50 protein-coding genes are annotated in these 41,960 nt (G+C 63.6%); 42 read left to right on the plus strand and 8 right to left on the minus strand.

Annotated elements, in window-relative coordinates:
- From HUN39_RS16405 to HUN39_RS16565, 33 genes are all read left to right on the plus strand, one after another.
- The coding region (locus HUN39_RS16405; RefSeq protein WP_445482846.1) for an EF-Tu C-terminal domain-related protein at positions 1-79 on the plus strand (79 nt) is incomplete at its 5' end.
- 112 nt (positions 80-191) lie between these two features.
- A complete protein-coding gene (gene rpsJ / locus HUN39_RS16410) occupies positions 192-500 on the plus strand; it encodes a 30S ribosomal protein S10 (protein WP_014890764.1) in 309 nt (102 codons plus the stop codon).
- A 58-nt stretch (positions 501-558) separates the two neighbouring features.
- Positions 559-1,296 (plus strand): 50S ribosomal protein L3, encoded by a 738-nt coding sequence (gene rplC, locus HUN39_RS16415; RefSeq protein ID WP_175095541.1) that lies wholly within the window; start codon positions 559-561, stop codon positions 1,294-1,296.
- 3 nt (positions 1,297-1,299) lie between these two features.
- Positions 1,300-1,920: a 50S ribosomal protein L4 gene (rplD, locus tag HUN39_RS16420; RefSeq protein WP_175095542.1), complete on the plus strand. Its 621-nt coding sequence runs from the start codon at positions 1,300-1,302 to the stop codon at positions 1,918-1,920.
- Positions 1,917-2,213, plus strand: coding sequence for a 50S ribosomal protein L23 (locus tag HUN39_RS16425; protein WP_175095543.1), 297 nt, complete (start codon positions 1,917-1,919; stop codon positions 2,211-2,213). Before rplD ends, HUN39_RS16425 begins: the two co-directional genes overlap by 4 nt.
- A gap of 21 nt (positions 2,214-2,234) precedes the next feature.
- Positions 2,235-3,074: a 50S ribosomal protein L2 gene (gene rplB, locus HUN39_RS16430; protein ID WP_175095544.1), complete on the plus strand. Its 840-nt coding sequence runs from the start codon at positions 2,235-2,237 to the stop codon at positions 3,072-3,074.
- A 3-nt stretch (positions 3,075-3,077) separates the two neighbouring features.
- A complete protein-coding gene (rpsS, locus tag HUN39_RS16435) occupies positions 3,078-3,356 on the plus strand; it encodes a 30S ribosomal protein S19 (protein ID WP_014890759.1) in 279 nt (92 codons plus the stop codon).
- Between the two features lie 22 nt (positions 3,357-3,378).
- Complete coding sequence (gene rplV, locus HUN39_RS16440; RefSeq protein ID WP_014890758.1) at positions 3,379-3,765, plus strand: 50S ribosomal protein L22; 387 nt, start codon at positions 3,379-3,381, stop codon at positions 3,763-3,765.
- Positions 3,766-3,778: 13 nt separating this feature from the next.
- Complete coding sequence (gene rpsC, locus HUN39_RS16445; RefSeq protein WP_018406015.1) at positions 3,779-4,528, plus strand: 30S ribosomal protein S3; 750 nt, start codon at positions 3,779-3,781, stop codon at positions 4,526-4,528.
- 24 nt (positions 4,529-4,552) lie between these two features.
- Positions 4,553-4,966 (plus strand): 50S ribosomal protein L16, encoded by a 414-nt coding sequence (gene rplP, locus HUN39_RS16450; RefSeq protein WP_123176884.1) that lies wholly within the window; start codon positions 4,553-4,555, stop codon positions 4,964-4,966.
- Positions 4,967-4,976: 10 nt separating this feature from the next.
- A complete protein-coding gene (gene rpmC / locus HUN39_RS16455; RefSeq protein WP_018406013.1) occupies positions 4,977-5,189 on the plus strand; it encodes a 50S ribosomal protein L29 in 213 nt (70 codons plus the stop codon).
- 6 nt (positions 5,190-5,195) lie between these two features.
- Positions 5,196-5,438, plus strand: a complete 243-nt coding sequence (rpsQ, locus tag HUN39_RS16460; RefSeq protein WP_018406012.1) for a 30S ribosomal protein S17 — start codon at positions 5,196-5,198, stop codon at positions 5,436-5,438.
- Between the two features lie 72 nt (positions 5,439-5,510).
- The gene (rplN, locus tag HUN39_RS16465) at positions 5,511-5,879 is read left to right on the plus strand and encodes a 50S ribosomal protein L14 (protein ID WP_018266630.1); all 369 of its coding nucleotides are present in this window, start codon (positions 5,511-5,513) and stop codon (positions 5,877-5,879) included.
- Positions 5,879-6,196 (plus strand): 50S ribosomal protein L24, encoded by a 318-nt coding sequence (rplX, locus tag HUN39_RS16470; RefSeq protein WP_018406011.1) that lies wholly within the window; start codon positions 5,879-5,881, stop codon positions 6,194-6,196. Before rplN ends, rplX begins: the two co-directional genes overlap by 1 nt.
- Entirely contained in the window at positions 6,189-6,911 is a 723-nt protein-coding gene (rplE, locus tag HUN39_RS16475; RefSeq protein ID WP_232366162.1) for a 50S ribosomal protein L5, read from the plus strand. Before rplX ends, rplE begins: the two co-directional genes overlap by 8 nt.
- Before the next feature lie 47 nt (positions 6,912-6,958).
- Positions 6,959-7,264: a 30S ribosomal protein S14 gene (gene rpsN, locus HUN39_RS16480; protein ID WP_014890750.1), complete on the plus strand. Its 306-nt coding sequence runs from the start codon at positions 6,959-6,961 to the stop codon at positions 7,262-7,264.
- Positions 7,265-7,274: 10 nt separating this feature from the next.
- On the plus strand, positions 7,275-7,673 hold the full coding sequence (rpsH, locus tag HUN39_RS16485; protein ID WP_014890749.1) for a 30S ribosomal protein S8: 399 nt from the start codon (positions 7,275-7,277) through the stop codon (positions 7,671-7,673).
- Between the two features lie 32 nt (positions 7,674-7,705).
- Positions 7,706-8,239: a 50S ribosomal protein L6 gene (gene rplF / locus HUN39_RS16490; RefSeq protein WP_175095545.1), complete on the plus strand. Its 534-nt coding sequence runs from the start codon at positions 7,706-7,708 to the stop codon at positions 8,237-8,239.
- Positions 8,240-8,248: 9 nt separating this feature from the next.
- Complete coding sequence (gene rplR, locus HUN39_RS16495) at positions 8,249-8,611, plus strand: 50S ribosomal protein L18 (RefSeq protein WP_018406008.1); 363 nt, start codon at positions 8,249-8,251, stop codon at positions 8,609-8,611.
- Between the two features lie 138 nt (positions 8,612-8,749).
- The gene (gene rpsE / locus HUN39_RS16500; protein ID WP_014890746.1) at positions 8,750-9,322 is read left to right on the plus strand and encodes a 30S ribosomal protein S5; all 573 of its coding nucleotides are present in this window, start codon (positions 8,750-8,752) and stop codon (positions 9,320-9,322) included.
- A gap of 11 nt (positions 9,323-9,333) precedes the next feature.
- Positions 9,334-9,543 carry a 50S ribosomal protein L30 gene (rpmD, locus tag HUN39_RS16505; RefSeq protein WP_014890745.1) on the plus strand — a complete coding sequence of 70 codons (210 nt, stop codon included), beginning with the start codon at positions 9,334-9,336 and terminating at the stop codon, positions 9,541-9,543.
- Between the two features lie 10 nt (positions 9,544-9,553).
- Positions 9,554-10,030: a 50S ribosomal protein L15 gene (rplO, locus tag HUN39_RS16510; protein ID WP_175095546.1), complete on the plus strand. Its 477-nt coding sequence runs from the start codon at positions 9,554-9,556 to the stop codon at positions 10,028-10,030.
- Positions 10,031-10,183: 153 nt separating this feature from the next.
- Entirely contained in the window at positions 10,184-11,524 is a 1,341-nt protein-coding gene (gene secY / locus HUN39_RS16515) for a preprotein translocase subunit SecY (RefSeq protein ID WP_123176880.1), read from the plus strand.
- A complete protein-coding gene (locus HUN39_RS16520; RefSeq protein ID WP_175095547.1) occupies positions 11,521-12,108 on the plus strand; it encodes an adenylate kinase in 588 nt (195 codons plus the stop codon). Before secY ends, HUN39_RS16520 begins: the two co-directional genes overlap by 4 nt.
- Before the next feature lie 208 nt (positions 12,109-12,316).
- Positions 12,317-12,685, plus strand: a complete 369-nt coding sequence (gene rpsM, locus HUN39_RS16525; RefSeq protein WP_018406003.1) for a 30S ribosomal protein S13 — start codon at positions 12,317-12,319, stop codon at positions 12,683-12,685.
- Positions 12,686-12,788: 103 nt separating this feature from the next.
- A complete protein-coding gene (gene rpsK, locus HUN39_RS16530; protein ID WP_014890740.1) occupies positions 12,789-13,178 on the plus strand; it encodes a 30S ribosomal protein S11 in 390 nt (129 codons plus the stop codon).
- A 79-nt stretch (positions 13,179-13,257) separates the two neighbouring features.
- The gene (locus HUN39_RS16535; RefSeq protein ID WP_175095548.1) at positions 13,258-14,277 is read left to right on the plus strand and encodes a DNA-directed RNA polymerase subunit alpha; all 1,020 of its coding nucleotides are present in this window, start codon (positions 13,258-13,260) and stop codon (positions 14,275-14,277) included.
- A 196-nt stretch (positions 14,278-14,473) separates the two neighbouring features.
- Positions 14,474-14,887, plus strand: coding sequence for a 50S ribosomal protein L17 (rplQ, locus tag HUN39_RS16540; RefSeq protein WP_018406001.1), 414 nt, complete (start codon positions 14,474-14,476; stop codon positions 14,885-14,887).
- A 262-nt stretch (positions 14,888-15,149) separates the two neighbouring features.
- Positions 15,150-16,646 (plus strand): DegQ family serine endoprotease, encoded by a 1,497-nt coding sequence (locus HUN39_RS16545; RefSeq protein WP_175095549.1) that lies wholly within the window; start codon positions 15,150-15,152, stop codon positions 16,644-16,646.
- Positions 16,647-16,652: 6 nt separating this feature from the next.
- Positions 16,653-16,970 carry a divalent-cation tolerance protein CutA gene (cutA, locus tag HUN39_RS16550; protein WP_175095550.1) on the plus strand — a complete coding sequence of 106 codons (318 nt, stop codon included), beginning with the start codon at positions 16,653-16,655 and terminating at the stop codon, positions 16,968-16,970.
- A 96-nt stretch (positions 16,971-17,066) separates the two neighbouring features.
- A complete protein-coding gene (sppA, locus tag HUN39_RS16555; protein ID WP_175095551.1) occupies positions 17,067-18,038 on the plus strand; it encodes a signal peptide peptidase SppA in 972 nt (323 codons plus the stop codon).
- A 36-nt stretch (positions 18,039-18,074) separates the two neighbouring features.
- On the plus strand, positions 18,075-18,365 hold the full coding sequence (gene ihfB / locus HUN39_RS16560; RefSeq protein ID WP_014890734.1) for an integration host factor subunit beta: 291 nt from the start codon (positions 18,075-18,077) through the stop codon (positions 18,363-18,365).
- Positions 18,366-18,480: 115 nt separating this feature from the next.
- The gene (locus tag HUN39_RS16565; protein WP_175095552.1) at positions 18,481-18,822 is read left to right on the plus strand and encodes a LapA family protein; all 342 of its coding nucleotides are present in this window, start codon (positions 18,481-18,483) and stop codon (positions 18,820-18,822) included.
- A gap of 248 nt (positions 18,823-19,070) precedes the next feature.
- Here the strand turns inward: HUN39_RS16565 and HUN39_RS16570 are convergent, their stop codons facing one another.
- From HUN39_RS16570 to HUN39_RS16585, 5 genes are all read right to left on the minus strand, one after another.
- Positions 19,071-22,370 carry an error-prone DNA polymerase gene (locus tag HUN39_RS16570; protein ID WP_175095553.1) on the minus strand — a complete coding sequence of 1,100 codons (3,300 nt, stop codon included), beginning with the start codon at positions 22,368-22,370 and terminating at the stop codon, positions 19,071-19,073.
- The gene (locus HUN39_RS16575; protein ID WP_210267026.1) at positions 22,367-23,731 is read right to left on the minus strand and encodes a Y-family DNA polymerase; all 1,365 of its coding nucleotides are present in this window, start codon (positions 23,729-23,731) and stop codon (positions 22,367-22,369) included. Before HUN39_RS16575 ends, HUN39_RS16570 begins: the two co-directional genes overlap by 4 nt.
- Before the next feature lie 91 nt (positions 23,732-23,822).
- Entirely contained in the window at positions 23,823-24,629 is an 807-nt protein-coding gene (locus HUN39_RS19035) for a hypothetical protein (RefSeq protein WP_210267024.1), read from the minus strand.
- A 323-nt stretch (positions 24,630-24,952) separates the two neighbouring features.
- Positions 24,953-26,773 (minus strand): c-type cytochrome, encoded by a 1,821-nt coding sequence (locus HUN39_RS16580; protein ID WP_175095555.1) that lies wholly within the window; start codon positions 26,771-26,773, stop codon positions 24,953-24,955.
- The gene (locus tag HUN39_RS16585) at positions 26,761-27,906 is read right to left on the minus strand and encodes a catalase family protein (protein WP_232366163.1); all 1,146 of its coding nucleotides are present in this window, start codon (positions 27,904-27,906) and stop codon (positions 26,761-26,763) included. Before HUN39_RS16585 ends, HUN39_RS16580 begins: the two co-directional genes overlap by 13 nt.
- Positions 27,907-28,584: 678 nt before the next feature.
- On the opposite strand from HUN39_RS16585, the gene HUN39_RS16590 reads away from it, so the two are divergent.
- Positions 28,585-31,485 carry a cation-translocating P-type ATPase gene (locus HUN39_RS16590; RefSeq protein ID WP_232366164.1) on the plus strand — a complete coding sequence of 967 codons (2,901 nt, stop codon included), beginning with the start codon at positions 28,585-28,587 and terminating at the stop codon, positions 31,483-31,485.
- Positions 31,475-32,656, plus strand: a complete 1,182-nt coding sequence (gene metK, locus HUN39_RS16595) for a methionine adenosyltransferase (RefSeq protein WP_175095556.1) — start codon at positions 31,475-31,477, stop codon at positions 32,654-32,656. Before HUN39_RS16590 ends, metK begins: the two co-directional genes overlap by 11 nt.
- Before the next feature lie 2 nt (positions 32,657-32,658).
- Here the strand turns inward: metK and HUN39_RS16600 are convergent, their stop codons facing one another.
- On the minus strand, positions 32,659-33,102 hold the full coding sequence (locus tag HUN39_RS16600) for a hypothetical protein (protein WP_175095557.1): 444 nt from the start codon (positions 33,100-33,102) through the stop codon (positions 32,659-32,661).
- Positions 33,103-33,471: a DUF5132 domain-containing protein gene (locus HUN39_RS16605; protein ID WP_175095558.1), complete on the minus strand. Its 369-nt coding sequence runs from the start codon at positions 33,469-33,471 to the stop codon at positions 33,103-33,105.
- 220 nt (positions 33,472-33,691) lie between these two features.
- Between HUN39_RS16605 and HUN39_RS16610 the strand changes: the two genes are divergently transcribed.
- On the plus strand, positions 33,692-34,705 hold the full coding sequence (locus tag HUN39_RS16610; RefSeq protein WP_232366165.1) for a magnesium transporter: 1,014 nt from the start codon (positions 33,692-33,694) through the stop codon (positions 34,703-34,705).
- Positions 34,706-34,731: 26 nt separating this feature from the next.
- On the opposite strand, the gene HUN39_RS16615 is transcribed toward HUN39_RS16610, so the two are convergent.
- On the minus strand, positions 34,732-36,690 hold the full coding sequence (locus HUN39_RS16615) for a beta-galactosidase (RefSeq protein WP_175095559.1): 1,959 nt from the start codon (positions 36,688-36,690) through the stop codon (positions 34,732-34,734).
- A gap of 83 nt (positions 36,691-36,773) precedes the next feature.
- Here HUN39_RS16615 and galK point away from each other — a divergent pair, with 83 nt between their 5' ends.
- The 6 genes from galK (at position 36,774) to HUN39_RS16645 (ending at position 41,620) form a co-directional block, all read left to right on the plus strand.
- Entirely contained in the window at positions 36,774-37,937 is a 1,164-nt protein-coding gene (galK, locus tag HUN39_RS16620) for a galactokinase (RefSeq protein ID WP_175095560.1), read from the plus strand.
- A 9-nt stretch (positions 37,938-37,946) separates the two neighbouring features.
- On the plus strand, positions 37,947-38,996 hold the full coding sequence (locus HUN39_RS16625) for a UDP-glucose--hexose-1-phosphate uridylyltransferase (protein ID WP_175095561.1): 1,050 nt from the start codon (positions 37,947-37,949) through the stop codon (positions 38,994-38,996).
- Positions 38,997-39,011: 15 nt separating this feature from the next.
- Positions 39,012-39,668, plus strand: a complete 657-nt coding sequence (locus HUN39_RS16630) for a CoA transferase subunit A (protein WP_175095562.1) — start codon at positions 39,012-39,014, stop codon at positions 39,666-39,668.
- Positions 39,668-40,327, plus strand: coding sequence for a 3-oxoacid CoA-transferase subunit B (locus HUN39_RS16635; protein ID WP_175095563.1), 660 nt, complete (start codon positions 39,668-39,670; stop codon positions 40,325-40,327). Before HUN39_RS16630 ends, HUN39_RS16635 begins: the two co-directional genes overlap by 1 nt.
- A gap of 106 nt (positions 40,328-40,433) precedes the next feature.
- Entirely contained in the window at positions 40,434-40,661 is a 228-nt protein-coding gene (locus HUN39_RS16640) for a hypothetical protein (protein ID WP_175095564.1), read from the plus strand.
- 116 nt (positions 40,662-40,777) lie between these two features.
- Positions 40,778-41,620, plus strand: a complete 843-nt coding sequence (locus HUN39_RS16645) for a lytic murein transglycosylase (protein WP_175095565.1) — start codon at positions 40,778-40,780, stop codon at positions 41,618-41,620.
- The last annotated feature ends 340 nt before the right edge of the window (positions 41,621-41,960 follow it).

A 41,960-nucleotide genomic window follows, 5' to 3' on the forward strand; every position in this document is an offset into this window, starting at 1 on the left:
GGAGGAGAAGCTGCGCTTCGCCATCCGCGAAGGCGGCCGAACCGTCGGCGCCGGCGTCGTCGCCAGCATTATCGAGTAAAGCGAATCCCGGGCCGCGGGCCAAGCGCTCGCTCTTGTGAAAGAAGCCGCGCGCAACGGCGCGCGGCGCATGAAGGCGAGCAGAACCGCTCGCGGTCCTAAAGGACGGAACAATGAACGGTCAAAATATCCGGATTCGCCTCAAGGCGTTCGATCACCGGATTCTCGACACGTCGACGAAGGAGATCGTCTCGACGGCCAAGCGCACGGGCGCTCAGGTCCGCGGTCCGATTCCGCTTCCGACGCGCATCGAAAAATTCACGGTGAACCGTTCGCCGCACATCGACAAGAAGTCGCGCGAACAGTTCGAGATCAGAACGCATAAACGCGTTCTCGACATCGTCGATCCCACCCCGCAAACGGTGGACGCGCTCATGAAGCTCGATCTTGCCGCCGGCGTGGATGTCGAGATCAAGCTCTAAACGGAATTCAGGCGGCGCTCGCTAAAGGATGCGAGCGCGCTTTGCGAAGGATTGGATCATGCGGTCGGGCGTCATCGCGCAAAAGGTCGGAATGACCCGCATCTTCACGGAGGCGGGCGAGCATGTGCCGGTCACGGTCCTGAAGCTCGACGGCTGCCAGGTCGTCGCGCAGCGGACTCAAGAGAAGAACGGCTACACCGCCGTTCAACTCGGCATCGGCCGCGCCAAGGTCAAGAATGTCTCGAAGGCCGAACGCACGCGGTTCGCCGCGGCCTCGGTGGAGCCGAAGCTGAAGCTCGCCGAGTTTCGGGTGAAAGAGGAAGAGTTGCTGCCGATCGGCGCCGAGATCACGGCGGATCATTTCGTCGTCGGCCAGTTCGTCGACGTGACGGGAACCTCCACCGGCAAAGGCTTTGCTGGCCCGATGAAGCGCTGGGGCTTCGGCGGTCTGCGGGCGACCCACGGCGTCTCCGTTTCGCACCGTTCGCACGGTTCGACCGGCGGCCGTCAGGATCCGGGCAAGACCTTCAAGAACAAGAAAATGGCCGGCCATATGGGGGTCGAGCGCGTCACCACGCAAAATCTGCGGGTGGTGCAGACCGACCCCGCGCGGGGACTGCTGCTGGTCGAAGGCGCGGTGCCGGGCACGGCCGGCGGTTGGATTTTCGTGCGCGACGCGGTGAAACGCGCGCTGCCGAAGGATGCGCCGCAGCCGGGCAAATTCCGCCTCGGCAACGGACAGGGTGAAGCCGCGAATTTAGACGCCGCTCCGCAAGAAGCGAAGAAGGAGGACTGAGCCGTGAAGATCGACGTCACGTCGTTCGACGGCCAGGCGGCCGGTTCGATCGAACTTTCCGATGAGGTCTTCGGCCTTGAGCCGCGCAAGGACCTGATCTTCCGCATGATCCGCTGGCAGCTTGCCAAGCGGCGCGCGGGCACCCATGCGGTGAAGAACCGCGCCGAGATCGCGCGCTCGGGCAAGAAGCTGCACAAGCAGAAGGGCACCGGCGGCGCCCGTCACGGCTCGGCGCGCGCGCCGCAGTTCCGTGGCGGCGGACGCGCCTTCGGCCCGGTGGTGCGCAGCCATGCGCATGACCTGACCAAGAAGGTGCGCCAGCTCGCGCTGAAACATGCTCTGTCCGCGAAAGCCAAGGACGGCGGCATCATCGTTTGGGAGACGGCGGAGCTCGCCGAGCCCAAGACGAAGCTGCTCGCATCGAGTTTCGCCAAGACCGGCCTCGAGAACGCGATCATCATCGTCGGCGGCGCGCCGCAGAACAATTTCGTGCTCGCCGCACGCAATATCCCGAAGATCGACATCCTGCCCGTCGAAGGCGTCAATGTTTACGACATCCTCCGCCGCGAGAAGCTGGTGTTGACCCGCGCCGCCGTGGACGCGCTGGAGGCGCGACTGAAATGAGCAAGGACGTTCGCCATTACGACGTGATCGTCGCCCCGGTCATCACCGAGAAGGCGACGCTCGCCTCGGAGAGCAATAAGGTGGTCTTCAAGGTCGCCAAGACCGCGACGAAGCCGCAGATCAAGGCGGCGGTCGAAGGTCTCTTCGACGTCAAGGTCGAGGCGGTCAATACGCTGGTGCGCAAGGGAAAGGCCAAGACCTTTCGCGGTCAGCGCGGCCAGCAGAGCGACGTCAAGAAAGCGGTCGTGACTCTCGCCGAGGGCCACAAGATCGACGTGACGACCGGACTGTAAGGAAGGCGTGAGGATAGAACGATGGCGCTGAAGACATTCAAGCCGGTCACGCCGAGCCTTCGCCAGCTCGTCATTGTCGACCGCAGAGAGCTCTACAAGGGCAAGCCGGTCAAGACTCTGACCGAGGGCAAGAGCTCAAAGGGCGGGCGCAACAACACCGGCCGGATCACCGTGCGTTTTCGCGGCGGCGGCCATAAGCAGGCCTATCGCGTCGTCGATTTCAAGCGGCGCAAGCTCGACGTTTCAGGCAAGGTCGAGCGGCTCGAATATGATCCGAACCGGACGGCGTTCATCGCGCTCATTCGCTACACGGACAATGAGCTTGCCTATATTCTCGCGCCGCAGCGGCTCTCCGTCGGCGACGAAGTGATCGCCGGCAATCAGGTCGACGTGAAGCCCGGCAACGCCATGCCGATCGCCAACATCCCTGTCGGCGCCATCGTGCACAATGTCGAGATGAAGATCGGCAAGGGCGGCGCCATCGCAAGGTCGGCCGGCACCTATGCGCAGATCGTCGGCCGCGACCAGGGCTATGTGATCATCAGACTGAATTCTGGCGAGCAGCGCCTCGTGCACGGCCAGTGCTTCGCGACGCTCGGCGCCGTGTCCAATCCTGATCATATGAACACCTCGATCGGCAAGGCCGGCCGTACACGCTGGCTCGGCCGGCGCCCGCACAATCGCGGCGTCACGATGAATCCGATCGACCATCCGCATGGCGGCGGCGAAGGCCGCACCTCTGGCGGTCGTCATCCGGTCACGCCCTGGGGCAAGCCGACCAAGGGCAAGAAGACCCGCACCAATAAATCCACCGACCGTTTCATTGTGTCCTCGCGACACAATCGCAAGAAGAAGGGCTAACCCATGGCGCGCTCGATTTGGAAGGGCCCGTTCGTCGACGGCTATCTTCTCAAGAAGGCCGAGACCTCGCGTGGTTCAGGCCGCTCCGAGGTGATCAAGATCTGGAGCCGCCGCTCCACGATCATCCCTCAATTCGTGGGACTGACCTTCGGCGTCCATAACGGCCAGAAACATATTCCCGTGTCCGTGTCGGAAGACATGATCGGGCACAAATTCGGCGAATTCGCTCCGACCCGCACCTTCCACGGCCATGCGGCCGACAAGAAGGCCAAGAGGGGCTAAGAGAGGCTAAGAGAGGCTCACGATGTCGAAGGAAGCCAATCCGCCCCGGCTTGCGGAAAATGAAGCGAAGGCTGTCGCGCGCATGCTGCGCGTCTCGCCGCAGAAGCTCAATCTGCTCGCGCAGTTGATCCGTGGCAAGAAGGTGGATCGCGCGCTCGCCGATCTGGAGTTCTCCAGAAAGCGGATCGCGCATGAGGTGAAGAAGGCGCTTGAAAGCGCCATCGCCAACGCCGAGAACAATCACGGTCTCGACGTCGACGATCTCGTCGTCGCCCAGGCCTTTGTCGGAAAGGCGCTGGTGATGAAGCGTTTCCACGCCCGCGCCCGCGGCCGTGCGAGCCGCGTCGAGAAGCCGTTCGCCAATCTGACGATCATCGTGCGCGAAGTCCAAGCGCAAGCCAACGCCTAAAGGATTTAAAACCATGGGTCAGAAGGTTAATCCGATCGGGCTGCGACTGGGCGTCAACCGCACCTGGGATTCGCGCTGGTTCGCCAATAAGGGCGAATACGCCAAGCTCCTTCACGAGGACATGGCGATCCGCGAAACGGTGTCGAAAACGCTGAAGCAGGCGGCGGTGTCGAAGATCGTCATCGAGCGCCCGCACAAGAAGTGCCGCGTCACGATCTATTCGGCGCGTCCCGGCGTCGTCATCGGCAAGAAGGGCGCGGACATCGACAAGATCCGCAAGCTCGTGGGCAAGCTCACCGGCAGCGAAGTCGTCATCAACATCGTCGAAGTGCGCAAGCCCGAAACCGAGGCCGCGCTCGTCGCCGAGTCGATCGCGCAGCAGCTGGAACGTCGCGTCGCCTTCCGCCGCGCGATGAAGCGCGCCGTGCAATCGGCCATTCGGCTGGGCGCGCAGGGCATTCGCATCAATTGTTCGGGCCGTCTCGGCGGCGCCGAGATCGCCCGTCTCGAATGGTATCGCGAAGGACGCGTGCCGCTGCACACGCTGCGCGCCGACGTCGATTACGGCACCGCCACCGCGCATACCGCCTATGGCGCTTGCGGTATCAAGGTCTGGATCTTCAAGGGCGAAATCCTCGAGCATGATCCGATGGCGCAGGATAAGAAGGCGGCCGAACAGGCGTCCGGCGGCGATCATGGCGATCGCGACCGTGGCGGCGAACGCCGCCGTCGCGAGCACCGCGAACCGCGCGACGCGGCGTAACGAACAAGATTAAAGAGCGCAATCATGCTGCAACCCAAACGCACCAAGTTCCGCAAGGCCTTCAAGGGCCGCATCCGTGGCGCCTCCAAGGCGGGCTTTTCGCTGAACTTCGGTCAGTTCGGCCTTAAGGCGCTGGAGCCGGATCGCATCACCGCGCGCCAGATCGAGGCCGCGCGCCGCGCCATGACGCGCCATATGAAGCGCGCCGGCCGCGTCTGGATCCGCATCTTCCCCGACGTGCCGGTCTCCAAGAAGCCGACCGAAGTGCGTATGGGCAAGGGCAAGGGCGCGCCGGAATTCTGGGCCGTGCGCGTTGCGCCCGGCCGCATCATGTTCGAGATTGACGGCGTCCCGGCGCCTATCGCGCGCGAGGCCTTGACGCTCGCCGCCGCGAAGCTGCCGATCAAGACGCGCTTCATCGAACGCATCGCCGAATAAGGGGAACGTGATGAAATCCAAACAGCGCCTCTCCGACATCAAGGCGATGACCGAAGATCAGCTCAATGACGAAGTGCTGAAGCTCAAGAAAGAGCAGTTCAATCTGCGCTTCCAGCGGGCGACCGGCCAGCTCGAGAACACCTCACGCGTGCGCGTCGTTCGTCGCGACATTGCCCGCACGAAAACCATCGCCGCGCATAAGCGCGCCGAAAAGCAGGGTTAAAGCGCCATGCCGAAGCGAATTCTCCAGGGCGTCGTCGTCAGCGACAAGCAGAACAAGACCGTGGTGGTGAAGGTCGAACGTCGCTTCACCCACCCGCTGTTCCAGAAGACGGTGCGCCGCACGAAGAACTATCACGCCCATGACGAGAACGGCGCGTTCAAGGTGGGCGATTCGGTGACGATCGAAGAGACCGCGCCGATCTCGAAATTGAAGCGCTGGCGGGTCGTCGAAGTGACGGCCGAGGCGTAGTCGTTAGAACGAACTGTCCGGACGAAGTCGGCGCGAAACCGAAACCAGACCGGAACGAAAGGCGGGTAAGCCATGATTCAGATGCAAACCAATCTCGACGTCGCCGACAACTCCGGCGCGCGCCGCGTGATGTGCATCAAGGTGCTGGGCGGCTCCAAGCGCAAATACGCCGGCGTCGGCGACATTATTGTCGTGTCGATCAAGGAGGCGATTCCGCGCGGCCGCGTCAAGAAGGGCGATGTGCTGAAGGCCGTCGTCGTTCGCACCGCGAAGGACATCAAGCGTGCCGACGGCTCCGTGATCCGTTTCGATTCGAACGCCGCGGTGCTGATCAACAATCAGAAAGAGCCGATCGGCACCCGCATTTTCGGGCCTGTGCCGCGCGAGCTGCGCGCCAAGAACCACATGAAGATCATCTCGCTCGCCCCGGAGGTTTTGTAATGGCCGCCAAGATCAAGAAGGGCGACAAAGTCGTCGTTCTCGCCGGCCGCGACAAGGGCCGCAGCGGCGAAGTGTTGCGCGTGATCCCCGACGAGGGCCGCGCCGTCGTCGACGGCGTCAATATCGTCAAGCGCCATCAGCGTCAGACCAAGGATCGCGAAGCCGGCATCATCAACAAGGCCGCGCCGATCAATTTGTCGAATCTGGCGGTCGCCGATCCCAAGGACGGCAAGGCGACGCGCGTTGGATTCAAGATTCTCGACGACGGCCGCAAGGTCCGCGTCGCCAAGCGTTCCGGAGAATTGATCGATGGCTGAGGAAAAGAAGCCCAAGGCCGAAAAGCCCGCCAAGGCTCAAAAGCCCGCCGCCGAAGGCGCGGAGGCGAAGGAGCCGAAGAAGGCCGCCGCCAAATCGGGCGAAAAGCCTGCGGCTAAGGAAAAGCCGGCGAAGGCCGGCGACGACGCGGCTGTGGTCGGTGCGGACGGCGCCTATGTGCCGCGCATGCGGAAGCATTACGAAGAGGTCGTGCGCGAGACGCTGCAGAAGCAGTTCGGATATAAGAACGCGCTCGAAGTGCCGACGATCGAGAAGATCGTGCTCAACATGGGCGTTGGCGAATCCGTCAATGACAGCAAGAAGGCGACGTCGGCGGCGAGCGACCTTAGTCTTATCGCTGGCCAGAAGCCGGTCATCACCCGCGCGCGCAAGGCGATCTCGACCTTCAAGCTGCGCGAGAACATGCCGATCGGCGCGAAGGTGACGCTGCGCAAGACGCGGATGTATGAGTTTCTGGATCGTCTGATCACCGTGGCGCTGCCGCGCGTGCGCGACTTCCGCGGATTGAATCCGAAGTCCTTCGACGGTCGCGGGAACTATGCGCTCGGCATCAAGGAGCACATCGTGTTCCCCGAAATCGACTACGACAAGGCGGAGTCGATCCTGGGCATGGACGTGATCGTTTGCACGACGGCCAAGACCGACGAAGAGGCGCGCGCCTTGCTGAAGGCGTTCAATTTCCCGTTCCGGCAGTGAGGGCGTAACGGCTCCTCAAACGCGGATACTGAAAGGCGAAACTGGTAATGGCGAAGAAAAGCGCGATTGAGAACAACAAGCGGAAGCGAAGGCTCGTGAAGTCTTACGCCGGGCGGCGCGCGCGGCTGAAGGCGGTTGCGAACGACAAGACGCTGAGCGTCGAAGAGCAGTTCGAGGCGCGTCTCAAGCTTGCTGAGCTCCCGCGCAATTCGGCGCCGGTTCGCGTGCGCAACCGCTGCGAAGTGTCGGGCCGTCCGCGCGGCTTTTATCGCAAGCTGAAAATGTCGCGCATTGCGCTACGCGAATTGGGGTCCCGCGGCCTGGTGCCCGGCCTCGTGAAGTCAAGCTGGTAAGGAGACGCAGATGGCGATCAACGATCCATTGGGCGATCTCCTCACCCGCATCCGCAACGCGCAGATGCGCCGCAAGGACAAGGTCTCCTCTCCGGGCTCGAAGCTGCGCGCGCATGTGCTCGACGTGCTGAAGGAAGAGGGCTATATCCGCGGCTATAGCAGCACTGACTTCGGCAATGGCCGGACCGAGTTCGAGATCGAACTGAAATATTTCGACGGCGAACCGGTCATCAAGCAGATCGAACGCGTGTCGCGTCCGGGCCGCCGCGTCTATGCGGCGGTTGACGCAGTGCCGCGCGTGGCGAATGGCCTCGGCGTCACCATCGTGTCGACTCCGAAGGGCGTCATGGCCGATCACGCGGCGCGCGAGAATAATGTCGGTGGCGAGGTGCTGTGCAAGGTCTTCTAGACCTTGCGCCTCATCAAACAGGATTTGCAACCATGTCTCGTATCGGCAAGAAGCCTGTCGTCATTCCCGCCGGCGTCACCGCCAAGGTGGACGGTCAGCTCGTGCAGGTGAAGGGCGCGAAGGGCCAGCTGGAGTTCCTGGCGCCCGACGACGTTTCCGTCGTCCAGCAGGACAACGCCATCTCGGTCGACCCGCGCAATGAAACCAAGCGCGCCCGCGCGCTGTGGGGCACGGCGCGCGCCCAGATCAACAATATCGTCGTCGGCGTGACCACGGGCTTTGAGAAGAAGCTTGAGATCACCGGCGTCGGCTATCGCGCCGCGGTGCAGGGAAAAACGCTGCAACTCGCGCTCGGCTATTCGCATGACGTGAGCTATCCGATTCCGGCCGGCATCGCGATCGTGACGCCGAAGCCGACGGAAATCAGCATCAGCGGCATGGATCGGCGCCAGGTCGGTCAAGTCGCCGCCGAGATCCGCGCCCTGCGCCCGCCCGAGCCCTACAAGGGCAAGGGCGTCAAATATGCCAATGAATTCATCTTCCGCAAGGAAGGCAAGAAGAAGTAAGGACCCGCCATGGCCAGGGATGTCAAAGTCGAACAGCGTCGAAAGGCGCGGGTGCGCCGGGCGATCCGTGAACGCGCCAAGGGGCGGTTGCGCCTTTCGGTGTTTCGCTCGTCCAAGCAGATCTATGCGCAGATCATCGACGACGAGAAGGGCGCGACGGTCGCCGCCGCCTCTTCGCTCGAGAAGGCGAACCGCGAGGGTCTGAAGACCGGCGCGGACGTCGAGGCGGCGAAGGTCGTCGGCAAGCTCCTCGCGGAGCGCGCCGTCGCCAAGGGCGTCAAAGAGGTCGTTTTCGACCGTGGCGCTTACATGTATCACGGGCGCGTCAAGGCGCTGGCCGACGGCGCCCGCGAGGGCGGTCTGGAGTTTTAACTGGGGGCGCGCGCCGTTGAGGGCGCGCGCTTCTCGCGCGGAATGCGTGCCGGCGCAGATGCGCCGGGCGTCGATCCGATGGGTCGGCAGTGAAGGAAGCGAGCGGCGCATCACGCCGCGTAAGTGACGGAAGAGACAATGGCGCGTGAAGGAGAAGGCGGTCGCGGCCGCGATCGGGATCGTGACGATCGCGACGGCGAATTTGTGGATCGTCTGGTCCACATCAATCGCGTCGCGAAGGTGGTGAAGGGCGGCCGGCGTTTCGGCTTCGCCGCGCTCGTCGTCGTCGGCGACCAGAAAGGCCGCGTTGGCTATGGACACGGCAAGGCGCGCGAAGTGCCTGAGGCGATCCGCAAGGCGACGGAAGCGGCGAAGCGCGCGTTGATCCGCGTGCCGCTGCGCGAAGGCCGCACGCTGCATCATGACGTTCATGGCCGCCATGGCGCGGGCCGCGTCATCCTGCGCGCGGCGCCGGCCGGCACCGGAATCATCGCCGGCGGTCCAATGCGCGCGATTTTCGAAACGCTGGGCATGCACGACGTCGTGGCGAAGAGCCAGGGGTCGTCGAATCCCTACAACATGATCCGCGCGACCTTCGATGCGCTCGGCCGCGAAGACTCGCCGCGCTCCGTCGCGGCGCGCCGCTCGCTTAAAGTTTCGGTGCTGCAGTCGCGCCGTCAAGGCGTCGACGCCGACGCCGTCGACGCGTAAGGAGACGACCCATGACGAAGAGCACGCAGCAGATCGTCGTCGAACAGATCGGCAGCCCGATCGGCCGTCCCGAACGGCAGCGCCGTACGCTTCTTGGCCTCGGCCTGACGCGCATCGGCCGCCGCCGCGCGCTGGAAGACACGCCGGCCGTGCGCGGGATGATCGCTAAGGTGGCGCATCTCGTGAAAATCGTCGACGCCAAAACCGTCGACGGGAAGTGAGGACGCGGCCATGAAACTCAATGAAATCACCGACAATCCAGGCGCGAGCAAGAACCGCATGCGCGTCGGCCGCGGCATCGGCTCCGGCAAGGGCAAGACCGGCGGGCGCGGCGTCAAGGGTCAGAAGGCCCGCACCGGCGTGGCGATCAAGGGCTTCGAGGGCGGTCAGATGCCGTTGCATCGGCGCCTGCCGAAGCGCGGATTCTACAATCCGTTCTCGACCCACTACAACGAAGTCAATCTCGGGCGGATTCAACAGGCGCTCGACGCCGGCAAGCTCGACGCCACCGCGCCGGTGACGATCGAGGCGCTGCTCGCGGCCGGCGTCGTCACCAGACCACGCGACGGCGTCAAGATCCTCGGTCAGGGCGAGTTGAAGACAAAGCTCGCCTTCGAGGTCTCGGCGGCCTCCAAATCTGCGGTCGCGGCCATCGAAGGCGCCGGCGGCTCCGTGAAACTTCTCGCAGGCGAGACGCCGGCGCAATAAAGCAAAATGTGCGGCCGCTCTCGCTTGAGCGGCTGCGCTGTTTTATACAAACGCTCCGAACGGAGCGGGCGAGCCTCGCGCGCTGCTAGCTCCGAGCGCTGAGCCCAACAAAAATGCGTCGCGTCGACAGCGGCGCGAAAGGGGAGTTCCTTCATGGCATCGGCAGCCGAGCAGCTCGCGGCCAACGTCAATCTCTCCGCCTTCGGCAAATCCGAGGAATTGAAAAAGCGCATCCTGTTCACGCTGGGCGCGCTGATCGTCTATCGCCTCGGTACCTACGTGCCGCTGCCGGGCATCGACCCCGAGGCTTTCGCGAAAAGCTTTTTCGGCCAGTCGAAGGGCATGCTGGAGCTCTTCAACATGTTCGCGGGCGGCGCCGTGCAGCGCCGCGCGATCTTCGCGCTCAACATCATGCCGTATATCTCGGCGTCGATTATCATCCAGCTGCTGACGTCGGTGATTCCGACGCTCGAGACGCTGAAGAAAGAGGGCGAACAGGGCCGCAAGGTTCTCAACCAATATACCCGCTACCTCACCGTCGCGCTCGCGACGTTCCAGGCCTACGCGATGGCGATCGGGCTGGAGGGCCAGCAGGGCGTCGTCACCGATCCGGGCATATTCTTCCGCATCACCACGGTCGTGACGCTGGTCGGCGGAACGATGTTCCTGATGTGGCTTGGCGAGCAGATCACCTCTCGCGGAATCGGCAACGGCTCTTCGCTCATTATCTTCGCCGGCATCGTCGCCGCGTTTCCATCGGCGATCGTGTCGACTTTGGAGCTGGGCCGGCAGGGCGCCATTTCGACGGCGCTGATCATCGGCGTCATCGTGATGTCCTTCGCCGTCGTCGCCTTCATCGTGTTCATGGAGCGGGCGCAGCGGCGCCTGCTGATCACCTATCCCAAGCGGCAGCACGGCAACCGGGTCTATGAGGGACAGACGTCCTTCCTGCCGCTGAAGCTGAACACGTCCGGCGTCATCCCGCCGATCTTCGCGTCGTCGCTGCTGCTCTTGCCGACGACAGTGGCGAATTTCTACCAATCGACCGGCAGCGAAAGCGTCTTCGCGACGATCTCAGCCTATTTCGGCCATGGGCGGCCGCTGTATATGCTCGCCTATGTCGGATTGATCGTGTTCTTCGCCTTCTTCTACACCGCGATCGTCTTCAATCCGGTCGAGACGGCGGACAATCTCAAGAAGCACGGCGGTTTCGTGCCGGGCATTCGCCCTGGCGAACGCACGGCGAAATTCATCGACGAAGTGCTGATGCGGATCACGGTGCTCGGCGCGGCCTATCTGGCGGTCATCTGCATCATTCCGGAAGGGCTCATCGCCTACGCCAATCTGCCGTTCTATTTCGGCGGCACGTCGCTGCTCATCGTCGTCAGCGTCACCATGGATACTGTGGCGCAGATCCACGGTCATATGCAGGCGCAGCAATATGAGGGGCTGATTCGCAAGACCAAGCTTCGTGGCGGGAAACGCGCCCGATGAGGCTGGTGCTGCTCGGTCCGCCGGGGGCCGGCAAGGGAACGCAGGCGGCGCGTCTCGTAAAAAAGCACGGCGTGCCGCAGCTGTCGACGGGAGACATGCTGCGCGCCGCGGTCGCGGCGAAAACTCCGATTGGACTGAGGGCCAAGGAGATCATGGACGCTGGCGCGCTGGTGCCGGACGAGGTCGTGATCGGCTTGATCGATGAACGGCTCGGCGCGTCTGACTGCGCCAGCGGGTTCATTCTCGACGGCTTCCCGCGCACTGTGGCGCAGGCCGAGGCGCTGCAGGAGCTTCTCGTGCGCAGGGGCTTGTCGCTCGACGCCGTGCTTGAGCTCGCCGTCGACGAAGGCGCGCTCGTCGACCGGATGCGCAAGCGGGTCGACGAAACCCGCGCCGCGGGCGGCGCGGTGCGCGCAGACGACAATCCGGAAAGCTTCAAGACGCGGCTCGAAGCCTATCGGGCCCAGACGGCCCCGGTGTCGGCGCACTACGCCAAGCGTAGCGAACTGACCAAGATCGACGGCATGGCGCCGATCGAGGATGTAACCGCGGAGATCGATCGCGCCCTGTCGGGCGCCAGCTAGATTTTTTCGCGGAATCGCTTGACCCTCAACCCGTTGGCCCCTAAATAGGCAGTCTTCACGTTGTTGGACAGTCGGCTCCGGCTCCCGGATTGGGGGGCGGGGCCTGTTTTCGTATGAAGACGGTTCACAACCGTCCGCATGGGCCGGGCTCCACCGGACGCGGGCGTCATCCTGGAGCTTAAGGCTCCTTCTCACATGGAGAGACAAAGTGGCCCGTATTGCAGGCGTCAATATCCCGACCAACAAGCGCGTCGTCATCGCGCTCCAATATATCCACGGCATTGGGGCCAAGAAGGCTGAGGAAATCTGCGAAAAGGTGAGCATCCCGGCCGAGCGCCGCGTGGCGCAACTCACCGACGCGGAAGTTCTGCAAATTCGCGAAACCATCGACCGCGACTACATGGTCGAGGGCGATCTGCGCCGCGAGGTCGCGATCAACATCAAGCGCCTGATGGATCTCGGCTGCTATCGCGGCCTGCGCCATCGCCGCCAGCTCCCCGTGCGCGGCCAGCGCACGCACACAAACGCCCGCACCCGCAAGGGCAAGGCGAAGCCGATCGCCGGCAAGAAGAAGTAATCGGCCGTCAGGACAATCATCGATGGCCGGGACACGCCCGGCCATGACAACCGAAATCCCTAGCGCCTGGAACTACGGGCGCGTTTGAAGGACGCAAGAAAAAATGGCTAAGGACACAACGCGCGTTCGTCGCCGCGAGCGCAAGAACATCGTTTCCGGCGTCGCGCATGTAAATTCGACGTTCAACAACACCATGATCACCATCACCGACGCGCAGGGCAACACCGTGTCGTGGTCGTCCGCGGGGTCGATGGGATTCAAAGGCTCGCGCAAATCCACGCCCTACGCCGCGCAGATGGCCGCCGAAGACGCCGCCCGCAAGGCCGGCGAGCACGGCGTGCGCACGCTCGAAGTCGAAGTCTCCGGTCCGGGCTCCGGCCGTGAGTCGGCGCTGCGCGCCTTGCAGGCGGCGGGCTTCACCGTGACTTCGATCCGCGATGTGACGCCCATTCCGCACAACGGCTGCCGGCCGCGCAAGCGCCGCCGCGTCTGAGTTCATTGTCTGATTTGATTTCGCGCGGCGCGGCGCATGCCCGGCGCCGCACTCAGGAGCTTCAAGGAAAGGCCTCCAAGTGAGCATCCAGAAGAACTGGCAGGAACTCATCAAGCCGAACAAGCTCGAAGTCGCCGCCGGAGACGATCCCAAGCGCGTCGCGACCGCGATCGCCGAGCCGCTGGAGCGCGGCTTCGGCGTGACGCTTGGCAACGCCCTGCGCCGCATTCTGCTGTCGTCGTTGCAGGGCGCGGCGATCACGTCGATTCACATCGATGGCGTGCTGCACGAGTTCTCGTCGATCCCGGGCGTGCGCGAGGACGTGACCGACATCGTCCTCAACATCAAGGACATCGCCATCAAATACCAGGGCGATGGCATGAAGCGCCTGACGCTCAAGAAGACGGGACCGGGGGCCGTCACCGCGGGCGACATCCAGGTGACGGGCGATGTGCAGGTCCTCAACCCTGAACTCGTCATCTGCACGCTCGACGAAGGCGCCGAGATCCGCATCGAGTTCACCGTCGCCAACGGCAAGGGCTATGCGCCCGCCGACCGCAACCGCGCCGAAGACGCCCCGATCGGCCTCATTCCGATCGACAGCCTCTATTCGCCGGTCAAAAAGGTCAGCTATCGGGTCGAAAACACCCGCGAGGGCCAGGTTCTCGACTATGACAAGCTGACGCTGACGGTCGAGACGAATGGCGCGATGAGCCCGGAAGACGCGATCGCCTATTCGGCGCGCATTCTGCAGGACCAGCTCAATGTCTTCGTCAATTTCGAAGAGCCGCGCCGCGAGGAGGCCGCGCCGTCGATTCCGCAGCTCGCTTTCAATCCGGCGCTGCTGAAGAAGGTGGACGAGTTGGAGCTTTCGGTGCGGTCGGCGAACTGCCTGAAGAACGACAACATCGTCTACATCGGCGACCTTATCCAGAAGTCGGAAGCCGAGATGCTGCGCACGCCGAACTTCGGCCGCAAGTCCTTGAACGAGATCAAGGAGGTGCTGGCGCAGATGGGGCTGCATCTGGGCATGGAAGTCCCCGGCTGGCCGCCGGAGAACATCGACGATCTCGCAAAGAGATTCGAGGAGCATTACTGAGTCGCACCCTCCCCTTGAGGGGGAGGGTCGTCCTGCGTAGCAGGCGGGGTGGGGTGAAACCCACGAAGTTTCGGGGTTCACCCCCACCCGACCGCCTTCAGCGGTCGACCTCCCCCCTCAAGGGGGAGGTGGAGTGAGCGCCCATAATCGACGGCCGTTCCTTGGCACGGCGGCCGCATAATCAACGGAGAGCCGCATGTATCACGGTCACAAGAAGCGCCGCTTCGGGCGCACGCATGAGCACCGCAAGGCGATGTTCGCCAATATGGCGCAGGCGCTCATCAAGCATGAGCAGATTGTCACGACGCTGCCGAAGGCGAAGGATCTGCGTCCGGTCGTTGAAAAGCTTGTGACGCTGGGCAAACGCGGCGACCTCCATGCGCGCCGGCAGGCGATCGCCAAGATTAAGGACGTCAAGCTCGTCGGCAAGCTCTTCGACGTGCTCGGACCTCGCTATAAGGATCGCAACGGCGGCTATACGCGCGTGCTGAAGGCGGGCTTCCGCTACGGCGACAATGCGCCGCTCGCGGTCATCGAATTCGTCGATCGCGACGTGAACGCCAGGGGGCAGGACTCCGGGCCGGTCCACGAAGGAGAGGCGGCGGCGTAAACCGCTCAAGGGCGATCGCTTCGATCGTCATCATGATCAGCAAACGCGGCGTCGTATCTCGATTACTGGGATGCGGCGCCGAAAGCGTTTTAAGAGCAAGGAAGCGTCGGAGCGCCTCGCGCGAAAACCGCATGGCCGACGACAACGCTGCGAGATGGCGCTCGACGCGCATCTCGCGCAGTAAGATCATTTCGGCGCGTTCTTATCGTCTCGCGTCTTTGCGTCTATAAATGCGCCGCGTAAACGAGCTACGGAGCGCTTCATGAAGATTTCGGCGCGTCACATTATTATGATTATGGCTGCGGCGCTCGCCTGCGCCCTCGCTGCGTCCTTCGCCTCCGCGCGCGCCGAAGTCTCGCCTGAGGCGGCTCAGACCGCCTCGCCAAGGCCGCCTGGCCGCGTCGAGAGCTTTACGCCGCCGGCGCCTGATCGCGCCGTGCCGACGAGCCGCGGCGAGTTGATGAATTCCTTCGCGCCGGTGGTCAAAAAGGCGCAGCCGGCCGTTGTCAACGTCTTCGCGTCGCGCGTCGAGCGCATGCCCGCCAATCCACTTTTCGACGACCCGATCTTTCGTCGCTTTTTTGGCGAGGGCGGCGGCATGCCGGGACGCAACATGGCCCAATCGCTGGGCTCGGGCGTGATCGTCGATCAGAGCGGCCTTGTCGTCACCAACAACCACGTGATCGAGGGCATGACCGACGTGAAGGTGGCGCTCGCCGACAAGCGCGAATTCGCCGCCAAGATTTTGTTGCGCGATCCGCGCACCGATCTCGCGGTGCTGAAGCTGGTCGACGGCGCCAATTTTCCGACGATGGAGCTTGGCGATTCGGACGCGCTCGAAGTCGGCGATTTGACGCTCGCGATCGGCAATCCTTTCGGCGTCGGTCAAACCGTGACGCAAGGCATTATTTCGGCGCTTTCGCGCACCCATGTCGGCATCAGCGACTATGGCTTTTTCATTCAGACGGACGCGGCGATCAATCCCGGCAACTCGGGCGGACCGCTGGTCGATATGAACGGGCGCGTCGTCGGCATCAATTCCGCGATCTTCTCGAAGTCCGGCGGATCGGTCGGCATCGGCTTCGCCATCCCCGTCAATATGGTCAAGAGCGTGATCGCCGCCGCGAAGGGCGGCGGCAAGCAGGTGCGGCGGGCGTGGATGGGCGCGACGCTGCAAACGCTCTCGCAGGAGATAGCCGACGGTCTCGGGCTCGATCGTCCTACCGGCGCTTTGCTGGCCGACGTCGATCCAAAGGGGCCGTCAGCTGAAGCCGGTCTAAAGCGCGGCGACGTCATTATCTCGGTCGACGGCCAGACGGCCGATGACCCGGAGGCGGTCGGCTATCGGCTCGCCACCAAGCCAATTGGCGGGCAGGCGACGCTCGTCGTATTGCGTGGCGGCAAAAAGATTGTCGCGCAAATTCGACTCGCGCCGGCGCCGGAAACGCCGCCGCGCGACGCGATAAGGATAAAGGGCGCGTCGCCCTTCGCCGGCGCGACGGTCATGAATATTTCTCCCGCGGTCATCGAAGAGATGTCTGTGCAGGGAACGACCAATGGCGTCGTAGTTTCCGAGGTCGATGACGGCTCCTATGCGCAGCAGCTCAATCTGCAGCGCGGCGACATAATTCTCGCCGTCAATGATCAAAAGATCGGGACGACGCGCGACCTGGAGAGCGTAACGGCAGGGCGCGCCTACTATTGGAAGATCACCCTGGCGCGCGGCGGGCAGGTGTTCACGACCGTCATCGGCGGTTAAATCGGCATGGGCGCGCTTGTGATCCTCGTCACGACGATCGACGACGAGGAAAAGGCGCGCGCGCTTGCCCGGGCGGCGCTCTCCGCAAAGCTCGCCGCCTGCGTTCAGATACATCCCATTCGCAGCCATTACGTCTGGAAGGACGAGATGCGCGAAGCGCCTGAGTTCTTGTTGCAGATGAAAGCGCGCGGCGACGACTATCCGGCGCTTGCCGAATTGGTCCGCCGTCTGCATAGCTATGAGACGCCGGAAATTCTGCGCATCGACGTCGCCGAGGCGGACCGAGATTATCTCGCCTGGGCGATGGAGGCGACGCGACGGTAAGCGCGCCGGCGGAGCGTCTTCCAAATCGCCGATCTCGGCATTACCTTTCCTGCGCGGCGACGCTCTGTGCGCCGCGCCAGCCTTCGGGACCCTTGGATGTCACCTCCCACCGACTATTTCGTTGATCGCCGCAGGCTTCGCCGCAAGCTCGGCTGGTGGCGTCTCGCCGCCCTGATCGCCTTAGGTCTGGCGGGCTTCGTCGCTGTGGTGCGGCTCGGCGGCGCCGATTCGGCCGATAAGCTCACGCCGCATATCGCCCGTCTCGAGCTGCAGGGCGTCATTACCGGCGACGACGATACAATCGATATGATCAAGAAAATCGGGGAGTCGAACCAGACGAAGGCTCTGCTGCTGGAGATTGAGAGTCCCGGCGGCACGACGACAGGCTCGGAACGGCTCTATGAGGAGCTTCGGCGCGTTGCGGAGAAGAAGCCCGTCGTCGCCGTTGTCGGAACGGTGGCCGCGTCCGGCGCCTATATCGCCGCGCTTGCCGCCGATACGATCGTTGCGCGCGGCAATTCGCTCGTCGGCTCGATCGGCGTGCTGTTCCAATATCCCAACGTCTCGAAGCTGCTCAATAATTGGGGCGTCGAGGTCGAGACGATAAAATCGTCGCCGCTCAAGGCCGCGCCCAACGGGCTCGAACCGACGAGCCCGGAGGCGCGCGAGGCGGTCGCCAGTCTTGTCGCCGACTCTTACGCTTGGTTTAAGAACCTCGTTCGAGAGCGGCGTAATCTCGACGAGGCGGAACTCGCGAAGGTCTCTGACGGCCGTGTCTTCACCGCGCGGCAGGGCGTGCCGCTGAAGCTCGTCGATCTCATCGGCGGCCAGCGCGAGGCCATCGACTGGCTGGTCGCCAACAAGGGAATTGCGAAAGACATGCCCGTGCGCGAGTGGAAGAAGAAATCCAGCCTGGAGCGGCTTGGGCTTGTCGGCGCCGCCGCCGGCGTCGCGCGGGTCGCCGGACTGGAAGCGATCGCCGGTTTTTTAGAAAAATCAATTCTCCTCGAACGGAGCGGCGAGCTTGACGGCCTTTTGGCGATTTGGCAGCATTCGGCCGCCAACTGACTCGGGCGTCGCGACGCCAACACATTGGATCGCCTCATGATAAAGTCGGAACTTATTCAACGGATCGCGCGCCGAAACGGCCATCTGTACCAGCGCGACGTCGAGACGATCGTCAGCACGATTCTTGACGAGATCACCTCTGCGCTGGCGCGGGGCGATCGCGTCGAATTGCGTGGCTTCGGCGCTTTTTCGGTCAAGAAGCGCGATGCGCGCACCGGCCGCAACCCGCGCACTGGCGCGCAGGTTTCGGTGCAGCAAAAGAGCGTGCCATTCTTCAAAACCGGTAAAGAGATGCGCGAGCGCCTCAATGAAAATTATCCGGGCTGAGGCGATTTAAAGCGGCTGCGTCCTCTCGGTCTCGGGACGCGCGGCAGCGGCGAAGCGGCGGCTGTATGTGGCGGCTGCCCAGCGTGTCGCGCGGCGCCGGCAAGAGGGAGATGTTATGAAGTCCATCCTGCGCGTCATCGTTTTCGTTCCCCTGGCGCTCATCATTCTGTTTTTCTCGATGGCCAACCGCGGCTCGGTGCGCATCGGGCTTGATCCCTTCGCGCCGAGCGACGGATCGGGTCCTTCTTTCGAGGCGCCGATCTTCCTTGTCGTTCTGGCGTCCATGGCGATTGGAGTGCTCGCGGGCGGGATCTCTTCCTGGCTTGGGCATCTCTCCGTGCGCCGCGCCGCGAAGGTCGCTCGCGCCGAGGCGCGCAAGACACGTGTGGAGATCGATAAGCTGCGTCAGCAGGCGTTGGCGAGCCTGCCGGCCGATAAGAGAGTGAAGAGCAGTTAAGCGGCTTCCTGTCGCCACGCCTTAGAGCGCTTCCCGATCACATGGAATCATGTGATCGATAAGGAATCGCTCAACATCAAAATTGGAGCAGGTTCTCATCGAAAAAGTCTGTCACCTTTTTCGGAACCTGCTTTAGAGCGCGGCTCGCGAAAAAGTGGGAACCGGTTTTTCGCGTAGAGCGCGCTCTAAACTATGGAAGTCGATCAATTTATCTGCATTTGGGCGATTCCGCCCAAATGCAGCGTGATCTAGTGAAAATCCCGCGATTTCGGCAGGATGCGGACATTGCGCGGATGGCCGCCGCGCGGATGCTGGGGATGGATGAATTCGTCCGCGCGAGACAGCACGATTTCCGGCCGATGCGCTTCTGACAGCCTATTGAGCTCTTGGCTGCGGTCGATAATGCGCTGCGCCATCAGATGCACGACGTTCTCGGGGCTCTTCTGCACCCTTCCTTCCACCAGCATGAGTCGTGACGCCATCGTCTCGCGGCGGTAGCGCTCGAAGAGCCGCGCCCAGATGACGACATTGAGGATGCCGGTTTCGTCTTCGAGCGTGACGAAAATGGCGTTGCCCTGTCCGGGCCGCTGCCGCACCAGCACGACGCCGGCGCCGCGCGCAAAGGCGCGGTCAGTGAGCGCCGAAACTTCCGCGCAGGACATGATCCGTTCGCGCGCGAAAATCGGCCGCAACACCGCCATTGGATGGGCCTTCAACGAAAGCCGCAGCGTCTGATAATCGGCCGCCACATGTTCGCCAAGCGACATGGACGGCAGCAGCGGATCTTCTTCACTGGCGAGTTCGCGCGCGTCCGCGGCCGCAAAGAGCGGCAGGGGTTTCGCGTCGGGCAGACGCCGCACGGCCCAGAGCGCGTCGCGGCGGTCGCTTTGCAAAGAACGGAATGCGTCGGCGTCGGCGAGCGCACGCATCGTCGCGCCGTTGAGCGCCGCCCGCCGCGCGAGATCTTCGACGCTGTCATAGGGCTTCGTCCGCGCTGCGACGATGCGATGTCCTTCGTTCTCATGCACGCCGTCCGCCTGCCGAAAGCCGAGACGCAATGCCAAATTTCCGTCTTCCGCGCGCTCCAGCCTATTGTCCCATTCACTGAAATTGACGTCGATGGCGCGCACGTCGACGCCATGCTCGCGCGCGTCGCGCACGATCTGCGCCGGCGCGTAAAAGCCCATCGGCTGCGAATTGAGCAGCGCGCAGGCGAAGATCGCCGGATAGTGGCATTTGATCCAGGAGGAGATGTAGACGAGCTTGGCGAAGGACGCGGCGTGGCTTTCCGGAAAGCCATAGGAGCCGAAGCCCTTGATCTGCTCGAAGCAGCTTTGCGCGAAGCCACGATCATAGCCGCGCGCCGCCATGCGCTCGACCATCAACGCCTCGAATTCATGGATCGTGCCGAGATTGCGGAAAGTCGCCATGGCGCGGCGCAGACGATTGGCTTCAACGTCTGAGAATTTTGCGGCGACCATGGCGAGCTTCATCGCCTGCTCCTGAAAGAGCGGCACGCCCTTGGTCTTTTCGAGAACCTTGCGCAATTCATCCGCCGGCCCGTGCTCCGGCGCGGGCGAGGGATAGATCACCGGCTCGCTTCCGGAACGGCGGCGCAGATAGGGATGCACCATATTGCCCTGAATCGGCCCCGGACGCACGATCGCCACCTGAATGACGAGATCATAGAATTCGCGCGGCTTCAGGCGCGGCAGCATGTTCATCTGCGCCCGGCTCTCGACCTGAAAGACGCCGATGGAATCGCCCCGGCATAGCATGTCGTAGGTCGCTCTATCGTCGGCCGGCACATCGGCCAGGCCCATGTCTTTTCCCTCATGGGCGCGTAAATAATCGAAACATTTCCGAATGCAGGTGAGCATGCCGAGCGCCAGCACATCGACCTTCATCAGGCCGAGCGCGTCGATGTCGTCCTTGTCCCATTCGATGAAGGTGCGCTCAGGCATCGCGGCGTTGGCGATGGGCGTCAACTCGTCGAGCCGTCCGCGCGCGAGAACGAAGCCGCCGACATGCTGCGAGAGATGGCGCGGAAAGCCGAGCAGCCGGGTGGCGAAATGAATGGCGCGGCGAATGATTGGATTTTCGGGATCGAGCCCGGTCTGGCGGATATAAGCCTGCGGAATGTCGGAGCCCCAACTGCCCCATTGCGTGCTGGCGAGCGCGGCGGTCACGTCCTCGGTCAGTCCGAAGACCTTGCCGACTTCGCGAATGGCGCTGCGCGGCCGGTAGCTGATGACGGTCGCGACGAGTCCCGCGCGCTCGCGGCCGTATTTGCCGTAAATATGCTGGATGATCTCTTCGCGCCGCTCATGCTCGAAATCGACGTCGATGTCGGGCGGCTCCTTGCGTTCCTGCGAGATGAATCTGGCGAAGAGCAGATCATTCTCCGCCGGATCGACGCAGGTGACGCCGAGCACATAGCAGACGGCGGAATTGGCGGCGGAGCCGCGCCCCTGGCAGAGAATCCCCTTATCTTCGGCGATCCGCACGATGTCGTGGATGGTGAGAAAATAACGCGCATAGTCGAGCGTCTTGATGAGCGCCAGTTCTTCGCGCAGGAGCTTCTCGACCTTCTCCGGCACGCCGTCTGGATAGCGCATCCCCGCGTGGCGATAGGTCAGTTCCTCGAGCCAGTCCTGGGGATTGCGCCCGGGCGGCACCGGCTCATCGGGATATTCATATTTGAGTTGATCGAGCGAGAAATCGACGCGCGCGAGAAAACATTGCGTCTCTTCGATCGCCTCTGGCGTCTCAGTGAAGAGACGCGCCATTTCTTGAGGCGTCTTCAAATGACGCTCGGCGTTGATCTCCAGCCGGCGCCCGGCTTGCGCGAGCGTCACGCCTTCGCGAATGCAGGTCATGACGTCTTGCAGATCGCGCTGGCCGGGATCGGCGTAAAGCGCGTCATTCGTCGCAAGCAAAGGCGTCTGCGTTCGCGCGGCGATCTCTTTCAGTTTTGCAAGACGCCGCCTGTCGTCGCCCCGCCGCGGCATGGTCACGCCGAGCCAGACGTCGCTTGGCGCAAGATCATTGAGACGCGCAAGCATGGACGGCAGGCGCGCCAGATTGCGCGACGGCATGACGATCAGCAGCAGATCGCGGGCGGCTTGTGCGAGATCGTCGACATAAAGACGGCATTCGCCTTTCTTGGCGCGCAGATTCCCTGTCGTCAGCAGCCGCGTGAGCCGCGCCCAGCCGTTGCGGTTTTGTGGATGAACGACGATGTCGGGCGTCTCGTCGGCGAAGACGAGCCGCACGCCGACGACGAGCTTAAAGGATTGAGCGCGCTCTGCGTCGATCTGCGCCAGAGGCGCGGCGTCGTCGCCGGCCGGCGGATCGCGCAATTTTTCGCGCAGCTCTTTAAGCGCGGCATAGGCGCGCACGACCCCGGCGACGCTGTTGCGGTCGGCTATCCCAATTCCGCTATGGCCGAGCAGCAGCGCCGTCAGCGCCATGTCTCCAGGATGCGACGCGCCGCGCAGAAAGGAGAAATTCGTCGCCGCGACGAGTTCGGCGAAAGGCGCGCTCATGCGAAGAGCCCATGCAGGAACCAGCGCGGCGCGGCGGTTTCGCTTTCATAGAGGCCTTCGCGAAACACCCAGAAGCGGTGGCCGTCGCGATCCTCCAGCCGGTAATAGTCGCGCGTTCGCCTGTCGCGGCCGACTGCGTTGCGCCACCATTCCGGCGCGATGCGCTCGGGCCCTTCGGCGCGGGCGATCAAATGGCGCACGCGGCGCCATTTGAAATGCATCGGCGGCCCGTCCGGGGTCTCCGCCATTGTGTCGATGGGCTGCGGCGGATCGAACAGAAACAGCGGCCGCAAGGGCGGTTCGGCCGGCTCCGGTTTCTCCCAGGAATTGGGTTTGGAAGGAGACGCCGCGTAAACATAGGAGGCGGCGCGCACGGGATCATGCGTCTCATGCGCCGCAAAGCGCAGCACGCGTTCGCGGCCAAAACGCGCCGCCAGGCGATCGACGAGATCGGCGACGTCGCCTTCCTGCGCGTCCTGCCGCTCGAAGCCGATCTGGCTTTGCGCCAGAGTTTCGGCGTTGAGGACGCAAAAGCGGATAACGTCGAAGCCGAATCCCGGATCGAGCGGATCGGCGAGCGAGTCGGCCTTCAGGCGAAAAAGACGCAGCAATGCCTCGACATTGCGCGAGGGCGCGCCGGTTTCGAAATTGAGGGCCGCGACGGCGCCGTCGGTGCGAAAGAAGCGCGCTTCAAAAGCGCGGCCGCCTTCGCCACGTCTTTCGAGAATGCTCATCGCTTCCGCGATCAACGGCCGCAGAACATTCTCTATCGCAGAGAGATCGAGAAAAGGCTCGGCGAAGCGCCGCTCGACCATGCATTCCGGCAAGGGCCGCAAGGGCGTGATGCGCGCGTCTTCGCGTCCCAGAATGCGGGTCAGCCGCCGCATGGTTTCGTCGCCAAAACGCGCCGTCAGCGCGGCCGAGGAACGATCGGCGAGATCGCCCAAGCTCGTGAGGCCGGCGCGCGTCAGCGCCACGCTCGTCTCTTTTGGCGCTTCGAGCGCGGCGATGGAGAGCGGGCGTGTGAAAATTTCATCTTCGCCCGGAGGCGTGACGCCCTCTTGGCCAAAACGCGCCAGAGCGCGCGCGGCCTCGGGCGTTCCGGCGACGGCGGCGCGGCCCGTGAAGGAGAGGCGCGCCATCGCCTGCAGGATGCAGGTCCGCATCATCGCTTCGCCGCCAAAAAGATGCGCGCAGCCGGTCGCGTCGAGCAAGAGGCCGCAGGGCGGATCGAGCGCCACGAGCGGCGTGAACTGTTCGCAAAAGGCGGCCAGCCGCAGCATCAGCCGCTCGTCGGCGTCAGGGTCGGCCTGCGCGACGGCGAGATGGGGGGCGCGCGCCCTGGCGTCGGCGAGCGTCATGCCCGGCGTCAGACCGAGCGCGATCGCCTTTCGATCGAGCGCGTCGATGCGCAGCGCGCTGCGTTCTTTTTTGACGAGGATGAGCGGCGCGTCATCCGAATTTGCGTCCGGCTGTCTGAGGCGCGCCTTCGCCAGGCGCTCCGCCGACAGGAAGGGAAGCCACAGGGCCAGATAGCGACGATGCGTCGAATGTTCTGTCCTCGAAGGCGCCACGGTCACGGTTCCACTCCACACGCCACTCATGCTGCTCTTGCCCCGCCGCGCCGCCACGCTGGCGCAGCAGAAAAACCGTAAAAGCCGCTGATCCCGGCGCATTCGCCGCCAGCGCGCGGGAAGGCGCGGCGCGCACCAGCCAGCGGCTGGCGGCGGCGCTCGGCGCAGGGGAGGCGCCGATGCGCGTAACGAAGATCGGCGAGCCGGCGGCGGCCGCCGCCAGAGAGAGGCGCCGGCTCGCGGTGAGGTCATAGGCGCGCGCTTCGCCGAAGAGTTCGATCAGCGTCGCGCCCACAGTTGCGCAGCGCCCGGCCTCCAGGCCCGCCTGCAGCGCCTCCTTGGCGTCGCGCACGCGAATGAAGGCGACAGCGGCGGGGTCGAGGCTGATGTCGGCGAGGCCCGGCGGATAGGGCGCGCCGGATTCGGCGGTCAGCGCCTCCTGCCGGACCCAGAGCAGCGGCTTCTCCGCGCCCGCCAATGCGCGCCTGGCGAGCGCCAGGGCGAAGCCCGTCGCCGCCGGGGCGTCGGCGGCGGTCCCGGCATAGGCCTCATGCAGCGCCGCCCGGAGAATGCCGCCGCCAAGCCGCCGATCAAGGGCGGGCGCGCCCAGCGCGATCGTCTCGGCAGCTGCGGCCGGATGGGCGCAAGCCAGGCTTTTCCGCAGCGACGCCAGCGGTTGGGTCATCTCACGAGTTCCTGTTATGTTCTTATAATGACTCCCGATGCGGGAGAGTCAAGCTATGGGGTTAGGGAGAACAATCAGGTGAAAGGGCGACTACACTCGCCCTCTGCTGAGGAACGCCCGCAAGTCGGGTTTACCCGACTTGCGCATATAAATGTCGATCTTGGGCTTGCCCAAGATCGGGGCGCGTCTCGAAGCGCGAGGGCGAGGTCCCGAGGGCGTCATGAAGGTTTCCTCGTCCTTCGAGACGCGGCCTTCGGCCGCTCCTCAGGATGAGGAAATCTTCACCCCATCGTCAGAGAAGCGTGCAGCGTCGTCTTCTGCGCTCACTTCGTCTTCAGATATTCGACAATGGCCATCGCGCCGGCGACGTCGTCCGACCAATCGAGCTTCAAGGTCTTGCCGTCCTCGACGACGTCTTTGTCGTGTCCCTTGTTGGAGAGCGCCGGAAAGGACGTCGTGTCGAAACGATAGCCCTCGCGCGAGAGCGTCTGCGCCGGCTCCCAGGAGAAGCCGACGAGCTTCTTGTCATAGTCCAGCCGGCTCTTGATGAAGACAGCCGGGCGCTCGCGCGGGACGAGGAGATGATAAAGCGTCGGCACTGAGCCGTTGTGCAGATAGGGGGCCTGCGCCCACACGCCGCCAAGCGGCAGCGCGTTATAGCCTTCATGCGTCGCGGGATCGGCCATGGAGACGTCGGCGCGGTTCTCCAGCGAGACCCCTTCGAACTTGGCGCAGGGCGCGATCCGGTCGCCCGAGGGCGGCATCTCGACGACTCTCGTCGGCGGACAGATCTTCGTGAAACTGTCGCGGGCGTTTTTCGCAATTATATCACTAACGACCCGCGCCCGGCCGAGATCCGTGCCGAGGTCGTAGACCTTGCCGTTATGCGGCCGATGACACGCCGCGCAATTTTCTTCAAAGAGCGCCGCGCCCTTTTTTGCGAGCGCGAGATCGACGGGGAAGGGATAGACGGGCGCCGGCAGATCGCGCAGCAGATCCTCGCTGAAAGCGGCGATGCGAATGTCGGTGTCGGCTCCGAGCCCCAACGTCAATTCGGCGGCGAGGTTGCGGAAGATCGGAATCGGAATATTGCCGTTCCATTGCCCGCCGCCGTCGACGAGTAGCGTGTGATCCGGGGACCAGCGCGCCAGCCGCTTCTCCTGCTCCCACACGGCCATGAAGTCGGTGATGCCCGGCGTCGGCGGCAGGCTTGTCTTCGGATCGGGATTTTCGCCGCGCGCTTCGGCGGCGGCGTAGACCATCGACGTGCTGACTCCGGTCGCGTCGGCCATGCCGCCGAAGCCCTGGGTCATCTGCTCCTCGAAGCCTTTGTAGTTCTTGTAGACGAGGTCGAGCAGCGAGACGTATTCCAGTCCCGCACGCGTTAGATATTTGCCGATGATCGCTGGCGCGTCCTGCATGAAGAGCTCGATCTGACGCGTCTCATAGGCGGCGTCGAAGCGGCGGCCAGCGAAGGAGTAATTCTTGTAGAAGTAATTTCTGTCTTGGGCATGCGCCTTGTCGAGCGCTGTAAGAATGGCCCGAGTGGCGCGTTCGATCTTCTCCTCTGGCGTCGTCGCGCCGGCGGTGATCTTCTCGATCGTGTTTCTGACTCTGACGCGATATTGCACGAGATTGAACTGCGCGTTCACGCCGCCGTCGAGATAGCGAAAACTGCCGTCATCGAGACGCACGCGGCCGATATGGCAGGCGCCGCAACTCAACGCCGCGTAATCGACGGCGCCGCTGGGAGTGTCGCGCGCCAATCCGGTCCAGCCGAAGCCGCGCGCGATGGGGTAGGTGGGATCGCGCTCATCGATGAAGAGGCCGGCGACGTCGAGAAAATTATTCCCGCTGCCCCATTCTTCGGGCGCGAGCTTCGGCAGCAGCTTCAAAATGATGAAGGGCGCGCCATCCGTCAGGCCAAAGGGAAAATCCGCGAACCAACGATAGGCGACCGGCTTGCGGCTGATGTAGGCGTCGAGCGCCTTCAACCGTCTTTCTTGCTCGGCGCGCCACTCGCCGCCGGCCGGCGCCGTTTGCGCCCAAACCGGCGCGTGGAGGCAGGCGTGTGACGCCAGCGCCAAGCCTGCGACGAACGAAACGCGCGCGATAGCGCTTGTGAGATGCGTCACCACGGCCATTTTGGGAATCCCGTCGGCTCTTTGGGCTGGGACCGGAACTTCGAAGAGGCGATATAGACGTCGCGACGCAGCCGATTGATGCCGCCTATCGGTCGATGCGCCGTCAGCCCGTGCCATGGCGTGAACGCCATATGCTCGCATTCCGTCACCTGAAACGCATTGTCGAAATCTTGCTTGTCGATCTCGATCGTCGCGACATTTTGCTGCGGCGCGGTCGTCTCCGACCATTCGGCGGTCGCGTCTTCGATTGGCAGCGAATCATCATTGCGCAGCTGGACTTTGAAATCGAAGACAGCCGGCTTGCCATTGGCGGGATCGAGGCTCTTCTTCATCGCCTCGCGCAGATAATTCGTGGTTGGATTTGCCGGCACGGGCGTCTTTTCCCCGCCTCTCGGCGTCACGCTGAATTTCGCGACCCTGTCGGGGCCATAGAGAAACGGCGCAGCGGAAAAATACGGACTCTCGAGCGGATTGCCGACATTGGTTTGCTGGATCTTCTTGACGACCGCCGCCGTCTTCAGTCGATCGGGCGACAGGGGCGGCGTAAAAAAGGACGTGATGTCGTCATGTTTCGCGAGCTGAATTTTGGTGACTTCCAGATATTCGGAGACGTTCGGGAAGGCGAAACCGGGAAGATTGATCAGCAGGAAGTCCTGCGTCTTCGCGCCGGGTTCGTTCAGCAGCGTCTCTCCCTCGACGCCGATGAGCTTGATCGCCATGCCGCGGCTGTCGGGTCCCTTCTTTCCAAGATCGGGCGCAAGAAAGGGCGTAGCGTTGGAGAAGCGAATCCAGGCCGGATATTTCTTGCCCGGCGTCGCGAAGACGCCAGCCCGGTAATTCTGGGGGATATCGGGATTGACGATGAACGTCGCTTTGACGCAGCCGTGATCTTTTGGATGCACGCCGCGCCGCGCCATGCCTTCAGGATAGCGCATCTGCAGAAGCTGCGTGGTGAGCGAAATGATCTGCCCAATCTGCTCGGCTTCGCCCGGAGGCGCCTTTTCGAACTTGGTGAGCGGCGGCGGCGTCGTGACGGCGGCTGCCGCCTGCTCGGCGTGGGCGCCTTGGCGCGGACTTGTTGACACGGCCAAAAGCATGGCGGCCGCGACAGACGCGCTCCGTCTCTTTGTCATGATCGTCCTCCCCTCGAGAAAGCGATTTTTAAATTGCGCATTTGAAAGAAGTCCGCCGCAATGGCGTTATACGCCCGCGTGACCTTGACGCCTAGAATGGCGTTATCGACGTTGTGAAGAACGTTGAGCGGCGCGATAGCAGATGCGGTTGCGGCGAAGCTCGCCGCGAGCAGCTCTCTCAAGAACATTGTTCGCTCCCACCCGAATCGACGAAACTGAAAACGCTATCAGTTTTGCAAACTGACAAAGGCGCAATATAAGCTTGCCGCTTGTGGGGGAACGCCGATCCTTCGCTAAGGTTCCGCCGGCGGTCGAATTTGCAGCGCAGGATGCGCAGCGCAGCGCAGTGGCGCGCGGTTGCGCCTATCCCTTGCGCGCAACTATAGTAGCGATCTCAAACAGTGCGGAGTGCGCCCATTGCGCGTCGCCGTTTACGATCGGCTGCCGAAGACAGAACAGCGGTTTTGCGGAAGCGATTCCGCAGAGCCGAAAAATGTCATCGAACGGTCGTGAAAAGCGGGCTTCGATGCGCGCCAGACAATGTGCTCAATGATCCTGGCTGAAGCGGACTCAGAGAACGCGCCCGTAGGTTCACGTCGCTTCGGCGTTGAGTCCTGTGCGCAATTTGGCGCTGAGCTTATTCATGACGCTTGTTGCGACCGCGCGCGGATCCGCCATATGGGTCTTCGCGGCCGCGCAGCGCTCGCGCGGGCCGTCGAGAAGCGGCTCCGACGTCTGCCCGGCGTCCTTTTCGTTCGATCCAGCGAATTGACGGGTTCGACTCTCATTGAATTTCAGCAGCCCCTCACAAGCGCGCGGCTGATGCAGGCGCTCGAAGCGGCGGTCGCCGAAGAGCCGGCATGGGACGTCGGCGAAGGCGCGTCGCTCACGCCGGAAAACGCCGCTCACGCCGAGGCGATCGCTGCGCTCGCGACGCGGCTGGAGACGGATATCGGTCGAGGCTTAACGACAGAGGACGCCGCGGCGAGATTAGGGAAATGGGGGCGTAACGAGCTCCGCCGCGCAGAGCCGCGCTCGGCTGCGATTGTTTTCGCCGAGCAGTTGACCAGTCTGCCGATTGTTTTGCTCGGCGCATCGGCGGTGGTGTCGCTCGCGACCGGCGGCGTCGCCGACGCGGTGATGATCGCTGCGGTGGTGCTGATCAACGCCGGCATCGCCGCGGCCACCGAACGTCAGGCGGACCGTACGATTTCGGGCCTTGCCTCGGAGGAGCTATCGGACGCCGCCGTGATCCGTGATGGCGCGCGATTGAGGATCGACGCGCGCGATCTCGCGCCGGGCGACCTCCTGCTGATCGAGCGCGGCGTCTTCGTGCCTGCAGACGCGCGCCTGATCGCCAGCGACGATCTGACCGTGAACGAATCGCCGCTCACCGGCGAGGCGCAACCGGCGCCGAAAGACGCAAAGATTGTTCTGGCGCCGGATACGGGAGTCTCGGATCGTCGCAATATGGTGTTTCGCGGCACTGCGGTGACCGGCGGATCCGGCGCAGCCATTATCACCGCTATCGGCGCGCAGACCGAGATCGGCCGCGTGCAGCAGTTGCTCGGCGCGCTGCAGCGGCCCCAGACTCCCATCCAGCGCGAACTTGGCGACGTCGAGCGCGAACTTGTCATCGTCAATGGCGCCATTTGCGCGTGCGTCTTCGCTCTTGGTCTTCTGCGCGGCCACGGACTTATCCCCACTCTGCGCAGCGCGATTTCGCTTGCCGTGGCCGCCATCCCCGAAGGGCTGCCCGCAGTCGCGACCACGACGCTCGCCTTGGGCGTGCAGGACATGCGCAAACGCAAGGTGCTGGTGCGCAAGATCGACGCGGTGGAGACGCTTGGGGCGATCGAAACGATCGGACTCGATAAGACCGGCACGCTCACCGAAAACCGCATGGCGGCCGTTTGCGTGCACGTCGACAATGGCGCGGTTGAGCTGCAGGAGGGCCGACTGTTGCGAGACGGCGTCGATGCCGACGCCGCAACAGTCGCTATTGCGCGTCGCCTCTTCGAAGCGGCGACGCTATGCAGCGCCGCCGCCGTCGCGCCCGCGGCGAAAGGTTGGGAGATCGACGGCACGCCGACCGAAACCGCGCTGATCGAAGCGGGCGTGGCGATGGGCGTCGATCCCATCGCTTTGCGTCGATCTGCTCCTATGGCGACCTGCGTGGCGCGCGGCGAGGGCCGCAAGCGCATGAGCACGCTCCACGAAGTGGCCGGCGGCGTGCGCGTGCTCTGCGTCAAAGGCGATCCGGTCGAGGTGCTGGCGCGTTGCGCGACCCGCAGCATGGCCGATGGCGTAGCGCCGCTTGACGGCCCGGCGCGGACCGCCATTCTCAAGGCCAATGAACGCATGGCTGGCGACGCGCTGCGCGTTCTCGGCGTCGCGATCGGCGAAGCCGGCGGCGATCCCCGTGACGAGCGGGATCTCGTGTGGCTTGGACTCGCCGGCATGGCGAATCCTATTCGCGCCAGCGTCGGCCCGGCGCTCAAGCAGCTGCATCGCGCCGGCGTGCGCACGGTGATGATCACCGGCGATCAAAGCGCGACCGCCTTCGCCATCGCGCGGCGCCTCGATCTCAATCACGGCGGCGAGCTGCGCGTGCTCGAAGCCGGGCAGATGGCGAAGATGCAGCCCGAGATGCTCGAGGCGCTGGCGAGACAGCCGCATGTATTCGCGCGCGTCAGCCCCGTCGACAAGCTCAACATCGTCAAGGCGCTGCAAGGCCACGGCCATATCGTGGCGATGACTGGCGACGGCGTCAACGACGGCCCCGCCTTGCGCGCGGCGGACGTCGGAATCGCAATGGGCGGAGAAGGCGCCGACGTCGCCCGTCAGGTCGCCGACATCGTGCTCGCGACCGACGACATGGATGGCATCGTCGAGGCGATCCGACTTGGCCGCGCCACTTACGCGAATATCCGCAAGGTGCTGCGCTATCTCATATCGACCAACGCATCCGAGACGATCGCCATGCTCGGCGCCGCGCTGGTCGGCGGCGAGCCGTTGACGCCGATGCAACTGCTCTGGCTCAATCTGGCGACCGACGCGCTGCCGGCGATCGCGCTAGGACTTGAGCCGCCGGAGCCCGACGTTCTCGATAGGCCGCCGCATGATCCGAAAGCGCCGATTCTTGCCGCTTCCGATTTTAGGCGCATTCTTCGCGAGGGTTCGGTGATGGGCGTCGCGGCGCTTATCGGCTATTTCAGCCTCGGCGGCGGGGCAGGCGGCGCGCGCGCCGGCACCGTCACCTTTCACGGCCTCACCTGCGGCCAGTTGCTCCACAGCCTGTCCTGTCGTTCGGAGTTGCGCGGATTAAGCTGCGAGATCGGCAGGCCGCCCAATCCGACGCTCTATGGCGCCGTCGGCGCGACCCTGCTGCTGCAGGCGGGTGTGCAACTCTTTCCGTTGACCCGGCGACTTCTCGGCCTGTCGCCGCTCGGCGCCGGCGATCTGTTGCGGATCGGCGCCATCGCCCTCGGCAGTTCGCTCGCTAACGATATCATCGGCAGAATCGCCGATCGCGAAGAGGCGCCGCCGTTCGGCAATGGAGAAAGCGATGTCGCCTGACATGATCTTCACGTCGGAGTCGGTGACTCCGGGTCACCCCGACAAGCTCTGCGATCAGATCAGCGATGCGGCCATTGATGCGCTCCTGCGTGAAGACGATCGCGCGCGCGCAACTGTGGAGTGCGCCCTGGCGACGGGCGTCGTCTTTCTCGCCGCGCGATACGCCGCCGACGCGCTCGTCGATTTGCCGGCGCTCGCGCGTGCGGTCATGCAGGAGGCCGGCTACGCCGCCGGAAGCTTCGACGCGCGCAATTGCTCGATACTGACGAGCTTCGTTGAATTGCCGCTCGAGGCGCGCGAGCCGCCTCTCCAAGAGCTCGACGACGACGCGGCGATCAGCAGGCGCGTCGCGCATGAGCAAGCCAATGTTTTCGGTTACGCCTGTCGCGATACGCCTGAATTCATGCCGGCGCCGATTAGCCTCGCGCATAAGGTCGCCCGCGCCCTCGACGCCGCTCGGCGCAACGGATTTTCGTCGCTCTCGCCCGACGCCAAGACGCAAGTCTCGATTGAATATCGCGGCGGTCGCCCCGCACGAATCTATGGGGTTTCGCTGACCGTCGCCTTTGACGGCGAGGCGATGGACGACACCAAGTTCGGACAGCTGCGCGCGATCGCGCTTGATGCGCTTTCCGCGGGCGCCATGAGGCCGGACGCCCACACGACGGTTCACGTCAATGCCGGCGAACCCTTTGAAATCGGCGGACCGGCGCGCCACGCCGGCCTGACCGGGCGCAAGAACGGCATCGATGCCTATGGCGAGATCGCGCGCCAGAGCGGCTCGGCGCTGTCAGGCAAGGACCCTTCGCGCATCGAACGCGCCGGCGCTTACGCGGCGCGGCACGCCGCCAAGAATATCGTCGCGGCGGGCCTTGCCGAGCGCTGCGAAGTTCACCTGGCTTACGCGGCGGGGCAGGCGGAGCCCATCAGTCTCTCGGTCGAGACCTTCGGCACGGGCTATCTTGCGGATGAGAAAATCGCCAGACGCCTCGCCGCGCTCCTGGATTTCCGGCCTGGCTCGATCGTACGCCGCTTCGGCTTGCGCACCGCGCCCCAGATGTGCGGCCCGGCCGGCTTCTATCTTCCGCTCGCGACCTACGGACATTTCGGCCGCGCCGATCTCCTCCTCCCGTGGGAAGCGCTGGATGTCGTGGATGCGCTTAAGAGTTAAGCCTATTCCCCATTCCCGCCGTCGCCATCCAGCGACCAAACGCCGCCCAGTCGGCTCGCGTACCACAGCAAGGTGATCGCCGGCGGAAAAACGCTTTCCTTCGACATCTGCCACAGCGCGGCGGCAAAGAGCGCGAGCGCCGCGATGACCTTTGGATCGATGGAAACTTCCGGCGCCTCGCGCGCGGCGTGAGGCGCTTCGCCGACGACAAAGAGCCGCGCCTCCTGCGCCGCGGCGCCGATGCGCGCCAAGGGTCCGCTGTGCTGAATGAGCACGCTGCCCGTCAGCGGCGCCACTTCGACGTTGCGAACGCCGGCGATCGCCGACAGGCCCTTGGAGACCGAAGCGAAATAAGCGGCGTCGCCGCGGCGGTCGGCGACACGCAGCCGCGCGCGGCCGGGCATGGCGTGGGCCACCTGCGCCAGTGGCAGGATTGCGTCGTTCATTTACGCGTTCTCGCTTGCGGCCCGGGAGGCGGGAGCTTCGCCTGCTGGCGCCGCGCTCTCGGGCTTTGACGTTGCTTCGGGCTTGGTTTCGGTCTTCGCTTCAGTTCTGGCTTGCGCGGCCTTGGCCTGGGCGGCGGCCATCGCGGCCGCGAAAATATCGGCTGCGGCCTCGGTCTTCGCTTCGGCGAAGAGATCCTCGGCGGCCTCGGCGAGTTCGGCGCCTTGCACGCGCGCTTCGTGATAGGCCATCACCGCGGCTTTCATCGCCGCCTTGGCGATCGGGCGCACGCGCTGCGTTCCCTGACGGTTCAGGAGCAAAACGGCGGCGGCGCCCGTCAACGCGCCCAATGCAAATCCAAAGGGTTTCATCACTTCGACTCCGGTCCGATTCGCTATGGGCCGCCGGGGCCAAGCGGCGACGGCGAAGAAATTCTATCAAGACATCCTATCAGCAACAATCGACGCGATCGCGAAAAGAGCGCGCGAACACGGTCACATAACTGTAACGTGGCGCGGTCCTATGAGCTGCGGCTACCCGCTGCTCAATCGGCTCGGACGCCGCTTGTCTCTCAGAACATCATGAGAAGCCATGACCGCAATGCCTAGTATCCAGACGCTCGACCGCCTGCCTCCAGTGGAGATGAACGGCCAGACCGTGGGGCGCTATCTCGTGACGTCCGTGCCTCTGGCCCGCTGGCAGGAGAGCGCCGGCGAGGCGCGGGGGCGGTTGATCGGCCAGCGTTTCGACGACGCCTCGCATGTTTTCGTGCTTGCCGAAGATGGTCGTCTGATTGGCGTCGTCGCCATACGCGATCTGCTTGGCGCGCCGGAGACGACGCCGCTGCATGACATTGCGCGAACGGCCGAAGCCTACAGCGTGCCGCTCGGCGCGGATCGCGAAGCTGCGGCGAGCGTCGCCATTCACTCGGGCCTGTCCATCTTGGCCGTCTGCGACGCCGAAGGAAGATTTCTCGGCGCCGTGCCGGCGCGCGCGCTCATGACGATCTTGCGCGACGAGCATCTTGAGGATCTGCATCACATGGTGGGCATCCTCGGCAAATCGGAGGCTGCAAGAGACGCATTGACGGCCGCGCCGCACCGTCGCGCGCTTTATCGATTGCCATGGCTGCTTGTCGGCATGGCCGGCAGCGCCGCGGCGACCGCCATGATGTCGCGCTTCGAAACCGCGCTCAGCGCGCATATCGCCGTCGCCTTCTTTATCCCTGCGATCGTCTATCTCGCGGATTCGGTCGGCACGCAGTCGGAAGTCGTGGTCATCCGCGGCCTGTCGCTGACCGATTCGGCGTTGCTGCCGCTCTTCGCCGGGGAGCTGGGCACCGGGGCGCTGCTCGGCGCGATGCTCGGCGGTCTCGCTTTCCCGATTGTCTGGTTCTTCTTTTCGAGCGTCGGCCTCGCCGCGACTGTCGGAATTTCGCTGGCGGTCGCGAGCACCATCGCAACGACGTTCGGATTTCTGATGCCCTGGATTTTCGCGCGGCTCGGCTATGACGCAGCGCTCGGTTCCGGCCCGGTCGCAACCGTGGTGCAGGACACGTTTTCGCTCTTGACCTATTTTGTCGTCGCTTCTTGGCTGGTGTTCTGAGCCGCGCGTTTAAGAGAGTGCGGCGGTCAGTCGCGACGCCTGAAGACGGCGACGCCGCAAGGTTCGAGAAGACACGAGCCGATCAGGAGAGTCTCTTCGCCGACCAGCGCCGAAATATCCGTCGTCGTCGCGCCGTAATTGAAAATGTAGCGCATCGCCCCATTGTCGCGGACGCGGATATCTTCCGGAAGATCGAGCGTCGATATGCCAGCGACAACGAAAACCCGTCTCAGCACGCTCTTCAGCAATTCTTCGTCGGGCCAACCGGCGAGATAAAAGACGTTGTCGGATCGCGCGAGCGCCGTTTCGCCGTCTTCCGATGTGAATTCGGGCGCGACGCTCTCGCCGAGAGCCAAGAATTCGCGCCACCGCACGAAAGCGCCTTGTCCGGAGAGCGTAATTCGTGCGCCTGGCCGAAGGCTTTCGACGCGTCTGACGCGAATGTCGATCACGCCTCGCAAAACTCCGGGAGGCAGTTCCGCAGGTATTTGAAAATCAGCCGTCTTCGATCCGGCGCGGGGACCGAGAAGGATGGTCGCGTCGCTTTTCGCCAGCGCCTCTGCGAAGTCGTCAGACGGCGCAAAAAGCGCGGAAGCGATGATCAGCCTTCGATCAGCGATCGCCGCCGCGGTCGGCGGTATGACGTCGATGGAGAGCCCCGCGCGCCGCAGCGCCCGATAGAAGCCCAAGACGAGATCGAAATAGGAGAAGTTCTGGCCTTGCGGCTCGATGCGCCACGCCCAGGCGCTTTCATAATCGAAGATCAGCGCCACTGGCGCGCGCGCTGTTTCGACATGCGCGTTGAGAGCGTCGAGTTCCTTCGAAATGTGCGCGACGACATCATAGGCTTCATTCGGCGCGGCGTTTGGCAGGAGCAGCCCCTCGTGCATCTGTTCTTGCGCGAAAGGCGCCTGCCGCCAGCGAAAATAACTCACCGCCTCGGCGCCGGCGGCGAAGGCTTCGAAGGTCCAGAGCCGCACGGCGCCTTTCGCGGGGGCCGGATTCCACGGCGCCCAATTCACCGGCCCCGGCTGCTGCTCCATCACCTGCCATCGGCCGCGCCCGCACGCGCGGTAGAGATCGTGATGAAAGGCCTGAAAGTCAGGATCGCCCACGCGCATGTAGCGCAGCTTGAAATCATCGTCGTGAGAGGAGCGTTCGAGAAAGCCGAGCGGATAGCTGTCCCACGCGGCGATATCGAGATCATCCGACAGCGCATAGTGATCAAAGTCGACGAACGCGCCCATGAAATTATGAAGGATCGTCGCGTCCGGCGCATGACGGCGGATGATCTGCGCTTGGCGTCGATTGAAGGCGACGACCTGATCGGATGAGAAGCGCTGAAAATCCATCAGATGCGACGGATTGGCTTCGGTGACGGTCAGGTTCGGCAGCTCAATCGCGTCGAAACTTCGATATTCCATCGACCAGAAGACATTGCCCCAGGCTTCGTTCAGCGTTTCGATCGAGCGATATTTGGCCTCGCACCATCGCCGAAACGCCTGCAGCGCGGCTGGCGAATAGCTCAGCACAGTGTCGTGGCAGCCATATTCATTGTCGGTCTGCCACGCCGCTACGGCGGGATGGCCGCCGAAAGCCCGCGCCAGATGCTCGACGATGCGCTCGCATTCTTGAGCGTAGCCTTCGTGGCTGAAACAATAATGGCGGCGCGAGCCGAATTTGCGCGGCCGCCCATCGGCGTCGAGCGCCGCCATCTCCGGCATCTTATCGACGAGCCATTTGGGCGGCGTCGCCGTCGGCGTGCCAAGCACGACCTTGAGGCCGGCGCGATCCAGCGCCTCGATGGCGCGGCTCAGCCATTCGAAACGATAAGCGCCATCGCTCGGCTCCAGCCGCGACCAGGCGAATTCGCCAATCCGCACAAAGGAGAGACCTATCTCCTTCATCATGGCCGCGTCCTCGCTCCAGCGTGACTGAGGCCAATGTTCAGGATAGTAGCAAACGCCAAGGCGTTGACGTGTCATGCGCGGACTATCATTTGATCCCCTACCGCCGATCCGATGCGGCGTCGCCTTGACGATTTGATGACAATGGGATTGTGGCCGGAATGGAGTCGAGGATCGAGCGAGATCTGGTTGCCGCCTTCCGCCGCAGTTTCGAGCGTGAGCCACGCCTCTTTCGGGCGCCGGGCCGCATCAATCTCATTGGCGAGCATACCGATTACAATGACGGCTTCGTCATGCCGGCGGCGCTTGATCTCTCGATCTGGGCCGCCATTGCGCCGCGCTCCGACCGCCGTTTGCGGATAGGCTCGCTTGTCATGAATGAAGTCGTCGAATTCGACCTCGACGACGCGAACGCACAGCCGCGCGGCGATTGGACCGATTATGTGCGCGGCGTCGCGATCTTTCTCCAACGCGCCGGTTACAAGCTGAGCGGCGCGGATCTCATCCTCGACGGAAATCTGCCCATTGGCGCGGGACTTTCGGCCTCGGCGGCGTTTGAAGTCGCCGCGGGCTTCGCGCTTTTGACGATTTCCGGCTGCGAGGTCGACAGAGTCGAACTCGCCAAAATCTGTCAACGCGCCGAAAATCAGTTCGTTGGCGTTCGCTGCGGCATTATGGACCAGTATATATCGTGCTGCGCCGTCGCTGGGAGCGCCCTGCTGCTCGACTGCCGCAGTCTCGTTTCGCGGAAGGTCGCGATAGATCCGAATGCGCGTCTTGTCCTTTGCGACACGATGGTGCGCCACCAGCTCGCGAGCGATGAATATAATTTGCGTCGCGCGGACTGCGAGCGCGCGGTCGCGATTCTCTCGACGCGGATCGATGGAATTGCGGCGTTGCGGGACGTGACATTCGCCCAATTGATGCGACACGCCGATGCGATGCCCGAACTCGTCTTTCGCCGCGCGAGTCACGTCGTTGGCGAGATCGACCGGACGTTGCGCGCCGCTGCGGCGCTGGACGCGGGGGACCTTAAGGAATGCGGCCGTCTCATGTATCTTTCGCATGAAAGTCTGCGCGACGATTATCAGGTAAGCTGCGCCGAGCTTGATCTCATGGTCGATATCGCCCGCAGCCTTCCGGGAGTCTATGGCGCTCGGATGATGGGCGGCGGATTTGGCGGCTGCACCATCAATCTTGTGAAAGCGAGCCGCGCGGAAGCCTTCGCGCAGGCGATGGCTGACAGATATCGCACAGCGACTGGCGTTACGCCGCCCATCCTCACCTGCGTGCCTGGTCCTGGCGCGGGCCCTGTCGGCGATTAGGAGCGGCTCGTGTCCCTGCTGAACAGCGCTTCGCATCGCCGACTCAATCAGCTCACGGGCGAGTGGGTGCTCGTCTCGCCGCATCGGACCAGTCGTCCATGGCAAGGCCAGGTGGAAAAGACCCACGATCCCGATCGACCTCGATACGATCCGACCTGCTATCTGTGCCCGGGAAATGCGCGGGCGAATGGCGGGCGAAATCCCAACTATGAAGGCGTTTTCGCCTTCGACAATGACTTCGCGGCGCTCACGCCGCAGGCGTCAGCGGAGGAGATCGTTCAAGACGGACTGCTTGTCGCGCAAAGCGAGCCCGGCCGATGCCGCGTGCTGTGCTTCTCGCCGCGCCACGATCTGACTTTATCGCGCATGACCGTTCCCGAGATCGTTCCCGTCATTGACGCATGGCGGGAGGAAACCATTAGTCTGGGCGAACTCGACGCGATCAACTATGTGCAGATTTTCGAAAATCGCGGCGCGGCGATGGGCGCGAGCAATCCGCATCCGCACTGCCAGATCTGGGCGACGCACAGCATTCCGAACGAAGCCGCGAAGGAATCGGAGCGCCAACGTGCATATCAGAAGCAGAACGGCTCCTGTCTGCTATGCGACTATCTCGCGCTCGAGCAAAGCCTCGGCGAGCGAATCGTTTGCGGCAACGATCATTTCGTTGCGCTTGTGCCGTTCTGGGCGATTTGGCCGTTTGAAACCATGGTGCTGGCCACAAGGCATATCGGCTCTTTTGACGATCTTACCGGAGACGAGGTTGAGGCGCTCGCCGAGATCCTTCAACGCCTGACGATTCGCTACGACAATCTGTTTGAAACCGACTTTCCCTACTCGATGGGATTTCACCAGCGCCCGACGGACGGCGCGCCACACGCCAACTGGCATTTTCACGCGCATTTCTATCCGCCGCTGCTGCGTTCGGCGAGCGTGCGGAAATTCATGGTGGGCTTCGAGATGCTGGGCGAACCGCAACGCGACATCACGCCGGAAACGGCGGCGGCGCGTCTGCGAGAGGTTTCCGAAACGCATTATCTCGACAAGCCCACACGATAAGCGGGATTCAGCGAGATGAGGAAAAGCGCGATCGCCGTCGAAGCCGCAGCGCAGCTCGTTCCCGACGGAGCGCGCGTCATGATCGGCGGATTTTTGGGCGTCGGGTCGCCTGAGCGGTTGATCGACGCGCTCGTCGCGCGTGGCGCGCGCGCATTGACGATCATCGGCAACGACACAGCCTATCCGACGGTCGGCGTCGGCAGGCTGATCGAAGCGGGATGCGTTGCGCGCGTGGAGGTCTCGCATATCGGCACCAATCCGACCACGCAGCGATTGATGAGCGCCGGCGCGATCGACGTGGAGCTCATACCGCAAGGCACGCTCGCCGAACGCATTCGCGCCGCGGGCAGCGGGCTGGGCGGCGTCCTGACGCCGACCGGCGTGGGAACGGTCGTCGCGCAGGACAAGCAGGTCATCGAGATTGACGGCGCGAGCTTTCTCATCGAGAAGCCGCTGCGGGCGGATTTCGCCCTGCTGCGCGCGCATGAGGCCGACTATTACGGCAATCTGACCTATCGTCTGACGGCCGCAAATTTCAACCCGGTCATGGCCTTCGCCGCGGACTGCGTCATCGTCGAACCCGACGAGATCGTCCCGGTTGGAGTCATTCCGCCCGACGCGGTGCGCACCCCGGGCGTGCTCGTCACGCACATCGTGGGCAGGGCGCGCTGATGGACGCTAAGGAAATCATCGCGCGCCGCGTCGCCCTGGAGCTGCGCGACGGCATGCTCGTCAATCTCGGAATCGGCCTGCCGACTCTCGTGGCGCGTTTCATCCCAAAGGGGATGTCCGTCGCCATGCAGAGTGAAAATGGCCTTATCGGATTCAGCGCGCCGCCGCCGGATGGAATGGAGAATCGCGATCTCATCGATGCAGGCGGCGGCTTCATCGCGGCGCTGCCGGGCGCCGCGAGTTTCGACAGCGCGACGAGCTTCGCGCTGATTCGAGGTGGCCATGTCGACATGGCGGTGCTTGGCGCGTTGCAGATCGACGCCGCGGGTCATCTCGCCAGCTGGATGATTCCGGGAAAGTTTACGCCGGGGATGGGCGGCGCCATGGACCTCGTCGCGGGCGCCAAGCGCGTCATCATAGCGATGCAGCACGTCGCCAAGGGCGAGCCGAAGATGGTCGAATCTCTGACCTTACCACCGACGGCGACGCGGCGCGTCAGCCTGATCGTGACGGAGCTTGCCGTCATTGAGCCGACCGATGAGGGGCTGGCGCTACGCGAACGCGCGCCCGGCGTCAGCGTCGCGGATATCGTCGCCTCTACTGGCGCGCGGCTGATCGTGCCGGAAGTTACGCCTGAGATGCCTCTCTGTCGCGATTAGCAGGCAGGCGTCGATACTTGATATCGACCACGCTCGATACAGGTATCGCTCTGGCCGCGTAGCGCACTTTGCGCAGCGGTCGTTAGCCTAAACGAAAGAGCAACCGATGAGTAAGCTGTTGATCTTTTCTCTTTCCGCCTTCATTGGCCTCGCCGCGTTCAATCCCGCGACAGCCCGGACGATGGACAAGCAGCGCACGGCCTGCGAGCGTGATTCCCACAAGTTCTGCGCGGCGGAAGAGCCCAATGCGATCGCCGTCGAAAAGTGCCTGCGCGCGCATATGAACGAGCTTTCAAGCGCGTGCAAACGCCAGTTCAAGGCAAAGCGCCGCTGATTCAGCGCGTCGCTTGAGGAATGCCGGCGCCGGCCGCGCATTCCGCCAAGGGTCGGGCGCCGTGAGGGTGCGCAGCTTCATTGCAGCGCCTTCGCAGGCCCACTAAACTGCCGGCCATGAATCGGCTGTCGAAAAGCGCCAAGGCGTGGGGCGCGTTGCTTGCCGCCAGCGCGCTGGCGTTGTGCGCTTGCGCCGTATCGGCGCGCGCCGCGCCCTGCGGATCGTCGGCGTCCGGTTTTAGCCAATGGCTCGAGGAGATGAAACGCGACGTCGCGGCGGAAGGCGTTTCGCAACGGACGCTCGACGCTGCGCTGACTGGCGTCGCCTATGATCACGCGGTGATTGGCCGCGACCGCGGACAGCGGATTTTTCACCAAAGTTTCGAGAAGTTTTCGAGTCGCCTGGTGACGCCCGCGCGCTTGAGCAAGGCGCGGGCGCTGCTTCAGCGGCACGCGGCCCTGCTCGCACAGATCGAGGCGCGCTATGGCGTTCCCGGAGCGGTGCTCGTGGCGATCTGGGGACTGGAAACGGGCTTTGGCGCCGACAATGGGCGCTTCAGGACGATGCAGGCGTTAGCGACGCTCGCCTATGACTGCAGGCGCTCCGCGCAGTTTCATGAAGAGCTGAAGCACGCGCTGAGAATCGTCGAGCGCGGCGATATGTCCCCGGCGCAGATGCGCGGCGACTGGGCTGGAGAAATCGGCCAGACGCAATTCATGCCTTCCTCCTATCTGAAATATGGCGTCGATTTCGACGGCGACGGCAGACGCGATCTCATACGATCCACGGCGGACGCGCTCGCGTCGACGGCGAATTTCCTCAAGGGCAAAGGCTGGCGCTCTGGCGCGGGCTGGAATGAAGGCGAGCCGAACTTCGCGATTCTGCTCGAGTGGAATCAGGCGCGCGTTTACGTAAAAACGATCGCCCTGCTGGCGACGAAGCTCACGGGCGCGCAGTGAGAGGCGTCGCGCTGTTCAGGCGCATCTCGAACGATCGCTGAACGATCCGCTATCGTAAATTTTAGCAAATTCTTCGTTGAAAAAGTTCGTTGTTCTAAATTTCGACTAGGCTATAAGGCTCACGGTTCCGCCGCCTCACCAGCGCAGGTTTTGCCATGCCTTACGCCTCAGTCTCGAAATTTCGCCGCGGCATATTCCTGCTTGCGCTTTGTGCGGGCGCGTTCGGCGTTTCGCTCTCCGCGCCGCAGAATATCTCTCTGGCCAGCTGGACGCCTCCAAAAACCTCTGGCCAAATCGGGGTTGAGTTGATTCACTTGGTCATGTCGCAAGGGGATCGCGG

Origin of the sequence: Methylocystis silviterrae (assembly GCF_013350005.1) — a bacterium.
In the GTDB taxonomy this organism is placed as follows: Bacteria; Pseudomonadota; Alphaproteobacteria; order Rhizobiales; family Beijerinckiaceae; genus Methylocystis; species Methylocystis silviterrae.

Excerpts from the sequence above, each read along its gene's own strand:
- rpsJ (WP_014890764.1), top strand. The coding sequence starts at position 192 with ATGAACGGTCAAAATATCCGGATTCGCCTCAAGGCGTTCGATCACCGG.
- rplC (WP_175095541.1), top strand. The coding sequence starts at position 559 with ATGCGGTCGGGCGTCATCGCGCAAAAGGTCGGAATGACCCGCATCTTC.
- HUN39_RS16425 (WP_175095543.1), top strand. The coding sequence starts at position 1,917 with ATGAGCAAGGACGTTCGCCATTACGACGTGATCGTCGCCCCGGTCATC.
- rplB (WP_175095544.1), top strand. The coding sequence starts at position 2,235 with ATGGCGCTGAAGACATTCAAGCCGGTCACGCCGAGCCTTCGCCAGCTC.
- rpsS (WP_014890759.1), top strand. The coding sequence starts at position 3,078 with ATGGCGCGCTCGATTTGGAAGGGCCCGTTCGTCGACGGCTATCTTCTC.
- rplV (WP_014890758.1), top strand. The coding sequence starts at position 3,379 with ATGTCGAAGGAAGCCAATCCGCCCCGGCTTGCGGAAAATGAAGCGAAG.
- rpsC (WP_018406015.1), top strand. The coding sequence starts at position 3,779 with ATGGGTCAGAAGGTTAATCCGATCGGGCTGCGACTGGGCGTCAACCGC.
- rplP (WP_123176884.1), top strand. The coding sequence starts at position 4,553 with ATGCTGCAACCCAAACGCACCAAGTTCCGCAAGGCCTTCAAGGGCCGC.
- rpmC (WP_018406013.1), top strand. The coding sequence starts at position 4,977 with ATGAAATCCAAACAGCGCCTCTCCGACATCAAGGCGATGACCGAAGAT.
- rpsQ (WP_018406012.1), top strand. The coding sequence starts at position 5,196 with ATGCCGAAGCGAATTCTCCAGGGCGTCGTCGTCAGCGACAAGCAGAAC.
- rplN (WP_018266630.1), top strand. The coding sequence starts at position 5,511 with ATGATTCAGATGCAAACCAATCTCGACGTCGCCGACAACTCCGGCGCG.
- rplX (WP_018406011.1), top strand. The coding sequence starts at position 5,879 with ATGGCCGCCAAGATCAAGAAGGGCGACAAAGTCGTCGTTCTCGCCGGC.
- rplE (WP_232366162.1), top strand. The coding sequence starts at position 6,189 with ATGGCTGAGGAAAAGAAGCCCAAGGCCGAAAAGCCCGCCAAGGCTCAA.
- rpsN (WP_014890750.1), top strand. The coding sequence starts at position 6,959 with ATGGCGAAGAAAAGCGCGATTGAGAACAACAAGCGGAAGCGAAGGCTC.
- rpsH (WP_014890749.1), top strand. The coding sequence starts at position 7,275 with ATGGCGATCAACGATCCATTGGGCGATCTCCTCACCCGCATCCGCAAC.
- rplF (WP_175095545.1), top strand. The coding sequence starts at position 7,706 with ATGTCTCGTATCGGCAAGAAGCCTGTCGTCATTCCCGCCGGCGTCACC.
- rplR (WP_018406008.1), top strand. The coding sequence starts at position 8,249 with ATGGCCAGGGATGTCAAAGTCGAACAGCGTCGAAAGGCGCGGGTGCGC.
- rpsE (WP_014890746.1), top strand. The coding sequence starts at position 8,750 with ATGGCGCGTGAAGGAGAAGGCGGTCGCGGCCGCGATCGGGATCGTGAC.
- rpmD (WP_014890745.1), top strand. The coding sequence starts at position 9,334 with ATGACGAAGAGCACGCAGCAGATCGTCGTCGAACAGATCGGCAGCCCG.
- rplO (WP_175095546.1), top strand. The coding sequence starts at position 9,554 with ATGAAACTCAATGAAATCACCGACAATCCAGGCGCGAGCAAGAACCGC.
- secY (WP_123176880.1), top strand. The coding sequence starts at position 10,184 with ATGGCATCGGCAGCCGAGCAGCTCGCGGCCAACGTCAATCTCTCCGCC.
- HUN39_RS16520 (WP_175095547.1), top strand. The coding sequence starts at position 11,521 with ATGAGGCTGGTGCTGCTCGGTCCGCCGGGGGCCGGCAAGGGAACGCAG.
- rpsK (WP_014890740.1), top strand. The coding sequence starts at position 12,789 with ATGGCTAAGGACACAACGCGCGTTCGTCGCCGCGAGCGCAAGAACATC.
- rplQ (WP_018406001.1), top strand. The coding sequence starts at position 14,474 with ATGTATCACGGTCACAAGAAGCGCCGCTTCGGGCGCACGCATGAGCAC.
- HUN39_RS16545 (WP_175095549.1), top strand. The coding sequence starts at position 15,150 with ATGAAGATTTCGGCGCGTCACATTATTATGATTATGGCTGCGGCGCTC.
- cutA (WP_175095550.1), top strand. The coding sequence starts at position 16,653 with ATGGGCGCGCTTGTGATCCTCGTCACGACGATCGACGACGAGGAAAAG.
- sppA (WP_175095551.1), top strand. The coding sequence starts at position 17,067 with ATGTCACCTCCCACCGACTATTTCGTTGATCGCCGCAGGCTTCGCCGC.
- ihfB (WP_014890734.1), top strand. The coding sequence starts at position 18,075 with ATGATAAAGTCGGAACTTATTCAACGGATCGCGCGCCGAAACGGCCAT.
- HUN39_RS16565 (WP_175095552.1), top strand. The coding sequence starts at position 18,481 with ATGAAGTCCATCCTGCGCGTCATCGTTTTCGTTCCCCTGGCGCTCATC.
- HUN39_RS16570 (WP_175095553.1), bottom strand. The coding sequence starts at position 22,370 with ATGAGCGCGCCTTTCGCCGAACTCGTCGCGGCGACGAATTTCTCCTTT.
- HUN39_RS16575 (WP_210267026.1), bottom strand. The coding sequence starts at position 23,731 with ATGACGCTCGCCGACGCCAGGGCGCGCGCCCCCCATCTCGCCGTCGCG.
- HUN39_RS19035 (WP_210267024.1), bottom strand. The coding sequence starts at position 24,629 with ATGACCCAACCGCTGGCGTCGCTGCGGAAAAGCCTGGCTTGCGCCCAT.
- HUN39_RS16580 (WP_175095555.1), bottom strand. The coding sequence starts at position 26,773 with ATGGCCGTGGTGACGCATCTCACAAGCGCTATCGCGCGCGTTTCGTTC.
- HUN39_RS16585 (WP_232366163.1), bottom strand. The coding sequence starts at position 27,906 with ATGACAAAGAGACGGAGCGCGTCTGTCGCGGCCGCCATGCTTTTGGCC.
- HUN39_RS16590 (WP_232366164.1), top strand. The coding sequence starts at position 28,585 with ATGGGTCTTCGCGGCCGCGCAGCGCTCGCGCGGGCCGTCGAGAAGCGG.
- metK (WP_175095556.1), top strand. The coding sequence starts at position 31,475 with ATGTCGCCTGACATGATCTTCACGTCGGAGTCGGTGACTCCGGGTCAC.
- HUN39_RS16600 (WP_175095557.1), bottom strand. The coding sequence starts at position 33,102 with ATGAACGACGCAATCCTGCCACTGGCGCAGGTGGCCCACGCCATGCCC.
- HUN39_RS16605 (WP_175095558.1), bottom strand. The coding sequence starts at position 33,471 with ATGAAACCCTTTGGATTTGCATTGGGCGCGTTGACGGGCGCCGCCGCC.
- HUN39_RS16610 (WP_232366165.1), top strand. The coding sequence starts at position 33,692 with ATGACCGCAATGCCTAGTATCCAGACGCTCGACCGCCTGCCTCCAGTG.
- HUN39_RS16615 (WP_175095559.1), bottom strand. The coding sequence starts at position 36,690 with ATGACACGTCAACGCCTTGGCGTTTGCTACTATCCTGAACATTGGCCT.
- galK (WP_175095560.1), top strand. The coding sequence starts at position 36,774 with ATGGAGTCGAGGATCGAGCGAGATCTGGTTGCCGCCTTCCGCCGCAGT.
- HUN39_RS16630 (WP_175095562.1), top strand. The coding sequence starts at position 39,012 with ATGAGGAAAAGCGCGATCGCCGTCGAAGCCGCAGCGCAGCTCGTTCCC.
- HUN39_RS16635 (WP_175095563.1), top strand. The coding sequence starts at position 39,668 with ATGGACGCTAAGGAAATCATCGCGCGCCGCGTCGCCCTGGAGCTGCGC.
- HUN39_RS16640 (WP_175095564.1), top strand. The coding sequence starts at position 40,434 with ATGAGTAAGCTGTTGATCTTTTCTCTTTCCGCCTTCATTGGCCTCGCC.
- HUN39_RS16645 (WP_175095565.1), top strand. The coding sequence starts at position 40,778 with ATGAATCGGCTGTCGAAAAGCGCCAAGGCGTGGGGCGCGTTGCTTGCC.